The organism is Blautia wexlerae (assembly GCF_013300825.1).
Lineage (GTDB): Bacteria > Bacillota > Clostridia > Lachnospirales > Lachnospiraceae > Blautia_A > Blautia_A wexlerae_B.
Genome location: NZ_JAAIMY010000003.1, coordinates 115,343 through 173,013 on the forward strand (window position 1 = coordinate 115,343; position 57,671 = coordinate 173,013).

The window sequence follows — 57,671 nt, forward strand, 5'->3', positions numbered from 1 at the left end:
CCCTTCTGGAAAGGCTTATGAAAGATTATCACAGAAGTACGGGATCATGACTATCTTTGAACTTACGCTTGACAGAGAGGATAGTGTGTGATAGGATTAACACATACTTTTACATGGTAGAGTGACTATGTGATAAATAAGAAAACAGATAAAGAGGAGATATTTATCATGAAAAAGAGAACTTTAGCAGTATTCATGGCAGGCGTTATGGCAGCTTCTATGATGACAGGTGTTGTTTCTGTATATGCAGATGCTGACAGTAAGACATTAACTGTAGGCTTTGATGCAGAGTATCCTCCTTTCGGATATAAAGACGATAATGGAGATTATGTTGGTTTCGACCTTGACCTTGCACAGGAAGTATGTGACAATCTCGGATGGGAACTTGTAAAGAAACCGATCAACTGGGATTCCAAGGATATGGAACTGAATTCCGGTTCTATTGACTGTATCTGGAACGGATTTACAATTAACGGACGTGAGGATGACTATACATGGTCAGATCCATATCTGAACAATGAGCAGGTGATGGTTGTTGCAGCCGATTCAGGGATTGAGAAGCTGGATGATCTGGCAGGCAAGAATGTAGTAGTTCAGGCCGCTTCCGCAGCACTGGATGCATTAAACAGCGATGATAATAAGGATCTTACAGCAAGCTTTGCATCACTGACAGAGAATCCTGATTACAATACAGCATTCATGAATCTGGATTCCGGCGCTGCAGATGCCATCGCAGTAGATATCGGTGTTGCCAAATATCAGCTTTCTCAGAGAGAAGAAGGAAAATATGTGATTCTCGACGAGCCAATCCAGAGCGAACAGTATGGAATCGGCTTTAAGAAGGGTAACGATGAGCTGAAAGATACAGTATGGGAAGAAGTTCTGAAACTTTATGATGCAGGTGAAGTTGATAAACTTGCTGAGAAGTATGAAGTAGCAGATATGCTCTGCATTGGAGATGACGAGAAATCTGATGATAAAAAAGATGATGCAGCAGAGGATGGTGCTTCCGATGCAGACACTGCAGAATCAGATACAGCTGATACAGCGAAAGATGCTGAATAGTCAGCCGGAACAAAAACAGTTATGATACAAGAGGGCAGCTATGTGCAGGCTGTCCGGATTATAAAGGAATGGAGGGTACATTTTGTGCACCCTCTTTTCTTACTGTACAGGAGAAATTTTTCAGGAGGAAAGCTTATGTCTTTAAGTGTAATGCTGCAGCAGCTTGCCAGTGGTATGGTGGTTTCTGTAGAGATTTTTGTAGTGACATTACTTTTTTCACTTCCGCTGGGACTTCTGATCTGCTTTGGCAGAATGTCTAAGAATCCGGTGATACGTGGAATTGTGTCTGCCTACATATCAGTTATGCGTGGAACCCCGTTAATGCTGCAATTGATGGTTGTGTATTTCGGACCATACTTTATTTTTGGAATCCGTATTTCCATGGGATACAGCCTGATCGCTGTGTTTATCGCATTCAGTATTAACTATGCTGCATATTTTGCAGAGATTTACAGAGGAGGAATCGAATCTATTTCAGCGGGACAGTATGAGGCTGCAAAGATCCTGGGATATAGCAAGGCTCAGACATTTTTCAGGATCATTCTGCCGCAGGTGATCAAGAGAATCCTTCCATCTGTGACAAATGAGGTTATCACGCTGGTAAAGGATACGTCACTGGCATTTGTTGTTGCTGTTTCGGAGATGTTTACAATTGCAAAACAGATTGCAAGTGCACAGACGACTATGATGCCTTTTGTGATCGCTGCTGTTTTCTATTTTGTGTTCAATCTTCTTGTTGCGATTGTAATGGATAAGATTGAGAAAAAACTGAATTATTATCGCTGACAGGCGGCTGGGGTTATAAAACATTTTTTGACTCTGACATCATTTAATTTAAGAGGAATATTTGCTATGGTATTATTTGAAATGAAAAACATAAAGAAGAGCTTCGGCAGCCTTGAAGTATTAAAAGACATTTCACTTCAGGTAGAGGAGGGTGAGGTTCTTAGTATTATCGGACCTTCCGGTTCCGGTAAATCCACACTTCTCCGCTGTGCCACCGGTCTTGAGACACCGGACAGCGGTGAGATCATCAAGCAGGGGGATGTGGGACTGGTATTTCAGAACTTTAATCTTTTCCCCCATTTTTCCGTACTGAAAAATATCACAGATGCTCCGATCAGAGTGCAGAAGAGAAAGAAAGAAGAGGTTTATGCACAGGCAAGAACTCTGTTAAAGCAGATGGGACTTGCAGACAGAGAGAATGCATATCCGTTTCAGCTTTCCGGCGGTCAACAGCAGCGTGTCTCTATTGCCAGAGCATTATGTATGAATCCGAAGATCCTGTTTTTTGATGAGCCTACTTCCGCTCTTGATCCGGAGCTTACCAGTGAAATTCTTAAGGTAATCAAAGATCTGGCAGCAGAGCACATCACTATGGTGATCGTCACTCATGAGATGACATTTGCAAGAGATATCTCTGATCATATTATTTTTATGGATAAGGGACTGATCGCAGTTGAGGGGAGTCCAAAAGAGGTATTTGAATCAGAACATGCGAGAATGAAAGAATTTCTTGGTAAATTCCATCAGGGATAAGGTTTTTGTGGTTGCTTTTAGAGGAATGATGTTATATAATTTCAACGTACGTGGTTGAGAAAAACGTACGTACAGAAGTGAAATAAAAGGATTAAAAATAATATCCTATAAAAAACAGGAGAGTGAAGATGAGTACAGACAGATATGTAAGTCCTTTATCAGAACGTTATGCCAGCAAAGAAATGCAGTATATTTTTTCCCCGGATATGAAATTCCGCACATGGAGAAGACTCTGGATCGCACTTGCTGAGACAGAGAAAGAGCTTGGCCTTAACATTACACAGGAGCAGATTGATGAACTGAAGGCACATGCAGAGGATATCAATTATGACGTTGCAAAGGAACGTGAACGTCAGGTGCGTCATGATGTTATGTCTCACGTATATGCGTATGGCGTACAGTGTCCGAAAGCAAAAGGAATCATCCATCTGGGAGCAACCTCCTGTTATGTAGGTGATAATACAGACATTATTGTAATGACAGAAGCATTAAAGCTTGTGAAGAAGAAACTGGTCAATGTTATTGCCGAGCTTTCTGCTTTCGCTGATAAATATAAAGATCAGCCTACTCTGGCATTTACACATTTTCAGCCTGCACAGCCTACTACAGTAGGTAAGCGTGCAACACTCTGGACACAGGAATTCCTGCTTGATCTGGAGGATCTGGAGTATGTTCTGGGAACAATGAAGCTTCTGGGATCCAAAGGTACAACCGGAACACAGGCAAGCTTTCTGGAACTGTTTGACGGAGATCAGGAGACTATCGACAAGATTGATCCGATGATCGCAGAGAAGATGGGATTTAAGGAATGCTATCCGGTATCCGGACAGACCTATTCCCGTAAGGTAGATACACGTGTTGCCAATATTCTTGCAGGAATTGCAGCAAGTGCACACAAGATGTCCAATGATATCCGCCTTCTTCAGCATCTGAAGGAAGTAGAAGAACCATTTGAGAAATCTCAGATCGGCTCCTCCGCAATGGCGTATAAGAGAAATCCTATGAGAAGTGAGCGTATTGCTTCCCTTTCCAGATATGTAATGGTAGATGCCCTTAACCCGGCAATCACATCTGCAACTCAGTGGTTTGAGAGAACTCTGGATGACTCTGCAAATAAGCGTCTGAGCATTCCGGAAGGATTCCTTGCTATTGACGGAATCCTTGACCTCTGTCTTAATGTTGTAGATGGATTGGTTGTTTATCCGAAGGTTATCGAGAAACATATGATGGCAGAGCTTCCATTCATGGCTACAGAGAATATCATGATGGATGCTGTAAAAGCAGGCGGTGACCGTCAGGAACTTCATGAGCGTATCCGTGAGCTTTCCATGGAAGCCGGAAAGACTGTTAAGGTAGAAGGCAAAGATAATAATCTGCTGGAACTGATCGCAGCAGATCCTGCATTCAACCTTTCTCTGGAAGATCTGCAGAGATCCATGGATCCGAAGAAATATATCGGACGTGCTAAAGAGCAGACAGAGAGATTTGTAAATACAGTAGTTCAGCCAATCCTCGATTCCCATAAGGAACTTCTGGGAGTGAAAGCTGAGATTAATGTCTGATCAGTAAATACTTAACATAACGGTTTGGAATATTACAGAATCTGATATAAAGAAAAGATAATAAGCGTTGCTGTTTCCTGATGATATCCGGCAGGTCATTCTGCAAGGTCGGGTAAACAGTAATCGGTAAATACAGGAGGAATTATATAATGGTAAAAGCAGTTGTTGGTGCTAACTGGGGAGATGAAGGTAAAGGTAAGATTACCGATATGCTCGCTGAGAAGGCTGATATTATCGTAAGATTTCAGGGTGGTGCAAATGCAGGTCATACAATCGTAAATAACTATGGTAAATTTGCCCTTCATACTCTGCCGTCAGGTGTGTTTTATGATCATACTACAAGTGTGATCGGCAACGGTGTTGCACTGAATATCCCGGTATTTTTCAAAGAGTACAATGAAGTGGTAAGCAGAGGTGTTCCGGCTCCGAAGATCCTTATCTCCGAGAGAGCACAGATGGTTATGCCATACCATATTCTTTTTGACCAGTATGAGGAAGAACGTCTGGGCGGCAAATCTTTCGGATCTACCAAGTCAGGTATTGCTCCGTTCTACTCAGACAAATATGCAAAGATTGGTTTCCAGGTAAGTGAACTTTTTGATGAAGAACATCTGAAAGAAAAACTTGCAAGTGTATGTGCGACAAAGAATGTTCTTCTTGAACATTTATATCACAAACCGCTTCTTAATGTGGATGAATTATTTGCTGAACTTATGGAATATAAGAAAATGGTTGAACCATATGTATGTGACGTATCCCTGTATCTGTGGAACGCATTAAAAGAAGGTAAGGAAGTTCTTCTTGAGGGACAGCTTGGTTCTCTGAAAGACCCGGATCATGGAATTTATCCGATGGTTACATCCTCCTCTACCCTGGCAGGATATGGTGCAGTAGGAGCAGGTCTTCCACCATATGAGATCAAACAGATTGTTACTGTATGCAAGGCATACTCCAGTGCAGTAGGAGCAGGTGCATTTGTTTCTGAAATCTTTGGCGATGAAGCAGATGAACTGAGAAGACGTGGCGGTGACGGTGGAGAATTTGGTGCTACTACAGGCCGTCCGAGACGTATGGGATGGTTTGACTGTGTTGCTTCCAAATACGGATGCCGTCTTCAGGGAACTACAGATGTTGCTTTCACAGTCCTTGATGTTCTTGGATATCTGGATGAAATTCCGGTTTGCACAGGATATGAGATTGATGGAAAAGTAACAACAGAATTCCCGACAACTACACTGCTTGAGAAAGCAAAACCGGTTCTGGAGACTCTGCCGGGATGGAAATGTGACATCCGCGGAATCAAAAAATATGAAGATCTGCCGGAAAACTGCAGAAAGTATGTTGAGTTCGTTGAGAAACATATCGGATTCCCGATCACTATGATCTCCAATGGCCCAGGACGTGACGATATCATCTACAGAAATAAATAATAAGGATAATTTACCTGTCTGATCGGCAGACGGTAAATAAGACTATACGCCGGGGAATTTCTCCGGCGTGTCTTTTATATAACTGGAGGCTTATGAAAAAAGATAATAATAAGATAAAGAAAATCGGGGCATGGATCGCAATTATAATCCTACTTCTTGCGTGCTGCATGCCGATGTTTTTTGCGTTTGGAAACGGAGAGGATTCGCAAGGGTATTTTAAAGCATCACTTGCAGTGGCGATTATGGTTCCCATTATGGCTTATGCAATATGGATGGTTTACAAATTACTGAACAGGAATAAAAAGGTGGTAGATTCAAATATGGAGAATATTATTTTTGATGTTGGACAGGTTCTTGTAAAATATGACTGGGAGACTTATCTGGACAGTTTTGGTTTTCCGAAAGAAGAGCGTGATAAAATTGCAGAAGTGGTATTTCAGAGTAATACCTGGAATGAGAGAGACAGAAGCAGCGAGACTGAGCAATATTATGTAGATCAGATGGTAAAGGCTGCACCGGAGTACGAGAAGGATATCCGGGAGGTAATGCGCCGTTCTGACGAGACAATTGAGAAAACAGATTATGCAGAAACCTGGGTGAGATATCTGAAAGATAAAGGATATCATGTTTATATTCTTTCCAATTATGCAACTGACACACTGGAGAGAACGGAGGATAAACTTACGTTTCTTAAATATGTAGACGGAGCAGTGTTCTCCTGTCAGGTAAAGCAGATCAAACCGGAACCGGAAATTTACAAAACCCTGCTCGGACGCTACCATCTTGACCCGGAGAAATCCGTATTTCTGGATGACAGAGCGGAGAACTGTGAGGCAGCCAGAAAACAGGGAATCCATGCAATTCAGTTTAAATCTTTTAAACAGGCAGTAGCAGAACTGGAGAAACTGGGCGTCAATTAAAATTGTTACTGTTCACTCCGTTCTCAGTAACATAGCCAAAATTCATTCCAGATTGCCTGTGGCAATGGAATTTTGGCTTGTATGTCTCGGGATTTTGGCATATTCATGCCAAAACACCTCGCGGGATAGTGGTGTGTGAACAGTAACTTAAAATTCACTAAAAATACAAAGAATATCATTTGTATTTTTAACTGAAAGATGATATAATAATAAAGCTTGTGGAAGGAATATTTTCCATATGTTTCCGCACAGGCATAATACCTATGAAATATTGGAAAAGAGGATTAAAGGAAATGAGCGATAAAACAATCTTAGAGCAGTGGCGTGCCATCGCCTATGACCAGCAGGCAGACCGTAATAAACTTCAGAGATTTTGGGCAAATTATTTTAATATTGAAAAAGGAATTTATGAGCAGCTTCTTAGCAACCCGGATGAGGTAGTAACCGGTACAGTTAAGGAACTGGCTGAGAAATACGGACAGGAAGTTCTGACAATGGTTGGTTTTCTTGATGGAATCAATGACAGCCTGAAGATTCCGAACCCGATTGAGACAATGGATGAGAACACAAAGGTTTCTCTGTGCTTTGATAAAGAACTTCTTTATAAGAACATGGTAGATGCAAGAGCTGACTGGCTGTATGAACTGCCACAGTGGGATGCAATCTTCACACCGGAGAAGAGAAAAGAACTTTATCTTGAGCAGAAGAAATCAGGAACAGTTGTCAAAGCAAAGAAAATCGGACGTAATGATCCTTGTCCTTGCGGAAGCGGCAAGAAATATAAATATTGCTGCGGTAAGAATGCGTAAGCATCCAAATCTGGAATATATTATCGTGCTTGGTGCCCATGTAGAAGGCACCCGGCTTACAAAAGCCCTTCTGGAACGTACCAGGAGGGCTTTACAGTATATGGAAGAGAATCCTGAGACTAAGGCTGTTCTGTCCGGAGGAAAAGGGGACGGAGAATCTATCACAGAAGCTCAGGCAATGTGCAATTATCTTGTGGAACATGGAATTGACAGAGAACGACTGATTCTGGAAGAGAAATCTACCAGCACAACAGAGAATCTGAAGTTCAGTCTGGGAATGATCGGACTGAATCATTCGGTAGGCATTGTCACCAATAATTTTCATGTTTTCCGGGGAACGGCCATAGGAAAGAAATGTGGATGCAGAGAAATTTATCCTATTCCTTCCAGATACCGTTCATGGAGACTTCTGATATATATTCCAAGAGAAATCCTGGCAATCATCAAAGATAAGCTGATGGGAAATATGTGACTGTTATGCGAATCACTATTTGACAGAGAAATATTTTTCCTTAATAACAGAAACCGGCATCTCCTGTCCGGTCCAGATCTGGAAAGCTTTAGCCCCCTGATGAAGAAGCATATACATGCCATTAAAGGTCTGGCATCCGGCTGCTTTAGCCTCTCTGAGCAGTCGGGTTTCCTGTGGCTCATAGACAACATCTGCCACTACAAGCTCAGGATGGAACAGAGACGTATCTTTGATGATGGTATCGTCGATATCCGGAACCATGCCTACAGAGGTTGCATTGATCAGCAGATAACTCTGTGCAATGGAATCTCGCAATGCAGTATGATCATCATTGTCGAAGAGGCAGACCTTACAACCTGTTTTAGCAGAGAGATTCTCAGCGAATTTCTGTGTGCGATTCCAGTATCTGCTGGTGCGGCGGGCAAAAATATGTACGGAAGCCGCACCGTCCAGGGCAGACTGTGCACAGATGGCCATCGAAGCTCCTCCTATTCCCATGATAGTTATATTTTTACCGGTAATATCATGTCCCGCATCACGTACAGATTGCATAAAACCGTACCCGTCTGTATTGTATCCGATTAACTTTCCATTATCGTTCAGTACAGTATTGACAGCACCGATCAGTTGGGCTTCAGGGGAAAGCTCATCCAATAATTCTACAATTTTATTCTTATTCGGCATGGTAAGGTTGAAACCGCGAATGCCGCAAGTCTTTAATCCTGCAACTGCTGCAGGAAGAGTTTCTTCATTTACATCAAAACATAAATATACATAGTCAAGCCCGAGAAGGCGAAATGATTCATTATGCATCAAAGGGGAAATGCTGTGTGCCACCGGGCTTCCTAAAAGCGCGGTAAGACCTGTGTGTCCGGTAATATTATTCATGTTAAAATCCTCCAGTCTGTTTTGTAGCAGAGACATAAAATACTGTCTGAATTGTGACAGTATAGAAGATGCCCTTCTAAAACATAGAAATTATCTATCATTTTATTCTAACTTCAATTATATGTCAATACATGTTCATTTTGGTTTGTATGATAAAAACTGTCGATTTAGTGCGACAAATAATAAGACGAAGTCCCCCTGTTTTGACAAAATCTGCACACTTCATCACGTATAATGAATCTCACTTACCGAAGTGAAAAAGAAGTCAGAGATGGCATCAGACGGAGGGAAGGAAATGCATTACGAGATATACATAGATGTAGTTTTTTTCACAAATCTCCTGATAGATTACATATTGATCAGATTTACAGGGATATTATTTCAATGTAGAAGAAGCAGAAAAAGAGCTCTTCTGGGAGCTGTTGCAGGTGCGGTGTTTTCCTGTGGGATTATTTATCTTCACTTCTCTCTGAAATCTGAGATTTTTCCTCCGGCACTGGTTTTGCTGCATGGTGGCTGTGCGGCAGGAATGCTGGTGATCGGATGTGATCTGAAGAGAGGAAGTCTGTTGCTTAAAGCAATACTTACACTGTATTTTGCCGCATTTCTGTGTGGGGGATTCTGGGAAGTGATCGCCAGTGATGATCTGACGGTCAAAATGTTTCTGATCCTTGCAGCAGCAACGTGGCTTGGTATTACGGCATTGTCATATCTGATGGATACCCTGAGAATACGGACAAAGAATATCTATCCAATAACTATATACTATAAAGGAAATGGATATCCTTTTCATGGATTTTATGATTCCGGAAATCTTCTTATGGATTCTGTAAACGGAAAACCGGTATCTGTAGGATCGGAAAAAGTTTTGGCTGAAATATGTTCAAAAGAAACAGTAAGTTGTTTGAAACACCTGAAAGAAGATACCGGGGAGTCTGGAGCTTCAGATACCGCCGGGCTTCGCCCACATTTTGTTTTTTTCCACAGCATAGGAAAAGAGCAGGGGATGATGCTGGCTGTTACTTTTGAGAAACTTTGCATTCAGACTCCTGCAGAGGTTGTCTGTATAGACGACCCGGTATTTGCATTTTCATTTGAAACATCCGCTTTTGGTAAGGAATACGATGTACTTTTGAATTCCAGATTACTTTAACGGGAGGGGTTGTGACTATGAGCTGTTATCCATTACAGGTAGTGTCAAGAATGGTGATGAACCGTTCAGGAGAAGTTTTTTATATTGGTGGAAATGATGTGCTGCCTGCACCACTGGAGCCAAAGCGTGAAGCTTTTATACTGCAGAAGCTTGGAACAGGGCAGGAGGAAGAAGCGAAATCTGTGCTGATTGAACATAATTTAAGGCTTGTGGTGTATATTGCAAAGAAGTTTGACAACACAGGAGTGGGGGTGGAAGACCTGATTTCTATAGGGACTATAGGGCTGATTAAGGCAATCAACACCTTTAATCCCGTAAAAAACATTAAACTTGCCACTTATGCATCCAGATGTATAGAGAATGAAATCCTGATGTATCTTCGCCGCAATAGTAAGACAAAGATGGAGGTGTCCATAGACGAACCGCTGAATGTAGACTGGGATGGAAATGAACTGCTTCTTTCTGACATACTGGGAACTGATGAGGATGTGATCTCCAGACGTCTGGAAGATGAAGTGGAGATTTCACTGCTGTCAAAGGCAATCGGTAAGCTGTCACCCAGAGAGCAGACGATCATACGCCTGAGGTTTGGTCTGGGAAAGGATAATGCTGCTGAGAAGACGCAGAAGGAGGTTGCGGATCTTCTGGGGATTTCCCAGTCATATATTTCCAGACTGGAAAAAAGGATTATGAAGAGGCTGAAAAAAGAAATCGTGAAATATGAATAGACGTAATCGAGGAATGTAGTATAATGATATAAATGATAGTAATTATCCGGCAATCCGCTGTAACTGTGAAAGCGCTGAACGATTATGATATAAGTAAATTGTGGGAAGTGTTTTGCAGCGGAGCGATGCACAGATATCAAGTCGGGGAAAGACAAAAGGACAGATGAGAAAAGTGAAGGTAAATAAAATACAGACAGAAGAAAACAAAGATAAAACTCTGAGACAGGATACAGAAAGCTACATACTGGCAGATTGCAGCTTATGTCCGAGAAATTGCCATGCAGACAGAACAGCCGGAAAAACCGGATACTGCGGAATGGATCAGAAGGTTAAGATTGCAAGGGCAGCTTTGCACATGTGGGAAGAACCATGTATTTCGGGAATCAGAGGTTCAGGGGCGGTTTTTTTTACGGGATGCAATCTGCGGTGTTGTTTCTGCCAGAACCGTGAGATTGCCCTTGGTGACAGTGGGATTGAGATTACAGAAGAGAGGCTGGCAGAAATATTCCTGGAATTGCAGGAAAAGGATGCTGCAAATATCAATCTGGTAACCGGGACACATTATGTTCCGCAGATCATCGCAGCTTTGGACAGTGCAAAGAAGCAGGGACTTAAGATACCGGTTGTCTATAACTGCGGTGGATATGAGAGCACGGAGTCATTGAAACGTTTGGAGGGTTATGTGGATATTTATCTTCCGGATTATAAATATGCGGAAGGCGAACTTGCAGCTAGATTTTCGCACGCATATGATTATCCGGAGAGAGCTGTGGAGGCTGTCAGTGAAATGGTACGCCAGACAGGAATGCCAAAGTTTGATGCAGATGGATATATGAAACGTGGAACGATTGTGAGACATCTTATATTGCCGGGACATACAGGGAATTCAAAGAAAGTACTGAAGCTATTGCATGAGATTTTTGGAAATCAGATTTATGTCAGTATCATGAATCAGTATACGCCGGTTTTTGAGCAGAAAGAATATACAGAGCTAAACCGTCGCGTAACCGGAAGAGAATATGAGAAGGTTCTGGATTATGCATTTGAGATTGGGATTGAAAATGGATTTTTTCAGGATGGTGAAACTGCCAGAGAGAGTTTTATACCGGCATTTGACTATGAAGGTGTAATAAAAACGCCGTAAAACAAAAAAACTCCCATAAATGGAAGGAGGCCGGTACTTTCGTACCGGCGCGTATGAAAAAGAAAAATATTTATAAGAAAGATTTGTCATCTTTCTGATACATATTATATCCAACAAATGTGAATAAAATATGAATATGGTGTAAAAAAATAAAATTTGTTTTACCAAAATATTTTTAAAATTTCTTCCATGTATCTCTTACGAACAATATCAGCAGAGGGAAGATCTCCAGACGTCCTGCTAGCATATCAAAAGTAAGGATAAGCTTTGAAAACCAGGAGAACATGCCGAAGTTTCCGGTAGGTCCTACCAGTTCCAGACCAGGTCCGATATTATTAAAGGTTGCCGCAACCGCCGTAAAGTTCGTGGTCAGATCGAAATCATCAAAGGCAATCAGCAGTATGGATGATGCAAAAATCAGCACATATACAATGAAGAAAATATTTGTGGAACGAACAACTTCATGTGGGATGGCTTTGCCATCCATTTTTATTTTCTTTACTGCATTTGGATGCAGGAAAATATGAAGTTCCTTGCGGACTGTCTTGCACAGAATCAGGATTCTGGACACTTTAATGCCACCACCTGTACTTCCGGCACATGCACCGATAAACATCAGAAGTACCAGAATGGTTCGCGAGATTTCCGGCCAGGCATTAAAATCTGTTGTTGCATAGCCGGTAGTTGTGATAATGGAACCAACCTGGAATGCTGCCTGTTGAAAAGCTTTGGCCGCACTTCCGAAAATATGGTAAATATTGCAGGTGATGATAAGAATTGCAATACCGATGATCCCAAAATAATATCGCACTTCTTCCATTTTGAAAGCCTGGGCAAATTTCTTTGTAATGATAAAAAAGTAAGCATTAAAGTTAACACCAAATAAAATCATAAACACAGTAATGACAACCTGCAGGTAAGTACTATAGCTGGTCATGCTGTCATTTTTGATACCAAATCCTCCGGTACCTGCTGTTCCGAATGCTGTACATATGGAATCAAACAGTGGCATACCGCCAATCAGAAGAAGGAAAATCTGTATTACTGTCATTACAAAGTAAATAGAATACAGAATTTTTGCAGTCGACTGTACTTTTGGTGCAAGTTTGCTTACAGATGGTCCGGGACTTTCTGCCTTCATCAGATTCATATGATAACCGCCGGTAAGTGGAAGGAGGGAGAGGATAAAGACCAGAACACCCATTCCACCAATCCAGTGCGTAAAACTTCGCCATATCAGCATACAGTGAGGAAGTGCTTCCACATTGCTGAGAATACTGGCTCCTGTTGTAGTAAAACCGGATACAGTTTCAAATAATGCATCAACGGGATTCGGAATGCTCCGGCTGATCACAAAGGGAATTGCACCCATAATACTCAGAACAATCCAGCTTAATGCTACAGTTACGAAACCTTCTTTTGTGTAGAATGCCTTTCTTGTCGGTTTTTTCCTGGTGAGGGGAAGTCCGATGACCAGGCATAAAGCAATCGTGATCAGAAAAGCTACACCAGAAGTTTCCTGATAGATCAGTGCTGTAATTGCGGGCAGGGTCATAAATATAGCTTCAATTTTCAGAATCATTCCGATGATATAGCTAATAATGGAATAGTTCATAATACGGCTCCTTTATTTTTCCAGAATATCCGTGATATCGCGAAGACCCTTCTGAGAGGTTACTATGATAACAGTATCTCCGACCTGAATGGTATCCTGTCCACGCGGAATCTTAACCTGGCCATTTCGGTTCAGGTAACCTACAAGAAGATTTTTCTTCAGGTTCAGTTCAGATAATGGAATGCCTGTTACCGGCGAATTTTCGCGGATGGCAAATTCCAGAGCTTCTGCCTGATTATCCAGAATATGATAAAGGGTTTCGATATTGCTGCCGATACTGTTCTGCATGGCACGTACATACTGCAGGATATAATCGGCTGTGATATATTTCGGATAAATGACGCTTCCGATATCAAGATTGTCAATGACATCATCAAAGGCAAGGCGATTTACCTTAGCTACCAGTTTTGCATTGGAAACTGTTTTGGCAAAAAGCGAAAGGAAGACATTTTCTTCATCCATGTTTGTAAGTGATACGAAAGCCTCCGTGCGTGAAAGCCCTTCTTCCATAAGAAGAGAACGGTTAGTGCCGTCTCCATTAATAATAATTGCTTCCGGGAGGAGATCACTTAAGGTTTCACAGCGGGATTCATTCTGTTCGATGATTTTAACAGAGATGTTCATGTCAAGCAAAGCTTTTGTAAGGTAATAGGAAATAGTTCCGCCACCGACTATAATAGCATTTTTTACCTGATTGGTTTTCAGACCGATCTTTTTGAAAAAAGCTGCCGCATTTACCGGTGAAGCAAGAATAGAAACCATATCTCCGTCATGGATGACCTGATTACCACCGGGAATAGATACGTGATCCCGGCTTTCTACTGCGCAGAACAGAACGTCGCATTTCAAAGTTTCCGTAATGCGTGAGATCGTCATGCCATCCAGATTAAATTCAGGAAGTACCCGGAATTTCAGCATTTCAACACGACCACGTGCGAAGGTATCAATCTTGATAGCTGAAGGGAAACGTAAAAGACGGGAGATTTCCTGTGCAGCCGCGAGCTCTGGGTTAATGATCATAGTAACACCCAGACGTTTCTTGATGAAGCTGATCTCGTTTGCGTAGATAGGGTTGCGGACACGTGCGATTGTCTGGCAGTGGCCTGTTTTTTGCGCAATCAGGCAGCAAAGGAGGTTCATTTCATCAGAACCGGTTACAGCAATCAGGATATCCGCATTTTCAATGCCTGCCTCCATCAAAATGTTGATACTTGCACCATTTCCTACGATACCCATGGCATCAATATCATCCTGAAGAGAAGTGATTACGCTGGAAGAAACGTCTATAAGGGTAATATCGGATTCTTCTTCCTGAAGCTGTTCTGCCAGAGTACGCCCAACTTTACCGCACCCAACAATAATTATCTGCATAATTCCTCCAATAAGGGGGCTGCCACATAATATTAATGTGAAACAGCCCCTTTTATATCATATTTTTTGTTTGTAATTGTTCTGTATTTTTACAATTACTTTTGTGGCTATTAAGCTAAGAATACTATAGCACTGCCAGATATATTTGTAAAGCAAATATGAAATTTCTGTGATTTTTCATCATTGTGGAGGGTGTTATTTATTGCCGTTGCATGATGCAGTGCATGGATTATCAAATCCCGGTGTAAAGGCATAGAAGTTTTTGGCATCCAGTTCTTCCTGAATGGACCGGAGAGCTTCCCCGAATCTCTGGAAATGAACTACTTCTCTTGCACGGAGGAATTTAATAGGATCTGCAATTTCCGGTATATCGCGGACTACTCTGAGGATGTTGTCATAGGTAGAACGGGCTTTCTGTTCAGCAGCGAGGTCCTCAAACAGATCAGTGATCGGATCACCTTTACTCTGAAACTCACATGCATTAAATGGTACACCACCTGCTGCCTGTGGCCAGACGCCAACTGTGTGATCAATATAATACGGTCCGAATCCGGATTTTTCAATTTCCTCCATGGAAAGATCCCGGGTAAGCTGATGCACAATGGTGGATACCATTTCCAGATGACTGAGTTCTTCTGTTCCAATGTCATTGAGCAGAGCGGAAGTCGTCCGGTTTGGCATAATAAAACGCTGGGAAAGATAACGCAGAGAAGCACCAATCTCACCATCCGGGCCACCGTACTGACTCATGATATACTGTGCGATCTTTGCATTGGGCTGTGTGATATTAATTGGATATTGAAGCCTTTTTTCATAATTCCACATATGTTATCTGCACACTCCTTCCTTTTCCCATGGGAATGGCTGTTCCATCCATTTCCAGATGGATTCTTCAGTCTGATCTGTAATGTCAATGATCAGAGGACCATATGCATCGGCATATTCTTTTAACAGTTTTTTTCGTTCCTGTACAAGTTCGCGGCAGTAAGTCAGAGCCTTTTCATCACAGGGATGTGTGTCGAGATACAGAATCATATCATTGACTGCGAAACTGACCTGATCGATGCGGTTTAATAATTGTTTTTGGGAGCAATTTGTTTTCATCTTCTAATACCTCTCTTTCCACAAAATGGTTTGCACAATTGTGGGAAAATGGTTCCTGCGTTTAATGCATACTGCAGTGGAAAATTCTCCGTAAACTTCTGACAGGGAACATATGCCATTGCAGGTTCCAGATACTGAAGATACGAGAACATCTCATTACTTTTTTTTCTGGCACCCGGCATAGTACAGTTACAGTCTGCTGTATTTCTGCTGGAGCATTCGGAACTGTTCATATTTCTATTTGAAGGCTGAGACATGTTCATACCGCAGGTTCGGTTATAGGGGCGGCTTCCGGAACATCCCATCCGATAATTTTCCATATATAATTCCTTTCACTGAAAACTGTTTACGTTATATTTTATGTCATGTTTATAAAATCGTGACCATTCTGTCAGCCGACAGATTTCATTTTATTCTCCAATATGCTATTATATATGGGAAATATTTGCTGCCTGCGAAGCAGTCAGCAGCCAAAAAAGAGCCAGGAGGTACACATAAAGATGAAACTTACAATACTGGGAACCGGAAATGCGAAGGTGACGAAATGCTATAATACCTGTTTTGCGTTAAATGAAGACAAAGAATATTTCATGATAGACGGTGGCGGCGGAAGCACAATTCTGAAGCAACTGGAGGATGCAGGAATCAACTGGAAGGATATCAGCACCATATTTGTAACACATAAGCATATTGACCACCTGCTTGGAATCATATGGATGCTTCGTATGTATTGTCAGGGAATGGCACGAGGTCAGTTTGACGGTGAAGTGACAATCTATGGACATGACGAAGTGATCAGTCTGCTGAAACAGATGGCAAATATGCTTCTCACACCAAAGGAAACGAAATTTATCGGAGAAAAGGTTCGTCTGGAAGAAGTAAAGGACGGAGAAGAAAGAATAATCCTGGGACACAGGGTGACATTCTTTGACATTCTGTCTACAAAGGCGAAGCAGTTCGGATTCTGTATGGAGTATGCAGAAGGAAAGAAGCTGACCTGCTGTGGAGACGAACCATATAATGAATGTGAACAGAAATATGCCCAAAACAGTACCTGGCTTCTTCATGAAGCATTCTGTCTGTTCTCTCAGGCAGATAAATTCAAACCATATGAGAAGCATCATTCTACTGTAAAGGATGCCTGTGAGCTGGCACAAAAACTGGAAGCAGAGAATCTGATCCTGTATCATACAGAGGATAAAAATATATCCAGACGAAAGGAACTCTACACAGAAGAAGGCAGACAGTATTATAAAGGAAATCTCTGGATCCCTGATGATCTGGAAACCTACAAATTATAAAAAGACAAACCTCTGGGATACAGAATGAAAAATCCGTGTCCCGGAGGTTTGCCATAGTAATTATGCTGTATGGTCCACATGTGTTCTGGTATCGGAAGAAAAAACTTCACATGTAGTATGATCCTGTGAAAAAGTTTCCATAATTCCTGAAATAGTCCTGTGCAGATAAGGACGGTATTCAGCCAGAGATACAGGCTGCTGATACAGAATGCAACTGTAGCAGGTGGAACCTACCAGTTCAATGATCGTAAAGAGCATCAGTTCCGGATTTTTGTAATGAAGTCCGTTCTGGGCAAGCATATCCAGATAGGACTGATAAAAGTTGTATTCATCATCTGGCATTTTTTCTTCGAATGCACCCTTAAAGACTCCCCAGGCAAGATTCTTTGAAATAAACAGCAGGAGAGTACGGTCTTTATTCAGCTCGGTAAGAATGTAATCTACAATAAAATGCACCTGCTGGTCAAATTCTGTAATATGTTCATTCTGCACAGCTTCGTGTGCGTGGAAAAACAATTCCCCGGTCTTGTGGGACACCAGTTTATTCCGGATATCATATTTATCTTTAAAATAGAGATAAAAAGTTCCCTTGGCAACCCCGGCCTGGTTTACAATATCTGAAATTGTAGTTTTGGTAAGCCCCTTTGTTGTAAAAAGCTCAAAAGCAGTGTTGAACAGAGCATCTTTTTTCTTCTTCTTATTCAACTCCAGTTTTCCCATTACAGATTCATTCCCTCCTGTATCGTATATATAACAGTTTTTAGTAACTGTATCGTATATTCACGATAATTGTTAATTACTATTTTAAACAAAAATGACTGAAAGTCAATATTACATTTTTATTCTAAAAAAATTTAGGCAAATTGTGAAGAATGATTATTGACTGACAGTCAGTTTTGGTATATAACATTGCATGAAATAAAAAATGACTGTTAGTCATAGAATGATTAAACAGTATCAATAACAAAGAAAGAAGAGGAGAAAAAGATGATTAAGGTAGGAAAGTGGATTGCAAAACACAAAATACTGATCATTATCATCGGAATTGCATTGCTGATTCCATCATATCTCGGTATGGCGGCCACCAGGATCAACTACGATGTACTGAGCTATCTGCCGGATACCCTTGAGACAGTTGAGGGACAGGACATTATGGTAGATCAGTTTGGAATGGGAGCCTTCTCCATGATAGTAGTGGAGGATATGGAACTAAAGGATGTAGCTGCTTTGAAAGAGAAAATTGAAGCAGTTGACCATGTGAAGAAAGTATTGTGGTATGACAGTGTCCTGGATGTTTCCGTTCCTGTAGAAATGCTTCCAAAGGATTTAAGAGAGGCCTTTTTTAACGGAGATGCAACCATGATGATTGCGTTGTTTGATAATACAACGTCGTCAGAAACTTCTATGGAGGCTGTAACACAGATTCGTAAGATTACTTCAAAAAACTGTTTTGTCAGTGGAATGACAGGTATTGTTACAGATATCAAACAGATCGCACTTAAGGAAATGCCAATCTATGTTGTGATTGCTTCCTGCCTTTCTTTGGTAGTACTTCTCCTTGCAATGGATTCCCTGGTAGTCCCGATTCTGTTTTTGCTCTGCATCGGTGTAGCGGTTTTATATAACCTGGGAAGTAATATCTTCCTTGGTCAGATTTCCTACATTACGCAGGCTCTGACAGCAGTTCTTCAGCTTGGTGTTACCATGGACTATTCCATTTTCCTGCTGAACAGCTATGAAGAGAATAAGAAGCGTTTTGAGGGTGATAAAGAGAGAGCCATGGCACATGCCATCAATGCAACCTTCAAATCTGTAATCGGAAGTTCTATTACAACAGTAGCCGGATTTATTGCACTTTGTTTTATGACCTTTTCACTTGGACGTGATATGGGTATCGTAATGGCCAAGGGAGTTGTGATCGGTGTTCTGTGTTGTGTTACTTTGCTTCCTGCTCTGGTGCTTACCTTTGACAAAGCCATTGAAAAAACAACACATAAGCCACTGCTTCCAAGCTTTGATAAGGCGTCTGCTTTTATTACCAAGCATTATAAAATATGGCTGATCATTTTCCTGGTAATGCTTTTCCCGGCAATTCATGGAAATAACAATCTGAAGAATTACTACAATATTGATAAGTCGCTTCCTTCCACATTGGACAGCAATGTGGCAAATGCGAAACTTCAGGAAACCTTTAATATGAATAACGTTCATATGGTTTTATTAAAGAAAGGCCTGACATCAAAAGAAAAAACAGAAATGCTTGCCCAGATCAAAGATGTTGATGGTGTAAAATGGGCACTTGGAATGGATTCTTTTGTAGGTGCGGCATTCCCGGATACCATGATTCCCGGTAATCTGAAGAAGATGCTGGAAAGTGATGAATACGAAATGGAATTTATCTGTTCCAAATATAAAACAGCCACAGATGAGGTGAATAATCAGATTGATGAAATCCAGAAGATTGTAAAAGGATACAGTCCGGATTCTATGGTGATCGGTGAAGCGCCTCTGACCAAGGATCTTCAGGATGTTACAGATGTGGATTTAAAGACAGTAAATACTATTTCCATCCTGGCAATTTTCATTATAATCCTGGTCGTATTTAAATCCATTTCTCTGCCGTTTATACTGGTTGCGGTCATTGAGTTCGCGATTTTTGTCAATATGTCTGTTCCATATTATCAGGGAAAAGAAGTTGTATTCGTAGCAAGTATTGTCATCGGCTGTATCCAGCTGGGAGCTACTGTTGACTATGCGATTCTGATGACTAGCAGATACCAGAAAGAGCGTGGACTTGGAAAAAGTAAAAAAGAATCTATTGCCATTGCACATAAGACTTCCATGAAGTCTATTGTAATCAGTGGATGCAGTTTCTTTGCTGCAACCTTCGGAGTCGGTCTTTATACACAGGTAGATATGATCGGAAGTATTACAAATCTGCTTTCACGTGGAGCAGTAATCAGTACATTGGTAGTATTATTTATACTTCCGGCAATGTTTATGATATTTGACCCGCTTATCTGCCATACATCCATTGGATTTGCCAAAAAGAAAACGACAGAAAAAAAGAAACAGTGATTCAGGGTTTTCAAAAAAGAAGCTTATTGTGAAGAGATAGAATAAAGGAGTAGGTTATTATGAACAGAAACAGAAAGAAAGCAGCTGCAGCGACGCTTGCAGCAGGAATGGCTGTAGTTCTCGGAGCAGGTACCGTAATGGCGGCTGCTTCAGCAGGTGATAATGAAGTGCAGAAAGAAGAAACCGTTTATGTAAACACAACTGCCGAAGGAGAAGTAACAGATGTTACAGTATCTGACTGGCTGAAGAATTCCGGGGACAGTTCCAATTCTGAGGTAAAAGATGCTTCTGACCTTCAGGATATCAAAAACGTAAAAGGTGATGAAACATTTACTCAGAATGGAGATGATCTGACCTGGAGTACTGATGGAAAGGATATTTATTATCAGGGAAAAACCCAAAAAGATATTCCTGTTTCTGTGGGAATTAAATATTATCTGGATGGAACAGAAGTGTCTCCGGAAGCACTGGCAGGAAAGACCGGACATCTCAAAATGGAAGTGACTTACACAAATACTTCCAAAACAACAAAAACAGTGAATGGAAAAACATCAGATATCTATTCCCCGTTTGTAATGGTAACAGGAATGATCCTTTCCACAGATAATTTCTCCAACATAACAGTGGATAATGGTAAAGTTATTTCAGACGGAAGCAGAAATGTTGTTGTAGGATTCGGTATGCCGGGAATGAAGGAAAGTCTGAATATGTCTTCTGATATTGCGGACAAAGTGGATATTCCGGAAGGCTTTACCGTAGAGGCGGATGTAACAGACTGTGAGATGAGTTCTTCATTTACTGTAGCACTGACAGATATTTTAAAGGATATTAATCTGGATGATGTGGATGGACTGGATGATTTGAAAGATTCCATGAAAGATCTGACCGATGCGGCAGTAAAACTGGTAGACGGAACCAAAGACCTTTATGATGGAACTAACAAACTGAATGATAAATATAAAGAATTCTACGATGGAATCGGAACTCTGAAAAGTGGTGTCAGTGATCTGAACAGCGGAGCAAAGAAGCTGGATGACGGAGCAAAGGAATTAAACAGCGGAGCACAGACTCTGAATACCGGAGCACAGAGCTTAAACAGTGGTGTTTCTTCTTATACATCAGGAGCAGATACGCTTTCTGCGGGAATCATGCAATATACTTCCGGGGTAAACACACTGAACAGCAAAATGGATGAATATGAAGCTGGAATGAAAACTCTTTCCGAGGGTGTAAATGCATATGTTGCAGGAGGTAATCAGCTTGCAGGCGGAGTACAGAGCTATGTAAACGGAACCACCACTCTGACAGATGGCATGAAACAATATATTGCAGGTGTCAATCAGCTTGCAGGTGGTGTGAGTCAGTATGCAGGTGGTATTAAGAGTCTGGTAGATGGAATCGGTCAGATTGTTCCTGGAATTGATACTGCCGTAACCGGAATTCAGACTGCTGTAGATAAAATGACGGCTCTTTCTTCTAAGATTGATGCAGATCAGATCGCTGATTTCAGTAAAAATATGACAGCTTATACAACCGGCGTTTCTGATTATACTTCTGCAGTAAATCAGTATATTGAGAGTGTAGAACAGCTTGCAACAGGACTGGGTCAACTTCAGAGTGCACTTGAAAATATGGGAACTGCTACAGCCTCTGAAGTAGAAGAAAGCGCAGGCGCAATGTCCGGCCAGTTAAGTGAAAGTGCAGAGACAATGAACAGTCAGGCAGATGCAATTGAATCCTGGATCAGTGATTCTTCCGGGGCTTCCGTAGATGCGTCTTCTGTAGAGGCAGGAGTTGCAGCAGTCAGCAGTCAGCTGGAAGCAGCCGAATCTGCTCTGTACAGTATTGATACCAGCAATATGGATGAAGAAACAGCAGCTGCCGTACAGGCTGCAATCAGTGGGGCATTAGGTTCAATCCAGGCTGCTGAGGGCAGTGCATCCGGCATTGATACATCTACTATTACCACTTCGGCACCTGACACATCCGCATTGCAGGCGGCAGCAGACAGTCTGAGAGCATCTGCATCCAGCGCAAAAGCAACAGCGGATGCACAGGAAGAGGCAGTGAACAGCAGTGTTGAACAGATGAAACAGCAGTTACAGGCATTAAGCCAGGGAATGCAGACAGTACAGGAAACTGTATCACAGTTAAATGCAGGAGCGAAAGAGCTTACTTCAAATGACGGTACTTTAAAAGCCAGCGGAACCCAGCTTGCTCAGTCAGGAACCCAGATTGCCACAGCCGTAAGTCAGATGAGCGCATTGTTTGACGGACTTGGCCAGCAGCTTCCGGAAATGTTACAGGGAATCAGTCAGCTGAAAGCAGGATCTGATCAGTTGACAACAGCAAATAAATCTCTCCAGAGCGGATATGAAAGCCTTGCCAAGGCAAGTACAGAACAGATGATTTCCGGTGCGGATACACTGCTTGATTCCGGAAAGACACTGACAGATGGAATTGCACAGCTTCAGGGCGAGAATAACTCCAATGCACAGACACTGTTAAAGGGAGCCAAAACTCTTAAGAGTGCAAGAAAGAGCCTGACCAGCGGTATGTCACAGATTAGTTCTGCAACAGGTCAGATCACAAGTGGTGTGGAAACCCTTGCATCCAACAGCGGAGCACTGTACAGCGGAGCCAGTCAGCTTTCTTCAAACAGTTCTACATTAAACAGCGGGGCATCCAAACTGGCATCCGGAACACAGACACTTGCAACAGGAGCACAGACTCTGGCATCCGGAACCGGAAGTCTGGTTTCCGGAACACAGACATTAATGGATGGAGCAGATAAGCTTTCAGACGGCAGTGACCAGCTTAAAGATGGCATCAGTGATCTGAATGACGGAGCAAAAGAACTGAACAAAGGACAGGAGAAATTTTATAAAGAGGGAATCAAAAAACTGGATGATACAGTAAACGGAGATCTTCAGGACATTCTTGACAGGCTTGAAGCACTTCAGTCAGATGATGTAACTTATACAACATTTACAGATAAATCCGGTGATATGGATGGAAATGTTAAGTTTATCTTTGAATCAGATCCAATTGAAATCAACGATGATGAGAAATAACGGTAACTATTCAGCAATTATGGGGCAGATGCAATCAGGCAACTGCCCCATTGCTTATGAAAAAACTTTCTGCTATAATAGGAGGGTCAGATGGGAATTTTAGAAAACAGGAAAGCATCAGGTGATTAAATGGAAAATACAAGATCACGAAAACAGTCGCATCCCACAGCATCTTCCCAAAGCAGGACACGCCGAAGGGCAAAAGCAGATTATTATGATTACAGTCTGGTAGCAGTCATTGTACTGCTGACTTGTTTTGGTCTTATCATGTTGTACAGCACAAGCTCCTATACAGCTCAGATAAATTATGGGAGCGATATGTATTTCTTTAAAAAACAGACAATCATCAGTATTGCATGTATCATTATGGCACTGATTATTTCAAAAATTAATTATCGGATATTGAATCGTTTTGCTACAGCCTTGTATGTGGCAGCACTGGTGTTGATGGCATTGGTTAAAACACCACTTGGACAGTCTTCCCATGGTGCCCAGCGGTGGCTGAATCTTGGACCGGTTCAGTTTCAGCCGGCAGAGCTTGCCAAAATAGCGGTTATTGTCTGTCTTCCGTATATGATCGTGCATATGGGAAAGAAAGTCCGTACTCTGAAGGGGTGTATGGTTCTGGCTCTTATGGGAGGCGGCCTTGCATTGGCTGCGTATGTATTTACGGACAATCTGAGTACAGCGATCATTATTTTCTGCATTACTGCAGGATTGATTTTTGTAGCTCATCCGGATCTTAAGATTTTTGTTATTCTTGCAGGTGTTGGAATTGCGTTAATAATAATGGGGATTGTTTTTCTGAATGCGACTGCAAGTGTTGACGGAAGTGGAAGCTTCCGACTGAGACGAATCATGGTGTGGCTTCATCCGGAAGAATATGCGGACAGCTGGGGATATCAGACCATACAGGCATTATATGCCATCGGCTCAGGAGGACTTTTTGGCAGAGGTCTTGGAAACAGTATTCAGAAGCTGGGAAGTGTACCAGAGGCGCAGAATGATATGATCTTTTCGATTATCTGTGAAGAACTGGGGATTTTTGGCGGACTTATTGTGGTGATGCTTTATGCATATCTGTTATACAGGCTGTTTGTTATTGCACAAAATGCTCCGGATATGTTTGGATCACTGATGGTCAGTGGAATCTTCATTCATATAGCATTGCAGGTTATTCTTAATATTGCGGTTGTTGTAAATCTTATGCCCAATACAGGTGTAACCTTGCCGTTTATCAGTTATGGAGGTACATCAATCGTATTCCTTATGGCAGAGATGGGGCTTGCGCTGAGTGTGGCAAGACAGATTAAGTTTGAGGAATAAAAAATGTAATAAAATAGTGCTTGACAAACAGAATAGAAGAATATATACTTTGAACATCAAAGTAATCAATCCCGATAAAACCAAATCTGAAACAATGAGACTTCTTTACTGGTCTGACGGATGATAAGGTTGAAAATAAGAAAAAGCAAAAAAGACAACCTGCTTAACAGAAATAATAAAAAACAAGTGATAACCGGACAGGAAAACAGAGAACGCTTCCGGAACTTGGATTAAAGGAGAAAAGAAAATTATGTTAGAAAAAATGAGTGAAATGATTGCAGAACAGTTAAATTGTGACGCAGCAGGAATTACTGCTGAAACTTCTTTCAAGGATGACCTTGGAGCAGATTCCCTTGACCTGTTTGAACTGGTTATGGCTCTGGAAGATGAATATAACATCGAAATCCCGGCTGAAGATCTTACAGATTTAACAACAGTTGGAGCTGTTATGGATTATCTGAAAAATAAAGGCGTAGAGGCTTAATCATATAGAAATGACAAATAACTCCTTGGAGTCAGAGATGGCTTCGGGGAGAATTTTTTGATATTATAATTTGAATATCAAAATATTTTAAACTAAAATAATTTGTAGCCAGAAACAAATTGTTATCATCTGATATAAACATAAAAATAAAGGAAAGGAAAATGATATGTCTAAAATTGCATTTGTATTTCCGGGACAGGGTGCACAGTATACAGGAATGGCGAAAGATTTTTATGAAAAATATGCTGTAAGCCGCGAAGTATTTGAAAGCGCATCAAAAGCATCCGGACTTGATGTGAAAGCTTTATGCTTTGAAGAAAATGACAGATTAAATATTACAGAATATACACAGATTGCCATGCTGACAGCAGAAATCGCAATCTTAAGAGCTGTAGAGGAAGCCGGAATCAGGTCTCAGGTAAATGCTGGGCTGAGCCTTGGAGAATACGGAGCACTGGTGGCCTCCGGTGTTATGAAGGAAGAGGATGCATTTACTGTAGTGCGAAAAAGAGGAATTTTTATGCAGGAGGCATATCCTACAGGTGGTGCAATGTCCGCTGTTCTTGGAACAGATGCAGAGCTGATTGAAAAAATCTGCAATGAGACACAGGGAATTGTATCCATTGCGAATTATAACTGTCCGGGACAGATTGTGATCACAGGCGAGGAGACAGCAGTTGCAGCAGCCGGGGAAGCATTAAAGTCAGCAGGTGCCAGACGTGTGATTCCTCTTAAAGTTAGTGGCCCATTTCACTGTGAACTTCTCAAAGGTGCAGGGGAGAAACTGGGGCAGGAACTTGAAAATGTAGAAATCCAGCCATTTACAGTACCTTATGTAACAAATGTAACTGCACAGTATGTGACAGGACCGGAGCAGGTAAAGGAATTGCTTGTCAGCCAGGTTTCATCCTCTGTGCGCTGGCAGCAGTGTGTAGAACAGATGATTGATGATGGTGTAGATACTTTTATTGAGATTGGACCGGGAAAAACTCTGACAGGATTTCTCAAAAAGATCAACAGAAATGTAAAAGCATTACATGTTGAGAAAACAGAAGATCTGGATGAAGTGAGAAAGGAGTGTCTGTAAAATGCTGGAAAATAAAATTGCCCTGGTTACAGGTGCAGGGCGTGGAATCGGACGTGCCATTGCCATTGCTTTTGCAGAGGAAGGCGCAGAGGTAATCATCAACTACAATGGTTCTGAAGAGAGAGCGAAGGAAGTAAAACAGACCATCGAAGAAAATGGTGGAAAAGCTTCCATATATAAATGTAATGTCAGTGATTTCGCAGCCTGTGAAGCAATGATCAAAGATATAGTTAAAGAATACGGACACCTTGATATACTGGTTAATAATGCAGGAATTACCAAAGATGGTCTGATCATGAAAATGAAAGAAGAGGATTTCGATTCTGTACTTAATGTAAACCTGAAAGGTACATTCAATACAATCCGTCACAGTGCCCGTCAGATGCTGAAACAGAGAAGTGGAAAGATCATCAATATTTCTTCTGTTTCCGGAATCCTCGGAAATGTGGGCCAGGCAAATTATGCTGCATCCAAAGCAGGTGTGATCGGTCTGACAAAAACAATGGCAAGAGAGCTGGGCAGCCGGGGAATTACGGTAAATGCCATTGCACCTGGATTTGTAGAAACAGAGATGACAGGAGTGCTCTCAGAAGAAATCAGGGAAAATGCATGTAAGCAGATTATCCTGGGACGTTTCGGAAAACCGGAGGATATTGCAAATACAGCGGTATTTCTGGCATCAGACAAAGCAGACTATATTACAGGACAGGTCATCAGCGTAGATGGCGGTATGAACGTATAAATAAGGAGAACAAAATGAGAAGAGTTGTAATTACAGGTATGGGAGCAATCACTCCGGTAGGCCTTAGTGTAGAAGAATTCTGGAACAGTGTAAAAGAAGGAAAAACAAACTTTGCAGAAGTAACACGTTTTGATTCCACAAATTACAGAGCGCATATGGCTGCGGAAATCAACAATTTTAATCCAAAGGATTATATGGATTTCAAATCTGCAAAACGTATGGAGCTTTTCAGCCAGTATGCGGTAGCAGCAGCAAAAGAAGCTATTGAGCAGTCCGGACTCGATATGACAAAAGAAGATCCATTTCGTGTGGGATGCAGTGTGGGAAGCGGTATCGGAAGTATGCAGGTGGTAGAGAAATCCTGCGAAATCCTCAACACAAAGGGACCTGGAAGACTGAATCCTCTGATGATTCCTCTTCTGATTTCCAATATGGCATCCGGAAATGTTTCCATTCAGTTTGGACTCCGCGGAAAGAACATTAATGTTGTAACTGCCTGTGCAACAGGAACTCACAGCATTGGAGAAGCATACCGTACTATTCAGTGTTCTGATGCAGATGTTATGGTTGCAGGTGGAACGGAAGCAGCAATCACACCAACAGGCTTTGGCGGTTTCGCAGCACTGACAGCATTGACCTCATCCACAGATCCTGAGAGATGTTCTATCCCCTTTGACAAAGAAAGAAGCGGTTTTGTAATGGGTGAGGGTGCCGGCGTAGTAGTTCTGGAAGAACTGGAGCATGCCAAAGCACGTGGAGCAAAAATCCTTGGCGAGGTTGTCGGATATGGTGCAACAGGAGATGCTTATCACATTACATCCCCTGCAGAGGACGGTTCCGGTGCTGCCAAAGCTATGGAATGGGCTGTGAAAGAAGCAGGAATTTCTACAGATGATGTATGGTATGTAAACGCACATGGCACAAGCACACATCATAATGACTTATTTGAAACAATTGCCATTAAGAAAACATTTGGTGAACACGCAAAAGAAATGAAAATAAATTCTACAAAATCTATTACAGGACATCTTCTGGGAGCTGCCGGTGCAGTGGAAGTGATCACCTGTGTAAAAGAACTTCAGGAAGGCCTGATCCATCAGACTGTTGGTTATAAGGTGCCGGATGAACAGTGTGACCTGGATTATGTAGGAAACGGTAATGTAAAGATGGATATCAAATATGCACTTACCAATTCTCTTGGCTTTGGCGGACATAACGCATCTTTACTTATTAAAAAGTACGAAGACTGATCACGCATATAATAAACGGTATGGTGATTTTGAAAACAAAATACGACAGTGATCTTATAATATAGCTATTTCAGCAGGAGGAAATAAATGGAACTGGCAAATATATTAGAACTGATCCACGCAGTCAGCGATTCAGATCTCACAGAATTTAACCTGCAGGACGATACCTTAAATATTTCCATGTCAAAAGAGAAAACAATTGTACAGCAGATGGCAGTCAATACTAATCCGGCAGATGCTCAGCAGTATCAGCCGGTAGTGCAGCAGGCTGTACATGTAGAATCCGTCAATGCTGTTAACGATGAAGTACAGACAGGAAGTGTGGTAAAATCTCCTCTTGTAGGTACCTATTATGCAGCATCTTCTCCGGAAAATCCCCCCTTTGTAAAAGTAGGAGATAAAGTAAGCAAAGGTCAGGTCCTTGGCATTGTGGAAGCAATGAAGCTGATGAATGAGATTGAATCAGAATTTGATGGTACAGTAAAAGAAATCCTTGTAGAAAACGAGCAGATGGTAGAGTTCGGTCAGCCGATGTTTGTGATAGAATAAAAGAAGGAGGTAAAAAATCATGAAACTTACAACAAAAGAAATCATGGAGATCATTCCCCACAGACACCCGTTCCTCCTGATTGATACTATTGAAGAACTGGTGCCGGGTGTGAAGGCAACAGGAAAGAAATGTGTTACCTATAATGAACCGCATTTTGCAGGACATTTCCCACAGGAACCGGTTATGCCGGGGGTTCTGATCGTTGAGGCGCTTGCGCAGACAGGCGCAGTTGCAATTCTGAGTAAACCGGAAAATAAAGGAAAGATTGCATATTTTGCATCAATCAACAATGCAAAATTCAAGAACAAGGTAGTTCCCGGAGATACCCTTACTCTTGAAGTAGAGATCATTAAGGAAAAAGGTCCCATGGGAGTGGGAAAAGCAAAGGCAACAAACCAGGACGGTAAGGTAGCAGTGATCGCAGAGCTGACTTTTGCAGTAGGAGCATAACAGATGTTTGATAAAATTTTGATCGCCAATCGTGGTGAGATTGCAGTGAGGATCATCCGGGCATGTCGTGAGATGGGAATCCGTACAGTAGCCGTATACTCAGAAGCAGACAGAGATGCCTTGCATACCCAGCTTGCAGATGAAGCAGTATGTATCGGAAAGGCGCAGTCATCAGATAGCTATCTGAACATGGAACGAATCTTAAGTGCTACCATTGCAACAAAAGCAGAAGCAATCCACCCGGGATTCGGATTTCTCTCAGAGAACAGCCGTTTTGTAGAAATGTGTGAGAAATGCAATGTGGCATTTATTGGTCCTTCCGCAGAAGTAATTTCCAGAATGGGAAATAAATCTGAGGCGAAAAACACCATGCGGAAAGCTAAAGTTCCGGTAGTGCCCGGCACAAAGGAGCCGGTCTACACAGTAGAGCAGGCTTTGGAAGCTGTAAAGGAAATCGGTTTTCCGGTCATGATCAAAGCATCAGCAGGCGGCGGTGGAAAAGGAATGCGTGTAGCCGGAAATGAACAGGAATTTGCCAAATTGTTTGAGACAGCACAGCAGGAGTCGGTCCATTCCTTCTCCGATAATACCATGTATCTGGAACGATTTGTGGAGAATCCCAGACATGTTGAAGTGCAGATTCTTGCGGATAAATACGGAAATGTAGTTCATCTGGGAGAACGAGACTGCTCTGTTCAGAGACGTCACCAGAAAATGATCGAAGAGTCTCCATGTATCGCAATCTCTGATGATCTGAGAAAGAAAATGGGTGAGACAGCAGTACGGGCAGCAAAGGCAGCAGGTTATGAAAGTGCAGGAACTATAGAATTTCTTCTGGATCAGTCCGGAGAATTTTATTTCATGGAAATGAACACCAGAATCCAGGTAGAACATCCGGTAACAGAATTTGTGTCTGGTGTAGACTTGATCAAAGAGCAGATCTGCATTGCAGCAGGTGAACCGTTAAGCGTTCAGCAGAAAGACATAGAAATCCGCGGTCACGCCATGGAATGCAGAATCAATGCCGAGGATCCTGAGAGACATTTCATGCCATGCCCGGGTAAGATCACGGACTTACATCTTCCCGGTGGAAACGGAATCCGCGTGGATACAGCAGTTTATAATGACTACGCAATCCCGCCTTACTATGATTCCATGATTGCCAAGATCATTGTCTATGACAGAGACCGCCGCAGTGCCATTCGAAAGATGATCAGTGCACTTGGAGAAGTTGCGATTGAAGGAGTAAAGACCAACGTAGATTTCTTATATGAGCTTCTCAATCAGCCGGATTTTCAGGAGGGAAACATTACAACTGATTTCATTCCACAGCATTATCCGGACCTGTAAAAGGAGATCTGGTGCAAATATATTTTATAGTTCAGTAGAAATCACATATTTATTAAAAGGTAATTGATAAGCGAATCGATAAAATTATTTTGATAGAATTAGTTTGATTAATAGTTATTAACGTCATTTTGTTGTCTGAAAGCAACATCAAATTGGGTTACATGAAGGAGCAGGATTTTAATGGCAGACTTAAAGAGATTTTTTAAGAAAACAGTTTCAGAAGACCGGCATAAACAGGCCGCATCTGTTTCCGTACCTGAGGGTTTATGGATTAAATGTCCCAAGTGCGGAGAAATGGTTTACAGAGAAGACGTAATATCCAACGCCTATGTGTGCCCGAAATGCGGAGGATATTTCAGAATCAGCGCAAAACGCCGCATCAAAATGATCGCAGATAAAGGAAGTTTTAAAGAGTGGTTCACAGGAATTGACAACAGCAATCCCCTGGACTATCCGGACTATCCGCAGAAAATCGAGAATCTGAAAGAAAAAACACACCTTGATGAGGCAATTCTCATCGGAGAAGCCACCATCGGAGGAATCCGTACAGTGATCGGAGCCATGGATACCAGATTTCTCATGGCTTCCATGGGATATGTGGTGGGAGAAAAGATCACCCGCTCATTTGAAGAAGCAACAAAACAGGGACTTCCGGTCATTCTGTTCTGTTGCTCCGGCGGTGCCAGAATGCAGGAAGGAATCGTATCACTGATGCAGATGGCAAAAACCTCCGCAGCCATTAAACGTCACTCCCAGGCAGGGATTCTCTACACATCTGTGCTGACAGACCCGACTACCGGTGGCGTTACAGCAAGCTTTGCCATGCTTGGAGATATTATCCTTGCAGAACCAGGCTCACTGATCGGATTTGCCGGTCCGAGAGTCATTGAACAGACCATAGGTCAGAAACTGCCGGAGGGCTTCCAGAGACCGGAATTTCTTCTGGAACATGGATTTCTCGACGGAATTGTTGAACGAGGCTCTATGCGGGATGTTCTTTCGCTGATCCTGAAACTGCATGATACCAGAAAATGTTACGGAGAATTTCCTCAGGAAACAGCAGCAAGGGCATTTGATACTTTTGGTAAAAAGAAAAAGCAGAAGAAACAAAAAAATCTTACAGCCTGGGACAGAGTCCAGATTGCCAGAAGCAGCGACCGCCCGTCAGCAGCGGAATATATTGATGCCATTTTTGATGATTTCATGGAATTTCATGGTGACAGAGGTGTCAGAGACGACAATGCCATCATCGGCGGCATTGCTACACTGGACGGACAGCCCGTTACAGTAATCGGAATCCGTAAAGGGCATACTACAAAAGAAAACATCAAATGTAACTTCGGAATGCCATCACCGGAAGGGTACAAAAAAGCTCTTCGACTGATGAAACAGGCAGAGAAATTCGGACGTGCAGTCATTGCATTTGTAGACACCCCGGGGGCATTCTGTGGACTGGAAGCAGAAGAACGGGGACAGGGCGAAGCCATTGCAAGGAATCTCCTGGAGATGTCCGATCTGAAGGTGCCGGTTCTTTCTGTTGTAATTGGTGAAGGCGGAAGTGGCGGTGCACTTGCACTGGCAGTTGGCAATGAAGTCTGGATGATGGAAAACGCAACCTATACCATCCTTTCACCGGAAGGTTTTGCATCCATTCTCTGGAAAGACAGCAGGAAGGCACCGGAAGCTGCGGAGGTCATGAAAGTAACAGCGGCTCATCTGAAAGAGCTTGGAATCATTGAACGGATCATACCGGAGGAATATCCTGCAAGTGAGGAGAATTTGCAGGAAATTGCAGAGTATATGAAGATCAGAATGAAGCAGTTTCTGGAGAAACAGAGTGGTAAAAGTGGACTGCAGATTGCACAGGAACGGTATGAGAGGTTTCGTAAGATGTAGCGTGTGAATGGCAAAAGGGACGCGCAGAAAAATATTTTATTTGGAGTGCGGTTTCGGGGTCTAAGATATTCTAAGCTCTCAGAAATCTGCTAAAGGCATGAGCCGTCTTGTCAAACTCGCTCCGTTGCAAACTTCGCTCAGACAGTGATGCAGCCGGCTCATAACGCAGATTTCTGAGAACTAAGAATATCTAAGACCCCTGCAAATGCACACCAAATAAAATATTTTTCTGCGCTGTTTTTTTGCAAGTTGTCATGCGTCCCTTTCCGAAAAACTTTAAAATTTCCAATATCCCGACTTGAAATAAGAAAGCCTCTGACGTATAATAAACCCGAAAGTAGAAAGGCGCTGCTTTTAAGCAGGGTCTTTTTTTACAGATTTTGAATATATTAAAAATTCAGGAGTGAAAAAAGTTATGACCAAGATCAGAACAAGATTTGCACCAAGCCCTACAGGCAGAATGCATGTTGGAAATTTAAGAACAGCATTATATGCATACCTTATTACAAAACATGAAGGCGGAGATTTCATCCTCCGTATTGAAGATACAGACCAGGAACGTTACGTAGAAGGTGCTGTAGATATCATCTACCGTACACTTGCAAAAACAGGACTTTTCCATGACGAAGGCCCGGACAAGGACAAAGGCTTTGGACCGTATGTTCAGAGTGAGCGTCAGGCACAGGGAATCTATCTGAAATATGCACAGCAGTTAGTAGAACAGGGTGATGCATACTACTGTTTCTGTAAGAAGGAAGAACTGGAAGGTATGAAACGTGTTGTGGCAGGAAAAGAGATTTCCATTTATGACAAACGCTGCCTTAAACTTTCCAAAGAAGAAGTACAGCGTCGTCTTGATGCAGGAGAACCACACGTAATCCGTTTCAATATGCCAACAGAGGGAACTACAACATTCCATGATGTAATCTATGGAGATATCACAGTAAACAATGAGGAACTGGAAGATCTGATCCTGATTAAATCTGACGGATATCCAACTTATAACTTTGCAAACGTAATCGATGACCATTTAATGGAGATCACACACGTAGTAAGAGGTAACGAGTATCTTTCCTCAGCTCCGAAATACAACCGTATCTACGAAGCTTTCGGATGGGATATCCCGGTTTATGTACATTGTCCGCTGATCACAGATGAGACACACCAGAAGCTTTCCAAGCGTTGTGGACATTCTTCCTATGAAGACCTGCTTGATCAGGGATTTGTTTCAGAAGCAATCATCAACTATGTGGCACTTCTTGGATGGAGTCCTGCTGACAACAGAGAGATCTTTACACTGGATGAACTGGTACAGGCATTTGATTATCATCATATCAACAAATCTCCGGCAGTATTTGATATTGCGAAACTTCGTTGGATGAACGGTGAGTATATCAAGAAAATGGATGCGGATAAATTCTATGAGAGAGCACTTCCATATATGAAAGAAGTTCTGAAGAAAGATTACAACTTCAAGAAGATTGCAGGAATGGTACAGACCAGAATCGAAACATTCCCTGACATCCCGGCTCTGATTGACTTCTTTGAGAAAGTACCGGAATATGATTCCGCTATGTACTGTCATAAAAAAATGAAAACAAATGAAGAGACTTCTCTTGCAGTATTAAAAGAAGTACTTCCGGTTCTGGAAGAACAGGAAGATTATACAAATGATCCGTTATTTGAAACATTAAGTGCATTTGTAAAAGAGCATGGTTATAAGAACGGATATGTAATGTGGCCTCTGCGTACTGCTGTTTCCGGCAAGCAGATGACACCGGCCGGTGCTACTGAGATCATGGAGATCATTGGTAAAGACGAGACAATCAAACGAGTAAAGGCAGCTATTGAGAAATTAAGTAAATAAATATGAAGAGAAATCCATCTCAACTTCGGGCAATCACTCACCTGTCAGGACCTATGATGGTCCTGGCAGGCCCCGGCTCGGGGAAAACTTCCGTTATTGTGGAGAGAACTGCATACATGATCAATGAGGGGAAGATACCGGCTTCTTCTATTTTGGTTGTAACTTTTTCCAGAGCAGCGGCAACAGAGATGAAAGAACGATTTTTAAAATTCGTGGGACAGGACAGAAGTGAAGTTACTTTTGGAACATTCCACGGAATTTTTTATGGGATTCTCAAAGCAGCCTATCATCTCAGTGCAGCTAATATTCTTTCAGAAGAAGAAAAGTATGGCATTCTCAGAGAAATGACCGAAAAATATGGACAGGAAATGGCTCAGGAAGGGGATTTTCTTGAAGAAATAGCCAAAGAGATCAGTGTTGTAAAGGGGAATTGTATTTCACCGGAGCATTATTATGCATCCTGTTGTTCGGATGGGATATTCAGAGATATTTTTCAGGGATATAAGCAGGCATTGAAAGCAAAGCGAAAGCTGGATTTTGATGATATGATCCTGTGTTGTTATGAGCTTTTTTCCCAGAGAGAAGATATCCTAAATGCCTGGAGAAGAAAATTTACCTATATTCTGGTGGATGAGTTTCAGGATATCAACAGTTTACAATATAAGATTCTCAGAATGCTGGCGGCTCCTGCTGATAATCTGTTTATTGTGGGAGATGATGATCAATCCATCTATCATTTTCGCGGTGCAAGACCGGATATTATGTTAAATTTTACAAAGGATTATCCGAAGGCGGAGAGTGTCCTTCTGAATATTAATTACCGTTGCAGTAAAAATATCCTGCATACAGCCATGGAAGTGATCAGCTGCAATACCAGACGTTTTAAGAAACAGCTGTCCACTCCCAATGAAGAAGGGATGCCGGTAACATGCAAAGAATTTGACAATCCAAGAGAAGAATATATGTGTGTAGTGGCAGCTCTGAAGAAAAGACTGGAACGTGGAGAGCAGATTGAAAATACGGCGATCCTGCTTCGGACTAATCAGGAGGCGGAGGGACTGATCAATGCGCTGATGGAGTATCAGGTTCCTTTTACTATGAAAGAACAGCTTCCTAATCTTTTCCGGCACTGGATATGCCGGAGTATTCTGGCATATCTTGAGATGGCTGCCGGAGACAGGAGCCGGAAAAATTTTCTGGAGATAATGAACAGGCCTAACCGTTATGTCTCCCGGGAGGCATTGAAGAATTCACAGATTAATTTTGTTCAGCTGCGGGAACATTATAAAGATAAAGACTGGATGTGTGACAGAATTACCACACTGGAGACGCATCTGAAGATACTTGGTACACTTTCTCCCTTTGCTGCTATTAATTTCATCAGAAAAGGAATGGGATTCGAAGAATACTTGCGTGAATATGCACAGTATCGTAAAATAAAACCAGAGGAACTGCTTGAGACTCTGGACCGGATCCATGAGAGTGCGAAGGGGATGAGATCTCTTGCGCAGTGGCAGGCATACATAGTGGAATACACGAAACGTCTGAATGAGCAGGCAAAGAAACAGCAGGATAAAAAAGAAGGAGTGACAATATCCACACTCCATGCAGTGAAAGGTCTGGAATATGATATTGTCTATATCCTGAATGTTAACGAAGGAAGTATCCCATACCGTAAGGCAGTTCTGGCAGAAGCAGTGGAAGAAGAACGAAGATTGTTTTATGTAGGAATGACCAGAGCGAAAAAGAAGCTGGTGCTTGCCTATGTGAAACGCCAGTATGAGAAGGAACGGGAGCCTTCCCGGTTCCTTGAGGAGACAGGCCTATGAATAAAGGAATTATTTACTGTACAACAATACAGGAAGAATATGAAGGCGCACATATGGAGCATATGATCGCAGAGAAACTTCTGGAAACCGCACTGAAAAAAGAATATGGAATCAATCTGTACAATGAACCCCGAGCAGAGGGAGAACATGGAAAGCCATTCCTTTCCTATCGTCCTTCCCTTCATTATAATATCAGTCATTCCGGAAAATATGTGGTATGTATTCTGGCTGATCAGGAGGTAGGGATTGATGTGCAGGTTCATTGCAGAGTTAATTACGAAAGAATGCTCAGACGCATGGTGCCCCGGGAACAGTATGACGAAATTCTTTCAGATGTGAATGCGGAAGAGAAATTTTTTGAACAGTGGGTATTGAGAGAAGCTTATATCAAATGGACCGGTGAAGGTCTTTCCAGAGATATGAGAACCATATCCATGGATGAAGGCAGTTGTATGCTGCTTGATATGGAAGAAGGCTACAGTGGAGCCGTATGGGCAATGAATCCCATGGAAATCAGATGGAAATATGAAGACATCATACTTGAGTAAGACATGAACAGACAAACAAAGAAAGAAATCCGAAGACTGGCAGTGAAAGTTCTGGTGGTGGTACTGGCACTTGGGCTGGCTTTCTGGGGATATGCTTTTGTATACAGAGGCAAGACGGAACCTCCTGCAAAATATCTGGTAACCAACCAGGATGCGGCAGTATATTCTCTGCGTGGACAGATTCAGATGCTGTCACAGCAGGAGGAACTAAATGCTTTTGCTTTTGAAGGCAGAAAGAAAGAAAAAGAGTACGGAACTTATATTATTCCGGGACTGAGATATACAAGAACATTTCTGAATGCACAGGGTACAAAACAGGCAGTATGTACATCTATGACACCTCAGGGACTTGCGGTGACCGATGAGTATGTACTTGTAAGTGCCTATTGTCATACGGAAAAGCATAACTCTGTCATTTATGTGATCAACAAAGAAACCCACAGATTTATCAAAGAGGTAGTCCTGCCTGGTCTGCCTCACGTTGGCGGACTTGCTTATGATTCCGAACATGATATGCTATGGTATTCTTCAAACACCAATGGGATCGCTCAGGCGATCAGCATTAAGATGGATGTACTACGGGATTACAATTATGCAGATAATCATATGCCTGTGCAGGTAAACCAGACCTGCAGTCTTTACGGAATCGTGAGGGATTCGTTTATGACCTTTTATCAGGGATGTCTGTATGTGGGATGTTTTAATAAATATACAGAGAGTACGATTGCGAGATATGCGGTGGATTATCAGGGAAATCTGGTAAATACTTTTGACGAGGAACTTGGCATGATATTTGAAATGGCAGTTCCGCTGGATTATTCTACAATATCTGAGCAGGCACAGGGAATGACTTTTTATAATGATAAGTTGTTGCTTTCTCATTCATTTGGGATACTTCCGTCAAGGATTGTTTTTTATGAACAGTCAGATAAACGCCTGTATGTAAATGAAAATTCCGCAAGATCATACAGGATGCCTGAGATGATCGAGCAAATCGTAGCAGACGGAGATGAGCTTTACGTGCTTTTTGAATCGGGAGCCTATGCGTACAGAGGGTACGCCGGAAATGTGGTGGACCGGGTGCTGAAACTGAATCTTACAAAAATGGAAGAGTCTTATCAGGAAGAGTACTAAAATCGGTTTGTCCACATATATTAAGTGTAAAGAGGTGAGACACATAGAAGCGCAGCAGATTGAAAACCTGTTTGCCGGAAATATCCGGAATCTTTTAATGGATGCGAAGCTGGATTATGATAAATTGTATGAGATACGTCTCCGTGTAGGGCGTCCGCTGTTTTTAACCTATGACGGAGGAGAATGTTTTCTGCGAAAACCAGGTCAGGAACAGTATCTGGTGACAACGGAAGACCTGAAAGAAACACTGGAATATGTCACAGGATATTCCCTGTATGCTTATGAAGATGAGATCAGACAGGGATTTATCAGTGTTCAGGGCGGTCACAGAGTAGGTGTGACCGGAAAGGTAGTGCTGGACCGGGGCAAAATCATGGGAATGAAATATATTTCCTGCATTAATGTCCGCCTTGCACATGAGATTCAGGGATGTGCGGATAAGGTGATGCCTTATATCCGTACAGAGAAATGGATTGCAAATACATTGATCATTTCACCGCCAAGGTGTGGAAAGACTACGCTGCTCAGAGATATTATCAGGCAGCTCAGTAATGGATGGGCAAATACCCAGGGTCTGACAATAGGTGTGGTGGATGAGAGAAGTGAGCTGGCCGGCTGTTATCAGGGGATTCCTCAGAATGACCTGGGAATGCGTACAGATGTGCTGGACTGTTGTCCGAAATCAGAAGGTATGCAGATGCTGGTACGATCCATGTCGCCGGATGTGGTGGCAGTGGACGAGTTAGGCTGTGAAGAGGATTTCAAGGCAGTTGACTCAGTGATCCATTGTGGATGTAAGCTGATCGCGACTGCACATGGAAGCTGTCTGGAGGATGTTCTGGATCAGCCATTCTTTTATAAGCTTATGGGTGAGAAAGTATTTGAACGTTATATTATCCTGGACAAAAATGATCAGGCGGGATGTCTGAAAGCTGTATTAGATGAAAATGGAAAAGTATGCTTAGAACAGTAGGATTGTGTGTGATTGTAATTTCCGGTATCGGTTGTGGTTTCGCCATGAGTAATGAACTTGGCAGACGCAAAAAGATGCTGGAAATGATTTTACAGATGATCAGCCTCTTACGAGGAGAAATACGTTATGGAAATAAATCTCTGTACGATGCCTTTACGGGTGCTTCCGGGAAACTGGAAGGGAGGTACAGAGAATTTTTTATACTTACGGCACAGGAAATGAAGAAAAAAACAGGTGCTTCTTTTAGCACGATATTCAGAGAATGTGCCGGAAGGTGTCTGGATCTGAGCTGCCTTTCACAGGAAGATAGGAACAGGTTTTATTCACTGGGAGATCAGCTTGGCTATCTTGGTCTGGATATGCAGATGAAACAACTGGACCGGCTGGAGAAAGAGACAGAATACGCAATCAGAGAATTTGAAAAAGATTTCTGTGAAAAGAGGAAGTTGTACCGTAGTATGGGGATACTGGGAGGGATATTTGTGGCTGTACTGTTTTTATAGATATCATGAATTGCCTGATTCAGGCAGTTTCTGCAATTCCCGTATTTGTAATCTTCAGGCAGAAGCCGGAAAGGAGAGACTGTGGAGGTAAGCCTTATTTTTAAAATCGCTGCAGTAGGGATTCTGGTTTCTGTTCTCTGCCAGATCCTGAAGCACAGTGGAAGGGATGAACAGGCATTTCTGGTAAGTCTGGCGGGACTTTTAATGGTGCTGTTCTGGATCGTACCCTATATTTATGAATTGTTCGAAAGTATCCAGCAGTTGTTTGTGCTGTGATTTTTGACAGATAACAGATCAGAGAGGTTGGATGGGCATGGATATTGTAAAAGTTTCGATCATGGGTATCTGCGGAATGATGCTGGGTTTTATTCTGAAAGAAACCAGACCGGAGTTTGCGGCACTTGTAACTATGATGACAGGTTTTCTGATCCTTGGGCTTGCAGCAGGAAAGGTTTCATATTTATTTGAGACGATGAACAGGTTGAAAGAGAGTTTTCCGATAGACAGCAGTTATCTTACAGTTCTGGTTAAAATTATCGGGATTACATATATTGGACAGTTTTCATCTGCAATCTGCAAAGATGCCGGATATCAGACGATAGGGACGCAGATTGACCTGTTCTGCAAACTTTCAGTGATGGTTTTGAGTATGCCGGTACTGCTGGCGATTCTGGATACGATTTCGGAGTTTATGATATGAGACAAAGTGCCGGGAAAAGTATGAAATATGAGACGAAAATGAGACGACGATATGCAGTTCTGAGAGCATATTCCAAAGAACAGACAGATTTGCGGAAAGGATTCTGGTGTATACTGATATTTATGTTTCTGGCAGGAAGAGTATCATATTTTACAATTTTTCAGAATCATACAGTATCTGTATATGCGGCCGCACAGACGGAACAGCAGGAGGATCCTTCCATACAGATCCTGCAGGAGGATCTGCTGGATGAGATACAGATTGATGATGTGCAGAAGATGCTGGATGAGATTATGGACGACCATTCCTTTTCTGTCAGGGAAGCACTGATGAATATAATAAACGGGGAAGAACCTGTTTCAAAAGAGACCGTACAGAACTTTTTGTACAGTCTCTTTTTTTCGGATATGGAGAATGAAAAAGGATTGATACTGAAACTTTTACTTGTGATTTTTATTGCAGCAGTACTGGCAGAGTTTGCCGATGTTTTCGGAAACGGGCAAGTCGGCAATATCAGTTTTTATATCGTCTATCTGGCTCTGTTTATGATGCTTATGGAGAACTTCTCTAAACTGGGGAGTACGCTTACAAACTGGCTTTTGGGACTGATAGATTTTATGAAAGTGTTGTCTCCTGCCTATTTTATGACAGTGGCTGCATCAACAGGAGCATCAACGGCTACAGTGTTTTATGAAGGAGTTCTGTTGATGGTCTGGATGGTTCAGTGGCTTCTGGCAAATCTTTTTCTGCCTGTTATAAACCTGAGTGTACTGTTGAAAATGGTCAATCATCTGTCAAAAGAAGAGATGCTTACAAAAATGGCAGAACTTCTGGATGTAGCTGTGAACTGGGGATTGAAAACTCTTCTGGGAACTGTTGTGGGGTTGCAGATCGTGCGGAATATGGTAAGCCCGGTAATGGATGCCATGAAACGTTCTGCTGTGGGAAAGGCGGCAGGTGCGATTCCGGGTATTGGAAATGCAGTGACTGCTGTGACAGAACTGGTGCTGACCAGTGCGGTGATGGTGAGAAACAGTTTTGGAGCAGTGATCGTGATTCTTCTTTTGATGATTGGGGCAGGACCGATAATTCATTATGGAAGTCTTTCTCTGATTTATCGCTTTCTGGCTGCAATCGCACAGCCGATTTCTGACAAAAGAGTTGTGGGCGCGCTGAGTACAATGGGGGAGGGATGTGCAATGCTTTTGAAGATTTTGCTGACAGCAGAAATACTATGTATGCTGACATTTCTGATCGTTGTAGTTTCTGTAGCCTGATAGACTGACAGGCTGATCGCCGGAAGGAGCAGACAAAAAGATGAAAGAAGAACTGTATTTATGGATTCGAAATCTGGCAGTATTTTATATTTTTTTTACGGCAGTTTTGAATCTGATACCTGACCGGCAATATGAGAAATATGTGCGTTTTTTTATGGGACTGCTGCTGATTTTTATGATGAGTACCCCAATGTTTTCCATTCTTGGAAAAGGTCCGGAACTGACAGAGAGTTTTTTAAATAATTTTTCAGAAGAAAATAAAGAGAAAGAACTCCGGGAATTTCAGAACCTTCAGAAAGTTTATCTGGAAAAAGGCTGCGAACTGGAACTGGAACAGAAAATCCGGGAAACTCTGGAAAAAAGAGGCATAGAAATATATAAGATAAAAGTAAACATAGAAGGAGAGGAGACACAGGTAAAGCTCACATTGAAGACAGAGATTTCTCAGAAGGAGAGAAAGGAGCTTAAAGATGCGCTGGTGGAAGAGTGGGGACTTAAAGAAAACAGAATTTGTATCCAGACTGTCCGAAATGAATCCTGCAAAGTGGGGAATCCTGTTGCTCATCGGAGTACTTCTGGCGGTGGCGGCGATGCCTGTATCCAGTAAGCAGCAAAAGAAAAATCTGTCAGAAGGACAGACAGCAGATATGCAGAAGAGTGTTCTGGAGGAAAAGCTAGAAGCACTTCTTGAAAACACAGAAGGAGTGGGAAAGGTACAGGTTATTCTTATGACAGATGAGAAGAAAGACCGACAGAGTTTCTATAATTCAGAAACCATACAGGTGACAGGCATTCTGATTTCTGCGGAGGGCGGAGGAGATCCTGTAGTGGTCCAAAATATTCAGGAAGCGGTCATGGCATTATTTCAGGTAGATGCTCATAGAATTAGAATAATGAAAATGAAATGAGGAGAGTAATGTGAAAAAAGTCATTGGAAAAAATCAGGTCATCATTACATCACTGGCAATTCTTATTGCAGTAGCAGGATATCTGAACTTTGCGGATGTAGATCTTGGATTCAGGGATAAGGAGGCGAGTACGGACAGCAGCAGTATCCTTGAAGATGCGGGGTACGATATTACAGATGAAACGGCTCTTCTGGATGAAAATCAGACAGATGGAGGTCTGACTGATAACAGTTTTACAGACAGTCAGGAAACAGATACTCCCGGGGAAGCTGTGTTTACAGGGGCTACAGGATTTGCTGCACAGGCAAAGATCAGCAGAGAACAGGTGCGTTCTCAGAATAAGGCAGATCTGCAGGATATTATCAACAATGAAGAGATTGATGATGAAGAGAAGCAGGAAGCAATACATACGATGGTTTCTATGACAGATCTCTCAGAAAAGGAAGCGGCAGCAGAGCTTTTGCTGGAGGCGAAGGGCTTTAAGGATGTGGTCGTAAATCTTACAGGCGAAACTGCAGATGTTGTGATTCCGCAAACAGAGCTTTCTGATGCACAGCGGGCACAGATTGAAGATATTGTAAAGAGAAAAACAGGAATTGCGGCAGAGAATATTGTGATCACTCCGTTGAAGGAGAGTGAAGATGCAGAGGCCACAGCACAGACAGATGAAACAGCAGCGAATGTTTCTGATGAGGAAGACAGTGAGACATCTGCGCAGCCATATGAGGATACTACGATTGATACAACTGATATTTACGACTGACATTTTGATATGAATATGCGAACATATATCTTGACAGAAAAGAGGTGCATATACTAGAATAGGAATGCTGTAAAAAAATAGAAAACGTAACTGATACCGGCTGCTGTCGGTGTTTTATGCAAACAATTATAAGAAATCGCAACAGGAGGCTAAACGTGTCTAAGTATACGAATGAAATAGAAAAAAGAAGAACATTTGCCATTATTTCCCATCCGGATGCAGGTAAAACTACACTGACTGAGAAATTCCTGCTGTATGGCGGAGCAATCAATCTTGCCGGAAGTGTCAAAGGTAAGGCAACAGCCCGCCATGCAGTATCAGATTGGATGGAAATCGAGAAAGAGAGAGGTATTTCCGTTACTTCCTCTGTTCTGCAGTTTCATTATGATGGTTACTGCATTAATATTCTGGATACACCGGGACATCAGGATTTCTCAGAGGATACTTACCGTACATTGATGGCAGCGGATTCCGCAGTTATGGTAATCGACGGTTCCAAGGGTGTAGAGGCACAGACCAGAAAACTTTTTAAGGTCTGCGTGATGCGCCATATCCCGATTTTTACATTTATCAATAAGATGGACCGCGATGCAAACGATACATTTGATCTCCTTGATGAGATCGAGAAAGAACTTGGTATCGCAACCTGTCCGATTAACTGGCCAATCGGTTCCGGCAAGAAATTCCGCGGTGTTTATGACCGTAATACAGAGAAGATCCTTACTTTCTCTGACACACAGAAAGGTACCAAAGAAGGTGTGATCGAAGAAATCCCGTTAAGTGACAGCCGTGCAGATGAGATTATGGATCCGGAGCAGAAAGCACAGCTTCTTGATGAGATTGAGCTTCTGGACGGAGCAAGTGCAGATTTTGACCAGGAACTGGTAAGCAAAGGTAAGCTGACACCTGTATTTTTCGGTTCTGCACTGACAAACTTTGGTGTGGAAACATTTCTGGAACATTTCCTGAAGATGACAACTTCACCGCTTCCGAGAGAGTCTGATATTGGGGAAATTGATCCTATGGATGATGATTTCTCAGCATTTGTATTTAAAATCCAGGCAAACATGAACAAGGCACACAGAGACAGGATCGCATTTATGAGAATCTGTTCCGGTAAATTTGACGCTTCCCAGGAAGTATATCATGTGCAGGGCGATAAAAAAATGCGTCTGCTTCAGCCGCAGCAGATGATGGCTGAATCCCGCCATGTAGTAGAGGAAGCATATGCAGGAGATATCATTGGTGTCTTTGATCCGGGTATCTTTTCCATCGGAGACACAATCTGTGCACCTGGCAAAAAGTTTGCATTTGAAGGTATTCCTACATTTGCACCGGAACATTTTGCAAGAGTCCGCCAGATTGATACTATGAAGAGAAAACAGTTTGTCAAAGGTATTAATCAGATCGCACAGGAAGGTGCTATCCAGATTTTTCAGGAGTTTAATACCGGTATGGAGGAGATTATCGTAGGTGTTGTAGGTGTTCTGCAGTTTGATGTCCTGAAATACCGTCTGGAAAATGAATATAACGTAGATATCCGCCTGGAGACACTTCCATATGAGCATATCCGCTGGATTGCAAATAAGGAAGAAGTAAAAGTGGACAAGATCGTTGGAACCTCTGATATGAAGAAAGTTACTGATCTTAAGGGAAACCCACTGCTTCTTTTTGTAAATTCCTGGAGCGTAGGTATGACAGAAGACAGAAATCCTGGTTTAATATTAACGGAATTCAGCAAATAACCCTTTTCATTTATCTGTCGATTTGGTATAATGGACAAAGATTAAAGAATCCCTCAGGAGGTTTTCAGATGGCAGAGAAAAGAACAACATATAAAATACAGGATTTAGGCGGCATTGGTGAGGTTCAGATTGCAGATGAAGTGGTCGCTATCATTGCCGGACTTGCTGCTACAGAAGTAGCCGGGGTTGCTTCTATGGCAGGAAATATCACAAATGAGCTGGTAAGTAAACTTGGAATGAAGAATCTTTCCAAAGGTGTTAAGGTTACTGTACTCGAAGGAGTTGTGACAGTAGACCTGAACCTGAATATCGAATATGGTAAGAACATTCTTGAGACAAGTAAGAAGGTTCAGGAGAAAGTGAAATCATCCATAGAGAATATGACAGGTCTTGAGGTTGCAGATGTTAATATTCATATTGCCAGTGTAGATATGGAGAACGAAAAAGGAAAGTAACCCTTTCCTTTTTTGTGTACTTAAGAGATATATAGAAAGGAAAGCTGTTTATACAGCGGGAATTATGCGAAGAAGAGAGCAGAGAGAACATATTTTTAAATTACTGTTCATGACAGAATTTAATTCAGAGGAAGAGATGAGTGAACAGCTTTCACTCTATTTTGACACTCTGGAGGAACTTTCAGAGAAAGATCAGGAGTATATGAGCCGGAAATACCGTCATGTGCTTGAAAAATTAGACGAGATTGATGCAATGTTAAATGAGACAAGCAATGGATGGAAGACAAAAAGAATGAGCCGCGTTGATCTGACGGCTCTGCGTCTGGCAGTGTATGAACTGAAATATGACAAAGATGTACCTACAGGTGTGGCTATCAATGAGGCGGTGGAGCTTGCCAAACGTTTTGGCGGTGAGACATCCGGTTCCTTTGTAAACGGTATCCTTGGCAAGATCGCCAACAGTGAAAGCAAAGAGAAACCAGAATGAAAAACACATATTCTGTAGGGCAGGTAAACCGTTATATCAAAAATATGTTTACCCAGGATTACTTACTGCAGAAGATTTATGTAAAAGGAGAGGTGTCCAATTGTAAATACCATACAAGCGGACACATCTATTTTTCCCTGAAAGATGAGACAGGAACATTGAATTGTGTGATGTTTGCCGGACACCGACGGGGACTTGCATTTGCCATGAAAAATGGTGATAAGGTGATCGTTGGCGGGAGCGTGGATGTATATGAACGCGACGGCCGCTATCAGATGTATGCAAAGGAAATTACTCTGGAAGGTGCAGGTGCTTTGTATGAGAGATATCTTGCGCTGAAACAGGAACTTGAAGATATGGGAATGTTTGCGCAGGAGTACAAGCAGCCCATTCCGAGATTTATCAGACGTCTGGGTGTGGTAACTGCACCGACAGGTGCGGCTGTTCAGGATATCCGCAATATTTCCTATCGAAGAAATCCCTATTTACAGATTATTTTATATCCGGCTCTTGTTCAGGGGGCAGGTGCGGCAGAGAGTATTGTAAAAGGAATACGGATGCTTGACAGAACAGATGTGGACGTGATTATTGTGGGAAGAGGCGGAGGTTCCATTGAAGACCTCTGGGCATTTAATGAGGAAATCGTTGCCAGGGCTATTTTTGAGTGTCGTACTCCCATTATTTCCGCAGTAGGTCATGAAACGGATTTTACAATTGCTGACTTCGCTGCTGATCTGCGTGCACCCACTCCTTCTGCTGCTGCAGAGCTTGCAGTAGATGATTACAGAAGTGTGGTTGAGGCACTGAGTATTTACAGGCAGCGTATATATCGTGCGATGAGCGGCAAGGCAGATCTGTACCACAGCAGACTGGAGCATTTTCAGACAAAATTCGTCTATCTGAGCCCGGAGAACAGGCTGCGGGAACAGAGACAGCGTCTGGCAGATATGGAGAATGCCATGCAGAATGGAATGAACAGGAAACTTCAGGATGAGAAATACAGATTGTCTGTTTATCTGGAACGTTTTGCAGGTCTTTCACCCTTAAAGAAACTGAATCAGGGATACTCTTATGTGTCAGATAAAAACAAAAAGACACTGACAAGTGTAGAACAGGTACAAAATGGGGATACCATTTATATAGCTGTGACAGATGGTACGATAGAAGCAAATGTTACAGGTACGGTGAAAGAGGAGAGAATCTATGGCGAAGAAAGAAAACAGTAAGCAGTTACAGGAGGAGAAGCCTCTGGAAGAGATGTTTGCAGAACTGGATTTGCTAGCTGAAAAACTGGAAGACAGGGACACATCGCTGGAGGATTCTTTCAGACTGTACAGACAGGGCATGGAACTTTTGAAACTCTGCAGCGGGAAGCTGGATACAGTGGAGAAAAAAATGCTGCAGCTTAATGAGGATGGTACGTTTAGTGAATTTTCAAGATGAATTAACAAAGAGAACGGAAGAAACAGAGAAGACGATCAGAAGTTATCTGCCGGCAGAAGAAGGATTTGCCAGAACAATGGCCCAGGCTATGAATTATAGTATGCTGGCAGGCGGTAAGCGTCTGCGGCCTATGCTGATCAGTGAGACATACGGTTTATTTGGTGGTAAAGAAGAAACTGTAAAACCATTTATGGCAGGAATAGAGATGATCCATACTCATTCTCTGATCCACGATGATCTTCCTGCACTGGATAATGATGATTACAGGCGTGGCAGACTGACCACGCATAAAGTGTACGGGGAAGCCATGGGAGTGTTAAGTGGTGTTGCGCTGCTTAATTATGCATATGAAACCATGTTTCAGGCATTTTCCCTGACAGAAGAACCGGACCGGGTAATCCGGGCGTTGAGAGTAATCTCAGAGAAAACAGGTATTTATGGAATGCTTGGCGGGCAGAGCGTTGATGTGGAAAATGACGGAAAGCCTCTTGAGAAAGAGATACTTGACTATATTTACAAGAACAAGACATCAGCGCTGATTGAAGCAGCTATGATGACAGGTGCGATCCTTGCAGGGGCAGATGAACAGGAAGTATCTGTAGTAGAGGAAGCTGCAGAAAATATCGGACTGGCTTTCCAGATCCAGGATGACATCCTGGATGTGACCAGTACAGTGGAAGAACTGGGCAAGCCGATACACAGTGATGAGAAGAATAATAAGGTTACTTATGTGACTCTTTTTGGAACAGAGAAGGCTTCTGCACAGGTGGAAGAACTTTCGAAGAAGGCAATCGATCTGTTGAAAAGCCTGAATAAAAATAATGAATTTCTGTATTTGTTAATTGAGAAATTAATAAACCGCAGAAAATAAAGGAAGGATACAAATGATTCTGGAAAAGATTAAGAAACCCAATGATATCCATAAGATACCATTGGAAGATTTCGAGCCTCTGGCAGCGGAGATCAGAGACTTTTTAATCCGGTCAGTAAGTCAGACGGGAGGACATCTCGCCTCGAATCTGGGAGTTGTGGAGCTGACGCTGGCTCTTCATAATGTGCTGGATTTTCCGGAAGACAAACTAATCTGGGATGTAGGACATCAGGCATATACACATAAGATTCTTACCGGAAGAAAAGATGAATTTAAGAATCTCCGGCAGGAGGGCGGATTAAGCGGTTTTCCAAAGAGAAAAGAGAGTGACTGTGATGCATATGATGCAGGACACAGTTCTAATTCGATTTCGGCAGGACTGGGATATGTGCGTGCCAGGGATATTCTGGGACAGAAGCATTATGTGGTTTCTGTGATCGGAGACGGTGCCCTTACCGGAGGAATGGCGTATGAGGCATTAAACAACGCAGCAGAGCTAAAGACAAATTTTATTATTATCATAAATGACAATAACATGTCTATTTCCAGAAATGTAGGGGGAATGTCTACGTATCTGAGTGTTCTTCGTACCGCAGAGGCTTATACAGGAATGAAGCTGGGTGTGACAAAGACACTGAAGAAGGTTCCGAAGGTAGGGACAGCTCTGGTGGATACCATGAGAAAAACCAAAAGCAGTATCAAGCAGCTTTTCATTCCAGGAATGTTGTTTGAAAACATGGGGCTGACATATCTGGGACCTGTTGATGGTCATAATATGCGTCAGATGATGAAGCTTTTTAACGAAGCAAAACGGGTAGAGGGACCGGTAGTCGTTCATGTTCTGACAAAGAAGGGAAAAGGATACGGGCCTGCAAGTGCCCATCCGGACAGATTTCATGGAACCGGACCTTTTGATATTAAAACAGGCCGGGCACTTCAGAGGAAAACAGTACCGGGTTATACAGATGTCTTTTCACGAACACTGGTTTTTCTTGGCGAGAAGAATAAAAAACTGACTGCCATTACTGCAGCTATGCCGGATGGAACCGGGCTTGTGGAATTTTCCAGAAGATTTCCGGACAGATTTTTTGATGTGGGAATCGCGGAGGAACATGCGGTAAGCTTTGCGGCAGGTCTTGCTCTTGGCGGTCTGATCCCTGTTGTTGCGATTTATTCATCTTTTCTGCAGCGTGCCGTAGATCAGATTTTGCATGATGTGTGTATGCAGAATCTGCATGTAATTTTTGCCATTGACAGAGCAGGACTGGTAGGGGCTGATGGCGAGACACATCAGGGTTGTTTTGATTTGTCTTATCTGTCTATGATGCCGAATATGACGGTTTTGGCACCGAAGAATGACAGAGAACTGGAAGAGATGCTTACATTTGCAGTAAACTTTGACGGACCAGTTGCAATCCGTTATCCCAGAGGTAGTGCCTATCAGGGAATGCAGGAGTATCAGAAGCCTGTGGAATACGGCAGAAGTGAGGTTATTCACAGAGGAAAACAAGTTGCCGTCCTGGGAGTGGGAAGCATGATTCCGTCCTGTGTGGAAATCTGTAAGGAACTGAAGGAAGACGGCTATGATCCTACGTTTGTAAATGCCAGATTTGTGAAACCGCTGGATGTGGAACTTCTTGATGGACTGGCAAAGGATCACAGTTTGTTTGTGACAGTAGAAGAGAACGTGAAAAGTGGTGGTTACGGAGAACATGTATCCGCTTATATGGAAGCCTGTCATCCGGAAACAAGGGTGTTATCAGCAGCAGTCTGGGATCGTTTTGTACCTCAGGGAAGTGTGGACAGTCTGCGTAATCGGATTGGTCTTGGTGTGGAGGATATCAGACAGGCAATAGAAGATAGTGAGGAATTAAAAGAACAATGAAGAAACGTTTAGATATGCTTATGATGGAACGTTCCCTTGCGCCATCCCGTGAGAAAGCAAAGGCATTCATCATGGCAGGTGATGTATATGTTGATGGTCAGAAAGAAGACAAGGCGGGTACCATGTTCCCGGAGACTGTAAAGATTGAGGTCAGAGGAAATACTCTTCCATATGTAAGCCGTGGCGGGTTGAAGCTTGAAAAGGCTATGAAGAACTTTGATGTAACATTGGAAGGAAAGGTCTGTATGGATGTAGGTGCATCTACCGGCGGTTTTACAGATTGTATGCTCCAGAACGGAGCGGTAAAAGTTTATTCTATTGACGTAGGATACGGACAGCTTGACTGGAAACTTCGCAATGATCCGCGTGTAGTTTGTATGGAAAAGACCAATATCCGCTATGTGGTACCGGAGAATATGGGAGAACCGGCAGATTTTTCATCAATTGATGTGTCTTTTATTTCTCTTACAAAAGTACTGCTTCCTGTAAGAAATCTTCTGACAGATGAGGGTGAGATCGTATGTCTGATCAAGCCGCAGTTTGAGGCGGGTAGAGAGAAAGTCGGAAAGAAAGGTGTCGTAAGAGATCCTGCTGTTCATCAGGAGGTGATTGAAAAAGTGCGCGATTATGCCATGAGCATTTTCATGGAACCCTGTCATCTCTCTTTTTCACCGATTAAAGGACCAGAGGGTAATATAGAATATCTTCTTCATCTGAAAAAACACCAGGAAGGTACTGAAATTACTGACAGTCTGCAGGTATCCGTAGAAGCTGTGGTGGCAGAGGCTCATGGACAGTTGGATTAAGGAGACTGGATCGGGAAGAAACTATGGACAGGTTTTATATTATTACAAATAGCGATAAGGATCCCAAACTTGAGATCACAGGTAAAATTGCGGATTATCTGAGAGCACATCACAGAAACTGTGAGGTACAGCAGGCAGAGAGAAAACATGAGGGTTCCTATCATTATACAGATCCTGATAAGATTCCGGATAATACACAGTGTATCATTGTCCTGGGAGGAGACGGTACACTTCTCCAGGCTGCAAGGGATGTGGTGCATAAGGAAATACCGCTTCTTGGAATTAATCTGGGAAATCTGGGGTTTCTTGCAGGAGTGGATCAGACATCTCTGTACAGTGCGCTGGATCAGTTGATGGCAGATGATTACGAGGTAGAAGAACGTATGATGTTGGAAGGAAGAGTGTATCGTGGCAGGAAACTGATAGGACAGGATATTTCATTGAATGATATTGTAATCGGCAGAGATGGTCATCTCCGCGTGGTTCGGTTCAAGAATTATGTAAATGATGTTTACCTCAATTCTTATAATGCAGATGGGATTATTATTTCCACTCCTACCGGATCTACCGGATACAGTCTGTCAGCGGGTGGTCCTATCGTATCACCCAATGCTGCGATGACGATCATGACTCCCATAGCCCCTCATACGTTGAATACAAGAAGTATTATTTTTCCGGCACAGGATGTGATTACTGTGGAGATAGGAAAAGGAAGACATTGTGACTGCGAAAAGGGAATCGCATCTTTTGACGGAGATACATTTATTCCCATGATTACGGGTGACTGTATAAAGATACGGCAGGCGGAGGTAAAGACGAAAATCCTGAAGCTGAATCATTTAAGCTTTGTGGAGGTATTACGCCGGAAGATGAGAGACAGCTGATCAGCAGGAGGAAATAGGTTGAAAGTTGCGAGACATGAGAAAATTATTGAACTGATTCATCAGTATGACATTGATACACAGGAAGAACTGGCATCCAGACTTAATGAGGCAGGATTTAAGGTAACGCAGGCGACTGTTTCCAGAGATATCCGTGCCCTTAAGCTGACAAAAGTGGCAGGAAAGGACGGAAAGTCCCGTTATGCCATTATTAATAATGAATCCGGAAGTCTTGGAGAAAAATATACAAGAGTACTGGAAGATACTCTGCTTTCTATTGATGTGGGACAGAATATCATTGTGATAAAAACCGTTTCAGGAATGGCCATGGGCGTGGCAGCAGCGCTGGATGCGCTGAAATGGCCGGAGATACTGGGATGTATTGCGGGTGATGATACGATTATGTGTGCCGCAAAGAATGCAGACATGGCAATGGGAGCAGCAGAGAAACTGAGGAGCTTTGTGAGGCTGAATAAGTGATCACTCTGAATAAAGTAACTGCTCTGTTCAGTACTTTCGCAGTTACAGTTCTGAATTTTGATATTATAAATGACTTGATTATGGAGGCAATAAATGTTAGCTCATCTGCATGTAAAGAATCTTGCACTGATAGAAGAAATAGAAGTGGAATTTGGTCCCGGACTGAATATCCTGACAGGTGAGACAGGAGCAGGTAAATCTATCCTTCTGGGATCTATGCAGTTGATTCTGGGAGCAAAAACTTCTAAAAATATGATAAGGGAAAATGCAGCCTATGCACTTGTGGAACTGCTTTTTCAGGTAGAGAATGAGAAAGTACTGGAGGCATTGAAAGAACTGGATATCTGCCCTGAGGATGGACAGGTACTTCTGTCCAGAAAGATCATGGATGGAAGAAGCATCAACAAGATAAACGGAGAGACAAGCACTGTAGGTCAGATGAAGGCAGCCGCAGCCTGTCTTTTGGATATCCATGGACAGCATGAACATCAGTCTCTTCTGTATCAGGATAAGCAGCTTGCAATTCTGGATGCATATGGAAAAGAAAAGATTCTTCCTGCAAAAGAAAAAGTATCCCAGGCATATAAAGAATACAGTAAATGTAAGACGGAATTAAATTCCATGAATATGGATGAAGAGCAGAGAAACCGTGAGCTTGCTTTTCTGGAATTTGAGATTAAAGAAATTGAAAAAGCAGATCTTAAGCCGGGAGAGGATGAGGAACTGGAAGCACAGTACAGAAAAATGAGCAATGCTAAACTTATTATAGATTCCCTGCAGCTTGTACATAATCTTACAGGCTATGAAAGCAAAGAAGGTGCAGGTGAGACGGTTGGAGAGGCACTCAGAGAATTTTCTCATGTCACACAATATGATTCGGAACTCTTATCTCTTGCAGAAACACTTACTTCGGTGGATAGTCTGCTGAATGATTTTAACAGAGAATTATCCGCTTATCTGGAGAATCTGACCTTTGACGAGGGGGAATTCTATGAGATGGAGAGACGTCTGGATCTGATCAATGGGCTGAAAGCAAAATACGGACATACGATTGAGGATGTTCTCGCCTATCGGAAACTTCAGGAAGAAAAACTGGAAAAATTACGCAAATATGAAGAGAATTTACAGGAATTAAAAGACAGTCTCAAAGAACTGGAGAATATTCTTGAGAAAAAGTCGGATGAATTATCAGAAATCCGCAAAGAATACAGTAAGCAGCTTGAAAGGAAGATTGTTCAGGGACTGAAAGATTTAAACTTTCTGGATGTAGATTTTTCCATTGATTTCCAGAAAAAGAAAAATTATGCAGACAATGGAACAGATGATATCCAGTATCTGATTTCCACAAATCCCGGAGAAAGCCAAAAGCCATTGGGACAGATTGTATCCGGTGGTGAATTATCGCGAATTATGCTTGCATTAAAAGCAATCCTCGCAGACAGAGACCAGATTGAAACTCTGATATTTGATGAGATCGACACTGGTATCAGTGGAAGAACTGCACAGAAAGTGTCTGAGAAGATGGCAGTGATCGGACAGCATCATCAGGTATTGTGTATTACACATCTGCCGCAGATTGCAGCTATGGCAGACAGTCATTTCGAAATTGAGAAACATCTGCAGGGAACAGAAACCATCACCCAGATTCATGTACTTGAGGAAAATGATTCCATCCGTGAACTGGCAAGGCTGTTAGGCGGCGCAAAAATCACACCTGCGGTTCTTGAGAACGCAAAAGAAATGAAAGAATTGGCACAGAAACAAAAAAATACAAGACTCAAATAAAATAATTGACCACATACTAAGAGAGGATAATCTTTATGACGGATTGTTCTCTCTTATTTTTGTATCTTCCGGGTTGGCTGTGATGGGAAGTGTTCTGTAGCAATTCTACAGTTGCAGAATTTCATAAATATAGAATGAAAGGATGTGCATAACAATGAACAAAAGAAAATACAGATTTTTTGTTATCTGTTGTCTTGTGCTGGATCTGTTGGTGATAATGATATCAGGTTACAGATATCTGGACAGAAAGATACCTGACGAAATTCAGATTCCCAGAGGCAGAAAAACAGAAGATGTCACAGAAGTTTTGTCAACACCGCTTGTTACATTTGAAGAAGCAGTCACTGTTTCACAGGATGGAGGCTATATTCTGCCCTGTAAACTTTTGGGTTATATTCCATTTAAGGAAATAAAAGTAACACCTGCAGATGATCAGGAAGTTTATGTCAGCGGAAGCACTATAGGAATTTATATGCAAACAGAAGGTGTTCTGGTGATTGATACCGGTGAGATTCAGAATCGGAATGGTGAGACAGAGGAGCCTGCGAGAAATATTATCAGACAGGGAGATTATATTATCTCATTTAACGGCGAAAAAATCTCCACAAAAAGAGAACTGATAGATGACATCTCAGAATTTGATGGCAGCGAAGTTACACTGGGGATAAGCCGCAAAGGAGAGAGTATTCCTGTATCAGTAACTCCTGTAAAAGATAAAAAAGGAGACTATAAACTTGGAATCTGGGTAAGAGATGACACGCAGGGAATAGGAACACTTACCTACGTAGATCAGAATGGTAATTATGGTGCCCTTGGTCATGGAATCAGCGATATTGACACAGCCCAGCTTCTGAATATCCGAAACGGAGCTTTGTATAAAGCCCGGATTCTTGCGATTAACAAGGGAAGCAAGGGCAATCCCGGCGAACTTGCAGGATACATCTGCTATGATAACAGAAATATTCTTGGAACTATCGAAGTAAACAGCAGAAACGGAATTTATGGTCAGTTCACCGGGATTGCAGATGATACGATCACTTTGAAAAAAATGTCGATTGCGTATAAACAGGAAGTAAAACCCGGACCTGCCACAATCCTCTGCTGCACAGATGGACAGGTCAGAGAATATGATGCAAAGATCAGAAAAATAGATTTAAATCATGAGGATACCAACAAAAGTTTTGTAATACAGGTGACAGATGAAGAATTGTTGGAAGCTACAGGCGGAATTGTTCAGGGACTGAGTGGCAGCCCGGTTATCCAGAATGGAAAAGTAATTGGTGCGGTAACCCATGTATTTGTCCAGGATGCCTCCAGCGGATATGGAATCTTTATTGAAAATATGCTGAAAAATACAAAAAAGACTCTTTTAACTGATTTTCAGAATGTGAAATGAAAATCTGATTGCTGTCGAAAAATATCGGATGTTGGAGAAAAATGGAAATTTGGGAAAAACAAGCGCTTAATATGTCGACATAAAATAGGACAAATTTCCCTCTGCGTCTTGATTTTTCCGTAATCATTCCTCTATAATATGTAATGAACTGAAAAAGAAAAGAGATTTATTGAAGAATTGGGGAGGAGTGAACCTTATGGAAAAATTAAATGTGGCAGTTGCAGATGATAATGAGAAAATGGTGGAAGTACTTGGTCAGATTATAGAAGAAGACAAAGATCTGGAACTTGTGGGAAAAGCGCATAATGGAGAAGAAATCTGTAATATTATACGCGAAAAAGAACCGGATGTTGTGGTTCTGGACATTATTATGCCGAAAATGGACGGACTGGCAGTGATGGAGAAATTTGCCCATGACAAAAGTCTCAAAAAGATCCCGGCATTTATTGTAGTTTCTGCAGTCGGACAGGAGCGTATTACGGAAAATGCATTTAATCTCGGGGCGGATTATTATATTCTGAAGCCCTTTGACAACCAGATGCTCCTCAACCGTATTAAACATGTGCGCAGAGCCGGTGAGAGGAGAATGCGTCAGCTCAGCCGCAAGCCTGAAAGAACAGAAGATAATCCGGTACCTGTAAGAAATCTGGAAACAGACGTAACAAATATCATTCATGAGGTAGGAGTACCTGCACATATTAAAGGATACCAGTATTTGAGAGATGCCATTATCCTCTCGGTCAATGACATGGAGATGCTCAATTCCATTACCAAGATACTGTATCCCACTATTGCAAAGAAACACCAGACAACAGCCAGCAGAGTAGAACGGGCTATCAGACATGCCATTGAAGTTGCCTGGAGCAGAGGAAAAATGGATACAATAGATGAATTATTCGGTTACACAGTCAGCACAGGAAAGGGAAAACCTACAAATTCAGAATTTATTGCCCTGATCGCAGATAAAATCAGACTGGAATATAAAAATCGTTCTTTCCAATAGCCGTATTTTGGAGTATAATTATTCAATAAAGGCTACCAAGGAGGGTTTTTCGCATGAAAAATATTTTATTTGCAACATCTGAAGCTGTACCATTTATCAAAACAGGAGGTCTGGCAGATGTAGCTGGTTCATTGCCGAAATATTTTGATAAGAGATATTTTGATATTCGTGTGATCTTACCGAAATATGCCTGTATGAAACAGGAATGGAAAGATAAAATGAATTACATCACACATTTCTACATGGATTTTGGATACAAGAACTGCTATGTGGGAATCATGCATATGGAGTATGAAGGAATTCAGTTTTATTTTATTGATAATGAATATTATTTCAGCGGACCGAAACCATATGACGGCGGAACATGGGATCTGGAGAAATTCGCATTCTTCTCCAAAGCTGTGCTGTCAGTCCTTCCGGTTATCGGATTCAGACCGGATATTATACACTGTCATGACTGGCAGACGGGACTTGTTCCTGTATATCTGCATGACAGCTTCCAGCAGAATGAATTTTTCTGGAATATAAAGACGATCATGACTATACATAATCTTAAATTCCAGGGTGTATGGGATGTCCAGACAATCAAGAATATCACAGGACTGTCCGATTATTACTTTACAGCAGACAAACTGGAAGCATATAAAGATGCCAACTATCTGAAGGGCGGTATCGTGTTTGCAGACGCAGTCACTACTGTAAGTAATACTTATGCAGAGGAAATCAAAACACCATTCTATGGTGAAAAACTGGACGGTCTGATGTGTGCCCGCGCAAACAGTCTGCGGGGAATTGTGAATGGTATTGATTACAATGAATTTAATCCTGAAACAGACCGGTATATTACAAAGACCTACAATGCAACAACTTTCAGAAAAGAAAAGGTTAAGAACAAACTTCAATTGCAGAGAGATCTTGGATTACAGGAAGATCCGAAGACAATGATGATCGGTATTGTATCACGACTGACAGATCAGAAAGGATTTGATCTGATCGCATATGTGATGGATGAGTTATGTCAGGATGCGATACAGCTTGTGGTTCTTGGAACCGGTGATGAACGCTATGAGAATATGTTCCGTCACTTTGACTGGAAATATCATGGAAAAGTATCTGCGCAGATTTATTATGATGAGAAAATGTCTCACCGTATTTATGCATCAGCAGATGCATTTCTGATGCCGTCCTTATTTGAACCATGCGGCTTAAGTCAGTTAATGAGTCTCCGTTACGGAACACTTCCGATCGTCAGAGAGACAGGCGGACTGAAAGATACAGTCGTACCTTATAACGAATACGAAGGAACAGGAACAGGATTTTCTTTTAGAAATTACAATGCGCATGAGATGCTGGCAACAGTGCGCAATGCAGAGAGAATCTACTATGATAAGAAACGTGAGTGGAATAAAATGGTTGACCGCGCTATGGCGGCTGATTTCTCATGGGGTAATTCCGCACGTCAGTATGAAGAAATGTACAACTGGCTGATCGGTGATAAATAGAACAGGATTGTCATAAATAAATATTAAACATTACGAAAGAGC

Annotated in this window: 57 protein-coding genes (1 of these 57 cut by a window edge); 50 read left to right on the top strand and 7 right to left on the bottom strand. The window is 42.1% G+C overall.

All coding sequences use genetic code 11. From position 1 onward, the window contains the following. From G4417_RS02850 to G4417_RS02890, 9 genes are all read left to right on the top strand, one after another. Positions 1-50, top strand: partial view of a hypothetical protein gene (locus G4417_RS02850; RefSeq protein ID WP_173682561.1) — the end only. The gene continues 745 nt to the left of window position 1, outside the view; the window shows 50 of its 795 coding nt (coding positions 746-795); its start codon lies off the left edge, out of view; it ends in the stop codon at positions 48-50. Positions 51-168: 118 nt separating this feature from the next. Next, the gene (locus tag G4417_RS02855) at positions 169-1,065 is read left to right on the top strand and encodes an amino acid ABC transporter substrate-binding protein (RefSeq protein WP_173682562.1); all 897 of its coding nucleotides are present in this window, start codon (positions 169-171) and stop codon (positions 1,063-1,065) included. A 135-nt stretch (positions 1,066-1,200) separates the two neighbouring features. Further along, positions 1,201-1,851: an amino acid ABC transporter permease gene (locus tag G4417_RS02860; RefSeq protein ID WP_173682563.1), complete on the top strand. Its 651-nt coding sequence runs from the start codon at positions 1,201-1,203 to the stop codon at positions 1,849-1,851. Positions 1,852-1,917: 66 nt separating this feature from the next. Next, positions 1,918-2,604, top strand: a complete 687-nt coding sequence (locus G4417_RS02865) for an amino acid ABC transporter ATP-binding protein (RefSeq protein ID WP_008704195.1) — start codon at positions 1,918-1,920, stop codon at positions 2,602-2,604. Positions 2,605-2,732: 128 nt separating this feature from the next. Next, positions 2,733-4,166 (top strand): adenylosuccinate lyase, encoded by a 1,434-nt coding sequence (gene purB / locus G4417_RS02870; protein ID WP_020994086.1) that lies wholly within the window; start codon positions 2,733-2,735, stop codon positions 4,164-4,166. 149 nt (positions 4,167-4,315) lie between these two features. Then, a complete protein-coding gene (locus G4417_RS02875; RefSeq protein ID WP_008704193.1) occupies positions 4,316-5,596 on the top strand; it encodes an adenylosuccinate synthase in 1,281 nt (426 codons plus the stop codon). Positions 5,597-5,688: 92 nt separating this feature from the next. Continuing rightward, positions 5,689-6,516 carry an HAD family hydrolase gene (locus G4417_RS02880; RefSeq protein WP_243268820.1) on the top strand — a complete coding sequence of 276 codons (828 nt, stop codon included), beginning with the start codon at positions 5,689-5,691 and terminating at the stop codon, positions 6,514-6,516. Positions 6,517-6,809: 293 nt separating this feature from the next. Continuing rightward, complete coding sequence (locus G4417_RS02885) at positions 6,810-7,325, top strand: SEC-C metal-binding domain-containing protein (protein ID WP_020994084.1); 516 nt, start codon at positions 6,810-6,812, stop codon at positions 7,323-7,325. Then, positions 7,318-7,797, top strand: a complete 480-nt coding sequence (locus tag G4417_RS02890) for a YdcF family protein (protein ID WP_025577363.1) — start codon at positions 7,318-7,320, stop codon at positions 7,795-7,797. The genes G4417_RS02885 and G4417_RS02890 overlap by 8 nt, the downstream gene beginning before the upstream one ends. A 15-nt stretch (positions 7,798-7,812) precedes the next feature. On the opposite strand, the gene G4417_RS02895 is transcribed toward G4417_RS02890, so the two are convergent. After that, positions 7,813-8,685, bottom strand: a complete 873-nt coding sequence (locus G4417_RS02895) for a shikimate dehydrogenase (RefSeq protein WP_173682564.1) — start codon at positions 8,683-8,685, stop codon at positions 7,813-7,815. Positions 8,686-8,980: 295 nt separating this feature from the next. Here G4417_RS02895 and G4417_RS02900 point away from each other — a divergent pair, with 295 nt between their 5' ends. From G4417_RS02900 to G4417_RS02910, 3 genes are all read left to right on the top strand, one after another. After that, positions 8,981-9,838, top strand: coding sequence for a sigma-E processing peptidase SpoIIGA (locus tag G4417_RS02900; protein WP_173682565.1), 858 nt, complete (start codon positions 8,981-8,983; stop codon positions 9,836-9,838). A gap of 17 nt (positions 9,839-9,855) precedes the next feature. Then, positions 9,856-10,566 carry an RNA polymerase sporulation sigma factor SigE gene (sigE, locus tag G4417_RS02905; RefSeq protein ID WP_173682566.1) on the top strand — a complete coding sequence of 237 codons (711 nt, stop codon included), beginning with the start codon at positions 9,856-9,858 and terminating at the stop codon, positions 10,564-10,566. Positions 10,567-10,729: 163 nt separating this feature from the next. Then, entirely contained in the window at positions 10,730-11,710 is a 981-nt protein-coding gene (locus G4417_RS02910; RefSeq protein WP_173682567.1) for a radical SAM protein, read from the top strand. Positions 11,711-11,885: 175 nt separating this feature from the next. Here G4417_RS02910 and G4417_RS02915 read toward each other — a convergent pair whose 3' ends face one another. The 5 genes from G4417_RS02915 to G4417_RS16845 form a co-directional block, all read right to left on the bottom strand. Beyond that, positions 11,886-13,325, bottom strand: coding sequence for a TrkH family potassium uptake protein (locus G4417_RS02915; RefSeq protein ID WP_173682568.1), 1,440 nt, complete (start codon positions 13,323-13,325; stop codon positions 11,886-11,888). Positions 13,326-13,337: 12 nt separating this feature from the next. Beyond that, positions 13,338-14,696, bottom strand: a complete 1,359-nt coding sequence (trkA, locus tag G4417_RS02920; protein WP_173682569.1) for a Trk system potassium transporter TrkA — start codon at positions 14,694-14,696, stop codon at positions 13,338-13,340. 195 nt (positions 14,697-14,891) lie between these two features. Continuing rightward, positions 14,892-15,521, bottom strand: coding sequence for a manganese catalase family protein (locus G4417_RS02925; protein ID WP_173682570.1), 630 nt, complete (start codon positions 15,519-15,521; stop codon positions 14,892-14,894). Positions 15,522-15,524: 3 nt separating this feature from the next. Further along, entirely contained in the window at positions 15,525-15,800 is a 276-nt protein-coding gene (locus tag G4417_RS02930) for a spore coat protein CotJB (RefSeq protein ID WP_173682571.1), read from the bottom strand. Further along, on the bottom strand, positions 15,797-16,120 hold the full coding sequence (locus tag G4417_RS16845) for a spore coat associated protein CotJA (RefSeq protein WP_243872053.1): 324 nt from the start codon (positions 16,118-16,120) through the stop codon (positions 15,797-15,799). The genes G4417_RS02930 and G4417_RS16845 overlap by 4 nt, the downstream gene beginning before the upstream one ends. A 180-nt stretch (positions 16,121-16,300) precedes the next feature. Between G4417_RS16845 and G4417_RS02940 the strand changes: the two genes are divergently transcribed. Further along, complete coding sequence (locus tag G4417_RS02940; RefSeq protein WP_173682572.1) at positions 16,301-17,101, top strand: MBL fold metallo-hydrolase; 801 nt, start codon at positions 16,301-16,303, stop codon at positions 17,099-17,101. 60 nt (positions 17,102-17,161) lie between these two features. Here the strand turns inward: G4417_RS02940 and G4417_RS02945 are convergent, their stop codons facing one another. After that, entirely contained in the window at positions 17,162-17,821 is a 660-nt protein-coding gene (locus tag G4417_RS02945; RefSeq protein ID WP_173682573.1) for a TetR/AcrR family transcriptional regulator, read from the bottom strand. A 267-nt stretch (positions 17,822-18,088) separates the two neighbouring features. On the opposite strand from G4417_RS02945, the gene G4417_RS02950 reads away from it, so the two are divergent. The 37 genes from G4417_RS02950 to glgA all read left to right on the top strand — a co-directional run bounded on the left by G4417_RS02950 (position 18,089) and on the right by glgA (position 57,629). Then, complete coding sequence (locus tag G4417_RS02950; protein WP_173682574.1) at positions 18,089-20,179, top strand: efflux RND transporter permease subunit; 2,091 nt, start codon at positions 18,089-18,091, stop codon at positions 20,177-20,179. Between the two features lie 59 nt (positions 20,180-20,238). Beyond that, positions 20,239-23,253, top strand: coding sequence for a hypothetical protein (locus G4417_RS02955; protein ID WP_173682575.1), 3,015 nt, complete (start codon positions 20,239-20,241; stop codon positions 23,251-23,253). A 129-nt stretch (positions 23,254-23,382) separates the two neighbouring features. Further along, positions 23,383-24,579 (top strand): FtsW/RodA/SpoVE family cell cycle protein, encoded by a 1,197-nt coding sequence (locus tag G4417_RS02960; RefSeq protein WP_173682576.1) that lies wholly within the window; start codon positions 23,383-23,385, stop codon positions 24,577-24,579. Positions 24,580-24,829: 250 nt separating this feature from the next. Then, entirely contained in the window at positions 24,830-25,063 is a 234-nt protein-coding gene (gene acpP, locus G4417_RS02965) for an acyl carrier protein (protein ID WP_008704123.1), read from the top strand. 166 nt (positions 25,064-25,229) lie between these two features. Then, positions 25,230-26,150: an ACP S-malonyltransferase gene (gene fabD, locus G4417_RS02970; RefSeq protein ID WP_173682577.1), complete on the top strand. Its 921-nt coding sequence runs from the start codon at positions 25,230-25,232 to the stop codon at positions 26,148-26,150. 1 nt (position 26,151) lies between these two features. Continuing rightward, complete coding sequence (fabG, locus tag G4417_RS02975) at positions 26,152-26,892, top strand: 3-oxoacyl-[acyl-carrier-protein] reductase (RefSeq protein ID WP_173682578.1); 741 nt, start codon at positions 26,152-26,154, stop codon at positions 26,890-26,892. 14 nt (positions 26,893-26,906) lie between these two features. After that, entirely contained in the window at positions 26,907-28,142 is a 1,236-nt protein-coding gene (gene fabF, locus G4417_RS02980; protein ID WP_026649079.1) for a beta-ketoacyl-ACP synthase II, read from the top strand. Positions 28,143-28,229: 87 nt separating this feature from the next. Further along, positions 28,230-28,691 carry an acetyl-CoA carboxylase biotin carboxyl carrier protein gene (accB, locus tag G4417_RS02985; RefSeq protein ID WP_118329959.1) on the top strand — a complete coding sequence of 154 codons (462 nt, stop codon included), beginning with the start codon at positions 28,230-28,232 and terminating at the stop codon, positions 28,689-28,691. Positions 28,692-28,710: 19 nt separating this feature from the next. Continuing rightward, on the top strand, positions 28,711-29,142 hold the full coding sequence (gene fabZ, locus G4417_RS02990) for a 3-hydroxyacyl-ACP dehydratase FabZ (RefSeq protein WP_008704118.1): 432 nt from the start codon (positions 28,711-28,713) through the stop codon (positions 29,140-29,142). 3 nt (positions 29,143-29,145) lie between these two features. Further along, positions 29,146-30,492: an acetyl-CoA carboxylase biotin carboxylase subunit gene (locus G4417_RS02995; protein WP_173682579.1), complete on the top strand. Its 1,347-nt coding sequence runs from the start codon at positions 29,146-29,148 to the stop codon at positions 30,490-30,492. Between the two features lie 180 nt (positions 30,493-30,672). After that, positions 30,673-32,388: an acetyl-CoA carboxylase carboxyltransferase subunit alpha gene (locus G4417_RS03000; RefSeq protein ID WP_173682580.1), complete on the top strand. Its 1,716-nt coding sequence runs from the start codon at positions 30,673-30,675 to the stop codon at positions 32,386-32,388. 415 nt (positions 32,389-32,803) lie between these two features. Next, positions 32,804-34,255, top strand: coding sequence for a glutamate--tRNA ligase (gene gltX, locus G4417_RS03005; RefSeq protein ID WP_173682581.1), 1,452 nt, complete (start codon positions 32,804-32,806; stop codon positions 34,253-34,255). A 2-nt stretch (positions 34,256-34,257) separates the two neighbouring features. Next, the gene (locus G4417_RS03010) at positions 34,258-36,084 is read left to right on the top strand and encodes an ATP-dependent helicase (protein ID WP_173682582.1); all 1,827 of its coding nucleotides are present in this window, start codon (positions 34,258-34,260) and stop codon (positions 36,082-36,084) included. Then, positions 36,081-36,632 (top strand): 4'-phosphopantetheinyl transferase family protein, encoded by a 552-nt coding sequence (locus tag G4417_RS03015; protein WP_173682583.1) that lies wholly within the window; start codon positions 36,081-36,083, stop codon positions 36,630-36,632. Before G4417_RS03010 ends, G4417_RS03015 begins: the two co-directional genes overlap by 4 nt. 3 nt (positions 36,633-36,635) lie before the next feature. Continuing rightward, positions 36,636-37,766, top strand: a complete 1,131-nt coding sequence (locus tag G4417_RS03020; RefSeq protein WP_173682584.1) for a hypothetical protein — start codon at positions 36,636-36,638, stop codon at positions 37,764-37,766. Positions 37,767-37,809: 43 nt separating this feature from the next. Beyond that, positions 37,810-38,739 carry a stage III sporulation protein AA gene (gene spoIIIAA, locus G4417_RS03025; protein WP_173682618.1) on the top strand — a complete coding sequence of 310 codons (930 nt, stop codon included), beginning with the start codon at positions 37,810-37,812 and terminating at the stop codon, positions 38,737-38,739. Beyond that, on the top strand, positions 38,724-39,242 hold the full coding sequence (locus tag G4417_RS03030; RefSeq protein ID WP_173682585.1) for a stage III sporulation protein AB: 519 nt from the start codon (positions 38,724-38,726) through the stop codon (positions 39,240-39,242). Before spoIIIAA ends, G4417_RS03030 begins: the two co-directional genes overlap by 16 nt. A gap of 81 nt (positions 39,243-39,323) precedes the next feature. Beyond that, the gene (spoIIIAC, locus tag G4417_RS03035; protein ID WP_008704108.1) at positions 39,324-39,518 is read left to right on the top strand and encodes a stage III sporulation protein AC; all 195 of its coding nucleotides are present in this window, start codon (positions 39,324-39,326) and stop codon (positions 39,516-39,518) included. Between the two features lie 37 nt (positions 39,519-39,555). Continuing rightward, a complete protein-coding gene (locus G4417_RS03040; RefSeq protein WP_173682586.1) occupies positions 39,556-39,942 on the top strand; it encodes a SpoIIIAC/SpoIIIAD family protein in 387 nt (128 codons plus the stop codon). Positions 39,943-39,980: 38 nt separating this feature from the next. Beyond that, entirely contained in the window at positions 39,981-41,219 is a 1,239-nt protein-coding gene (locus tag G4417_RS03045) for a stage III sporulation protein AE (protein ID WP_243268823.1), read from the top strand. A 40-nt stretch (positions 41,220-41,259) separates the two neighbouring features. Beyond that, positions 41,260-41,826, top strand: coding sequence for a stage III sporulation protein AF (locus G4417_RS03050; protein ID WP_173682587.1), 567 nt, complete (start codon positions 41,260-41,262; stop codon positions 41,824-41,826). Further along, positions 41,750-42,127 carry a hypothetical protein gene (locus G4417_RS03055; protein WP_243872054.1) on the top strand — a complete coding sequence of 126 codons (378 nt, stop codon included), beginning with the start codon at positions 41,750-41,752 and terminating at the stop codon, positions 42,125-42,127. Before G4417_RS03050 ends, G4417_RS03055 begins: the two co-directional genes overlap by 77 nt. A 10-nt stretch (positions 42,128-42,137) precedes the next feature. Further along, positions 42,138-42,890: a SpoIIIAH-like family protein gene (locus tag G4417_RS03060; RefSeq protein WP_173682588.1), complete on the top strand. Its 753-nt coding sequence runs from the start codon at positions 42,138-42,140 to the stop codon at positions 42,888-42,890. Positions 42,891-43,045: 155 nt separating this feature from the next. Beyond that, positions 43,046-44,635 (top strand): peptide chain release factor 3, encoded by a 1,590-nt coding sequence (locus G4417_RS03065; RefSeq protein ID WP_173682589.1) that lies wholly within the window; start codon positions 43,046-43,048, stop codon positions 44,633-44,635. Between the two features lie 68 nt (positions 44,636-44,703). Beyond that, complete coding sequence (locus tag G4417_RS03070; RefSeq protein WP_173682590.1) at positions 44,704-45,090, top strand: Asp23/Gls24 family envelope stress response protein; 387 nt, start codon at positions 44,704-44,706, stop codon at positions 45,088-45,090. Positions 45,091-45,154: 64 nt separating this feature from the next. Continuing rightward, on the top strand, positions 45,155-45,577 hold the full coding sequence (gene nusB, locus G4417_RS03075; protein ID WP_173682591.1) for a transcription antitermination factor NusB: 423 nt from the start codon (positions 45,155-45,157) through the stop codon (positions 45,575-45,577). Then, positions 45,574-46,803 carry an exodeoxyribonuclease VII large subunit gene (gene xseA, locus G4417_RS03080; RefSeq protein ID WP_173682592.1) on the top strand — a complete coding sequence of 410 codons (1,230 nt, stop codon included), beginning with the start codon at positions 45,574-45,576 and terminating at the stop codon, positions 46,801-46,803. The genes nusB and xseA overlap by 4 nt, the downstream gene beginning before the upstream one ends. After that, positions 46,781-47,020: an exodeoxyribonuclease VII small subunit gene (gene xseB / locus G4417_RS03085; protein ID WP_173682593.1), complete on the top strand. Its 240-nt coding sequence runs from the start codon at positions 46,781-46,783 to the stop codon at positions 47,018-47,020. The genes xseA and xseB overlap by 23 nt, the downstream gene beginning before the upstream one ends. After that, positions 47,004-47,891 (top strand): polyprenyl synthetase family protein, encoded by an 888-nt coding sequence (locus G4417_RS03090; RefSeq protein WP_173682594.1) that lies wholly within the window; start codon positions 47,004-47,006, stop codon positions 47,889-47,891. The genes xseB and G4417_RS03090 overlap by 17 nt, the downstream gene beginning before the upstream one ends. A 13-nt stretch (positions 47,892-47,904) precedes the next feature. Beyond that, positions 47,905-49,776 (top strand): 1-deoxy-D-xylulose-5-phosphate synthase, encoded by a 1,872-nt coding sequence (gene dxs, locus G4417_RS03095; RefSeq protein ID WP_173682595.1) that lies wholly within the window; start codon positions 47,905-47,907, stop codon positions 49,774-49,776. Next, positions 49,773-50,582 carry a TlyA family RNA methyltransferase gene (locus G4417_RS03100; RefSeq protein ID WP_173682596.1) on the top strand — a complete coding sequence of 270 codons (810 nt, stop codon included), beginning with the start codon at positions 49,773-49,775 and terminating at the stop codon, positions 50,580-50,582. Before dxs ends, G4417_RS03100 begins: the two co-directional genes overlap by 4 nt. Before the next feature lie 23 nt (positions 50,583-50,605). Then, the gene (locus G4417_RS03105; RefSeq protein ID WP_173682597.1) at positions 50,606-51,466 is read left to right on the top strand and encodes an NAD(+)/NADH kinase; all 861 of its coding nucleotides are present in this window, start codon (positions 50,606-50,608) and stop codon (positions 51,464-51,466) included. Positions 51,467-51,484: 18 nt separating this feature from the next. After that, the gene (argR, locus tag G4417_RS03110) at positions 51,485-51,943 is read left to right on the top strand and encodes an arginine repressor (RefSeq protein ID WP_173682598.1); all 459 of its coding nucleotides are present in this window, start codon (positions 51,485-51,487) and stop codon (positions 51,941-51,943) included. Between the two features lie 93 nt (positions 51,944-52,036). Beyond that, positions 52,037-53,728: a DNA repair protein RecN gene (recN, locus tag G4417_RS03115; protein ID WP_173682599.1), complete on the top strand. Its 1,692-nt coding sequence runs from the start codon at positions 52,037-52,039 to the stop codon at positions 53,726-53,728. A 154-nt stretch (positions 53,729-53,882) separates the two neighbouring features. After that, positions 53,883-55,124 carry a SpoIVB peptidase gene (gene spoIVB / locus G4417_RS03120; RefSeq protein ID WP_243872055.1) on the top strand — a complete coding sequence of 414 codons (1,242 nt, stop codon included), beginning with the start codon at positions 53,883-53,885 and terminating at the stop codon, positions 55,122-55,124. Between the two features lie 196 nt (positions 55,125-55,320). After that, positions 55,321-56,127 carry a sporulation transcription factor Spo0A gene (gene spo0A / locus G4417_RS03125; RefSeq protein ID WP_173682601.1) on the top strand — a complete coding sequence of 269 codons (807 nt, stop codon included), beginning with the start codon at positions 55,321-55,323 and terminating at the stop codon, positions 56,125-56,127. A 53-nt stretch (positions 56,128-56,180) separates the two neighbouring features. Beyond that, positions 56,181-57,629, top strand: coding sequence for a glycogen synthase GlgA (glgA, locus tag G4417_RS03130; RefSeq protein ID WP_173682602.1), 1,449 nt, complete (start codon positions 56,181-56,183; stop codon positions 57,627-57,629). Positions 57,630-57,671: the final 42 nt, after the last annotated feature.

Coding starts and splice junctions, on each gene's coding strand:
- G4417_RS02855 (WP_173682562.1), top strand. CDS start 169: ATGAAAAAGAGAACTTTAGCAGTATTCATGGCAGGCGTTATGGCAGCT.
- G4417_RS02860 (WP_173682563.1), top strand. CDS start 1,201: ATGTCTTTAAGTGTAATGCTGCAGCAGCTTGCCAGTGGTATGGTGGTT.
- G4417_RS02865 (WP_008704195.1), top strand. CDS start 1,918: ATGGTATTATTTGAAATGAAAAACATAAAGAAGAGCTTCGGCAGCCTT.
- purB (WP_020994086.1), top strand. CDS start 2,733: ATGAGTACAGACAGATATGTAAGTCCTTTATCAGAACGTTATGCCAGC.
- G4417_RS02875 (WP_008704193.1), top strand. CDS start 4,316: ATGGTAAAAGCAGTTGTTGGTGCTAACTGGGGAGATGAAGGTAAAGGT.
- G4417_RS02880 (WP_243268820.1), top strand. CDS start 5,689: ATGAAAAAAGATAATAATAAGATAAAGAAAATCGGGGCATGGATCGCA.
- G4417_RS02885 (WP_020994084.1), top strand. CDS start 6,810: ATGAGCGATAAAACAATCTTAGAGCAGTGGCGTGCCATCGCCTATGAC.
- G4417_RS02890 (WP_025577363.1), top strand. CDS start 7,318: ATGCGTAAGCATCCAAATCTGGAATATATTATCGTGCTTGGTGCCCAT.
- G4417_RS02895 (WP_173682564.1), bottom strand. CDS start 8,685: ATGAATAATATTACCGGACACACAGGTCTTACCGCGCTTTTAGGAAGC.
- G4417_RS02900 (WP_173682565.1), top strand. CDS start 8,981: ATGCATTACGAGATATACATAGATGTAGTTTTTTTCACAAATCTCCTG.
- sigE (WP_173682566.1), top strand. CDS start 9,856: ATGAGCTGTTATCCATTACAGGTAGTGTCAAGAATGGTGATGAACCGT.
- G4417_RS02910 (WP_173682567.1), top strand. CDS start 10,730: ATGAGAAAAGTGAAGGTAAATAAAATACAGACAGAAGAAAACAAAGAT.
- G4417_RS02915 (WP_173682568.1), bottom strand. CDS start 13,325: ATGAACTATTCCATTATTAGCTATATCATCGGAATGATTCTGAAAATT.
- trkA (WP_173682569.1), bottom strand. CDS start 14,696: ATGCAGATAATTATTGTTGGGTGCGGTAAAGTTGGGCGTACTCTGGCA.
- G4417_RS02925 (WP_173682570.1), bottom strand. CDS start 15,521: ATGTGGAATTATGAAAAAAGGCTTCAATATCCAATTAATATCACACAG.
- G4417_RS02930 (WP_173682571.1), bottom strand. CDS start 15,800: ATGAAAACAAATTGCTCCCAAAAACAATTATTAAACCGCATCGATCAG.
- G4417_RS16845 (WP_243872053.1), bottom strand. CDS start 16,120: ATGGAAAATTATCGGATGGGATGTTCCGGAAGCCGCCCCTATAACCGA.
- G4417_RS02940 (WP_173682572.1), top strand. CDS start 16,301: ATGAAACTTACAATACTGGGAACCGGAAATGCGAAGGTGACGAAATGC.
- G4417_RS02945 (WP_173682573.1), bottom strand. CDS start 17,821: ATGGGAAAACTGGAGTTGAATAAGAAGAAGAAAAAAGATGCTCTGTTC.
- G4417_RS02950 (WP_173682574.1), top strand. CDS start 18,089: ATGATTAAGGTAGGAAAGTGGATTGCAAAACACAAAATACTGATCATT.
- G4417_RS02955 (WP_173682575.1), top strand. CDS start 20,239: ATGAACAGAAACAGAAAGAAAGCAGCTGCAGCGACGCTTGCAGCAGGA.
- G4417_RS02960 (WP_173682576.1), top strand. CDS start 23,383: ATGGAAAATACAAGATCACGAAAACAGTCGCATCCCACAGCATCTTCC.
- acpP (WP_008704123.1), top strand. CDS start 24,830: ATGTTAGAAAAAATGAGTGAAATGATTGCAGAACAGTTAAATTGTGAC.
- fabD (WP_173682577.1), top strand. CDS start 25,230: ATGTCTAAAATTGCATTTGTATTTCCGGGACAGGGTGCACAGTATACA.
- fabG (WP_173682578.1), top strand. CDS start 26,152: ATGCTGGAAAATAAAATTGCCCTGGTTACAGGTGCAGGGCGTGGAATC.
- fabF (WP_026649079.1), top strand. CDS start 26,907: ATGAGAAGAGTTGTAATTACAGGTATGGGAGCAATCACTCCGGTAGGC.
- accB (WP_118329959.1), top strand. CDS start 28,230: ATGGAACTGGCAAATATATTAGAACTGATCCACGCAGTCAGCGATTCA.
- fabZ (WP_008704118.1), top strand. CDS start 28,711: ATGAAACTTACAACAAAAGAAATCATGGAGATCATTCCCCACAGACAC.
- G4417_RS02995 (WP_173682579.1), top strand. CDS start 29,146: ATGTTTGATAAAATTTTGATCGCCAATCGTGGTGAGATTGCAGTGAGG.
- G4417_RS03000 (WP_173682580.1), top strand. CDS start 30,673: ATGGCAGACTTAAAGAGATTTTTTAAGAAAACAGTTTCAGAAGACCGG.
- gltX (WP_173682581.1), top strand. CDS start 32,804: ATGACCAAGATCAGAACAAGATTTGCACCAAGCCCTACAGGCAGAATG.
- G4417_RS03010 (WP_173682582.1), top strand. CDS start 34,258: ATGAAGAGAAATCCATCTCAACTTCGGGCAATCACTCACCTGTCAGGA.
- G4417_RS03015 (WP_173682583.1), top strand. CDS start 36,081: ATGAATAAAGGAATTATTTACTGTACAACAATACAGGAAGAATATGAA.
- G4417_RS03020 (WP_173682584.1), top strand. CDS start 36,636: ATGAACAGACAAACAAAGAAAGAAATCCGAAGACTGGCAGTGAAAGTT.
- G4417_RS03030 (WP_173682585.1), top strand. CDS start 38,724: ATGCTTAGAACAGTAGGATTGTGTGTGATTGTAATTTCCGGTATCGGT.
- G4417_RS03040 (WP_173682586.1), top strand. CDS start 39,556: ATGGATATTGTAAAAGTTTCGATCATGGGTATCTGCGGAATGATGCTG.
- G4417_RS03045 (WP_243268823.1), top strand. CDS start 39,981: ATGAGACGACGATATGCAGTTCTGAGAGCATATTCCAAAGAACAGACA.
- G4417_RS03050 (WP_173682587.1), top strand. CDS start 41,260: ATGAAAGAAGAACTGTATTTATGGATTCGAAATCTGGCAGTATTTTAT.
- G4417_RS03055 (WP_243872054.1), top strand. CDS start 41,750: ATGAATCCTGCAAAGTGGGGAATCCTGTTGCTCATCGGAGTACTTCTG.
- G4417_RS03070 (WP_173682590.1), top strand. CDS start 44,704: ATGGCAGAGAAAAGAACAACATATAAAATACAGGATTTAGGCGGCATT.
- nusB (WP_173682591.1), top strand. CDS start 45,155: ATGCGAAGAAGAGAGCAGAGAGAACATATTTTTAAATTACTGTTCATG.
- xseA (WP_173682592.1), top strand. CDS start 45,574: ATGAAAAACACATATTCTGTAGGGCAGGTAAACCGTTATATCAAAAAT.
- xseB (WP_173682593.1), top strand. CDS start 46,781: ATGGCGAAGAAAGAAAACAGTAAGCAGTTACAGGAGGAGAAGCCTCTG.
- dxs (WP_173682595.1), top strand. CDS start 47,905: ATGATTCTGGAAAAGATTAAGAAACCCAATGATATCCATAAGATACCA.
- G4417_RS03100 (WP_173682596.1), top strand. CDS start 49,773: ATGAAGAAACGTTTAGATATGCTTATGATGGAACGTTCCCTTGCGCCA.
- G4417_RS03105 (WP_173682597.1), top strand. CDS start 50,606: ATGGACAGGTTTTATATTATTACAAATAGCGATAAGGATCCCAAACTT.
- recN (WP_173682599.1), top strand. CDS start 52,037: ATGTTAGCTCATCTGCATGTAAAGAATCTTGCACTGATAGAAGAAATA.
- spoIVB (WP_243872055.1), top strand. CDS start 53,883: ATGAACAAAAGAAAATACAGATTTTTTGTTATCTGTTGTCTTGTGCTG.
- spo0A (WP_173682601.1), top strand. CDS start 55,321: ATGGAAAAATTAAATGTGGCAGTTGCAGATGATAATGAGAAAATGGTG.
- glgA (WP_173682602.1), top strand. CDS start 56,181: ATGAAAAATATTTTATTTGCAACATCTGAAGCTGTACCATTTATCAAA.